This is a genomic window from Methylophaga sp. OBS4 (genome assembly GCF_026319305.1).
Lineage (GTDB): Bacteria > Pseudomonadota > Gammaproteobacteria > Nitrosococcales > Methylophagaceae > Methylophaga.
The window spans coordinates 57,672-113,033 of record NZ_JAPDMV010000002.1 but is presented as its reverse complement, the minus strand read 5'-3'; the positions used below and the strand labels follow the sequence as shown (position 1 = coordinate 113,033).

The following is a 55,362-nucleotide window of genomic DNA, read 5'->3' as shown; positions in this document are numbered from 1 at the left end:
TATACAAACACGCTGATTTTATCGGCAGCCTGATAAGACAGCAAAGTATTTAACAGGCCATCACTGTCCAGATATTTATCCAGATAGGTGGCATTAAATTCGCGATCATTCGCGGCCAGGGCTTGCCATAAATCCTGATCCAGCTTGCGTTTTACAAATTCGCTTTGCTGTTGCTGCCATTGCACAGTGTAAGGCCTGTCAGCCACATTAAGTAAGATATGACCTTGTTGTGGAAAACGGCTGAAATGGCGGCAGGCCTCAGCCACCAGACAACTGAGCCGCGAGCTGATGGCCTGTCCGAAAATGGCGGTCGGGCACCAGCTTTGCACCGGTTGCTGCAGGTTTGTTCCTGGTTGCCAACGTAGCAATGCGATCAGCATTTCCAGCGGTGAAGTCTCGCCCTGGAAGGAAAAACTGTGCCATTGACCCAGATCGGAACAAATCAGGCCATCAACAGCAGCGATTAAGCTATGTTTGAACGAAGTGTAGTTCAACGGATCATTTTGTTTGCTCGATAGCTGCAGGCCCTGTTGCGCCATTTTGTCCTGCGGTTGCTGTTCCAGATTGGCAAACAGCATGATCTGTGTAGCTTGTGGCGGGGTGGGCGAGGACAATTTTTCAGTCGACAAATCGCTGATAGCTAAGGGGCTGCGTAATAACTGCTGGCTTAGTTCTACCACCGTGGAAGTCGTGATGCGTTGATGCTGATCGATAACGCTGAGCCAGTTGCTGCGGCAGAGCACCTGATTGACGATAGCCCAGCTAAGCAAATGCAATAAATTTTCATGTTTATACAAAGCGGCTTGCGTGCCGTTTTGTAAAGGCCGTTGGCTTAACAGCCACTCTTTATTGTAGGAGAAGCGGTACAGGTAAAGACGCTCGCTGTTGCTTTGCGGGCGGAGTGCGAGAGGCAGGGCGGTAATAACATCGGCCGCAGGTTGGAAACGCAGGCTATGCAGTGTGAGCAGCTTATTCAGTTCGTCGCGGGTGTTGAGTTGATGCTGCTGACTGAAATCTTTGAGTACATCAATAAAATGTCTGCAGATCTTGCCATTCGCTGCAAATTGCCGGGCAATGGCGTTGATATCACCTTGCAGTGCATCCAGTGCTTTTATCTGTTCATCGGTCCAAAGCCATTGTTTGACCTGTTGCCTGATAAAGTCTCGTCGCCACGGATGGGCCGGCTGTCGAACGTTCTGGGATAGTTTTTCCCGGCTCAACAAGTATAAAGCCTGCCTGGCGTTGTCCACATTGTCCTGTTCGGCGGCTGCTTCAATAACGGTGAGTTTGAGGCGATTGATATCCTGTTGCAGAACATGACTGTTGTCCTGATAGAGCTGTTGTTTGAACAGAGAGGAAAGCGGCGACGGTTTGGTCGCAGATTGCAGGTAATGTTGTAAATAGAGCAGGTCAAGCTGTGCTTGGCTGCCTTGTTGCATGGCGTCATGGGCTTTTTGGCTGGCAGCATTGAACAGGCTTTCGGCATCAAATTCGCCAACTTCACCAAAATCAATCAGGCTGACCTGATTAAGCATACGTTGCGATTGCAAAACAGTGAGACTGTGCTGATAACTCAGATCTTCTTCAGGGCTCAGTAACCACCAGTAAGGTATGCTACCTGCCAATACCACACCGGTGCTGTAGAACTGATCCAGTTCCCACGCCGACAGCATCTGCTGCTTCAGATCGGACTCAGACAGCAAACGGCTGTGCAGTTCTATATTGAGTTCAGCCGCCCAGTCGCAGACCGCGCGCACTTTCTGTTGCAACAACTGTCGTTGAGCAACCGATAAATTGTCACCATGTAGCAGCCACAGGCTGAAGCTGGGGGCGTCGGGATATGAAAGCTGACCGCTTTCATTGAGCAGATACAGGCCGCGAAGCGGATAACGTCTCAGCGCCCGCCGCCGGTAACTGAAGCTTTTTTCGAACTGTTTGGCCTTATCGATAATGTCTTTGTCAGGCCGGTAGTCAATAATGCCTGCCGGTGTGTCGTTATCGACATACGCGGGCAGGACTTTTGAATTGATATGAAACAGTAACGGCAGCAGCTGATAGAAGATCGCGTGGCGCGGTGGAGCCAGCTCAATTAAACGGTGAATACGCTCATGGTTATGTGCCTGAAAATAGCGAAGGGCCTGAACGCGATCCACCATCAGCTCGACATCTTTTAGTGCCGGAAGTGGCGCATGCCTGTGAATACCATGGCAATACCGTGTTCATTGGCGGCAGCGATCACTTCATCATCACGCATCGATCCGCCCGGTTGGATCACGGCGCTGATACCGGCTTCAGCCGCGGCGTCAAGACCATCACGGAACGGGAAAAAGGCATCGGAAGCCATCACCGCGCCGGGCACAACAAGGCCTGCATCTTCAGCTTTGATGCCAGCAATACGGCTGCTGACAACGCGACTCATCTGTCCGGCGCCAATGCCGACCGTCTGCTGATTTTTGGCATAAACAATGGCATTGGATTTAACAAACTTCGCTACCCGCCAGGCAAACAGCAGATCCTGCATTTCTTCGTCTGATGGCGATTTTTCGGTCACCACTTTCAGTTCGTGTGTTTGAACCAGCGCATCATCGCGATCCTGAACCAGCAGGCCGCTGTTGACCCGTTTGAAATCAAGGCCGCCGCTGCTGTGTTGGGCAAATTCACCACAGGACAGCAAACGCACATTGGCTTTTTGCGCCACCACGGCTTTGGCTTTCTCACTGACGTCAGGAGCAATAATCACTTCGACAAACTGACGTTCGATAATCGCTCTGGCAGTGTCGGCATCCAGTGGCCGGTTGAAGGCGATAATGCCGCCAAACGCAGAAGTGGGATCGGTCTGATAAGCCAGATCATAGGCGGCCAGCAGACTATCAGCTGTGGCGACACCGCAGGGATTGGCGTGTTTGACAATAACGCAGGCAGGTGATTCCGGAAAGGCCTTGACACACTCCAAAGCCGCATCCGTATCAGCGATATTGTTGTAGGACAAGGCTTTACCCTGCAACTGCACTGCGGCACTGATACTGCCGGATTCCGGATTAGCTTCGCTGTAAAAAGCGGCCTGCTGATGCGGGTTTTCCCCGTAACGCATATCCTGCTTTTTAACAAACTGACTATTAAAGGTTCTGGGGAATGCGCTCATATCCCCGTTATCGGTCAGTTTGCCCAGATAATTAGCAATGGCGCCGTCATAATGTGCAGTGTGTTCAAAGGTTTTGACGGCCAGATCGAAACGGGTGGCATCATCAACACCGCCTTGCTGTTCAATTTGTTCAATCACCCGGCTGTAGTCAGCAGGATCGATCAGAACAGTCACATCCGCGTGGTTTTTTGCCGCTGCGCGCAACATGGTCGGACCACCGATATCAATATTTTCAATGGCCATTGCCAGGGTGCAATCATCGCGGGCGATAGTGGCTTCAAACGGGTACAGATTGACCACCACCAGATCGATAGGCGCGATATCGTGCGCTTTCATGATGGCATCGTCAGTGCCGCGGCGGCCCAGCAAACCACCGTGGATTTTAGGATGCAGGGTTTTGATGCGGCCAGCCATCATTTCCGGGAAACCGGTATGCTCGGATACTTCTTTGACGGGCAGACCGGCTTCGCTCAGCAGCTTGGCGGTACCGCCGGTGGACAGCAGTTCCACACCGAGTCGGTTCAGATCCTGTGCCAGTTCAAGTACACCAGTCTTATCTGATACGCTCAGAAGGGCTCGTTTAATCGTGTTCATTAAAGGTTGTTCCAGAATAAAAGGAAGGTTACAGGCCGTAAAGTTTGAGTTTCTTTCTCAGTGTTCCGCGGTTAATACCGAGGATTTCAGCGGCGCGGCTTTGATTGCCTTGGGTGTGTGCCAGCGTGGCACGAAGCAGGGGCACTTCAACTTCGGTCATCAGCATCTCGTAGAGGTTGGCGGCGGGGTGACCTTCCAATTGCTGAAAGTAGTCAGCCAACGCTTGCGATACGCAGTCACTGAGCGGGGCTGTCGTGTGCTCGGCTGCGACACCCAGTTCAACGCAAGTCGATTGCTCATTGGCTAGCGGTTTTGTCATGCGGCTTGAGAGTCCTGTTGTTCTTGTAGTTGCTCAAAAAAATGCTGGGTAAACGCCAGTTGATGTTGCGGGTGTTCCAGCTGGTTCATCTGCTGGCGGAAAACATTTCCTTTGCGCAAGCCTTTGCTGTACCAGGCAATATGTTTGCGTGCCATGCGTACACCTGTGAAGTCACCGTAAAAATCGTACAGGTTTTCCAGGTGTTCAATCAAGACTTGTTGAATTTCAGTGACCGATGGTGGCGCTAAATGCTCACCGGAATTAAGGTAATGCAATATTTGCCGGAAGATCCACGGATTACCCTGGGCGGCGCGGCCGATCATCAACCCGTCTGCCCCGGTGTATTGCAGCACCCGGGCAGCTTTGAGTGCGGAATCAATATCACCATTAGCGATAAGCGGGATCTGAATGCGGGTTTTAATGTTGGCGATGGTGTCGTATTCCGCCTCACCCTTGTAGGCATCGGCGCGGGTGCGACCATGAATGGCCAGCGCCTGAATACCGGTATTTTCTGCGATACGGGCAATGGTGACAGCATTGCGGTTATCCCGATCCCAGCCGGTACGGATCTTCAGTGTAACCGGTACATCAACGGCATTAACCACGGATTCCAGAATAGCGCCGACCAGTTTTTCATTTTGCAGCAGTGCCGATCCGGCCATCACATTACAGACTTTCTTTGCCGGACAACCCATATTGATATCAATAATATGCGCGCCTTGATCGACATTATGTTTGGCCGCTTCTGCCATCATTTCCGGATCGGCACCGGCAATCTGCACACTGCGCGGTTCAGGTTCACCTTGATGATTGGCGCGTAGTAATGATTTTTTACTGGCCCATAATGCCTTGTTGGCCGTAATCATTTCTGACACGGCCATACCGGCACCCAAGCGGCGGCATAACTGGCGGAATGGTCGGTCGGTGACCCCGGCCATGGGTGCCAGAAACAAATTATTCGGCAACAAATAAGGGCCGATTCTGAGCGCCGAATCAGTCATGGCGCTGTCCTGTCAGACGCACCCAGTCTTCCCTGGCTGTCGCCGGTTGCATATCAAACCAGGCTTGATATCTGGCACTGACTTCATCGGCCTGTGTCTGCAAAATACCGGATAACACCAGATCGGCACCTAGTTTGGTCAGGGCCGCAAAGCGCGGTGCCAGGGTTTGCAGCGGGCCGGCCAGAATATTGGCCAGCAACAGATCACAGGTGTTGTCGGGACAATCCTGCGGCAAATAGGTATCGATGGCAACGCCATTACGCTTGGCATTGGCCCGGGTAGCTTCCAGCGCTTGCGGATCGGTGTCGACACCGATGACTTTTTCCGCGCCCAGCAAAGCCGCGGCAATAGCCAGAATACCGCTGCCACAGCCGTAGTCGATCACATATTTACCCTGCAGATCAGTCTGATCCAGCCAGTTCAGGCACAAGGCGGTGGTCGGATGGGTACCGGTGCCGAAAGCCAGTCCCGGATCGAGCATGATATTGACTGCATCCGGTGCCGGCGGCTGGTGCCAACTGGGACAGATCCATAACCTTTCACCGAATTGAATCGGATGAAAGTTGTCCATCCATTCGCGAATCCAATCCTTATCTTCCACGGCTTCGACGCGGAAATCCGGAACCGGCTCCGGCGCCATAAAGATCGCCAGCATGTTTTTTATCTGTTCAGCGTCGGTTTCGGCATCAAATAAGGCGGTCAGCCGGGTTGCTGTCCACAGCGGCGTTTCGCCGACCTCAGGTTCGTAAATCGGTTGATCGGCATTATCCTCAAAGGTAACGGCGGCGGCGCCACACTCTGACAAGGCATCAGACAGGATCTCCGCCTTGTCAGGTGTGCTGTTAAAAATAAACTGGACCCAGGCGGCCATAACAGCGGTCAGAGGCCCAGTTTCTTTTCGAGGTAATGAATATTGGTACCGCCGGTCTGGAAATGCGTATCGCTCATGATGTCACGCTGCAGTTCGACATTGGTTTTGATGCCTTCAATACCGATCTCTTTCAGCGCGGTTTGCATGCGGGCTATGGCCGAGTCACGATCCTTGCCGTAAGCGATAAGCTTGCCAATCAGCGAATCGTAGTTGGGCGGGACTTTATAGCCACTGTAGATATGCGAATCCATGCGGATACCGGCACCACCTGGTGCATGATAGTGGGTGATGAGGCCGGGGCTGGGCATAAATGTTCTGGAGTCTTCGGCATTGATGCGACATTCAATGGCATGCCCGCGCATCACCACATCATCCTGAGTGAATGTCAGCGGTTCACCGGCAGCTATACGGATTTGTTCGGCGACCAGATCAATATCGGTGACCCGTTCGGTTACCGGATGTTCAACCTGGATACGGGTGTTCATTTCGATAAAATAGAACTCACCGTCTTCATACAGAAATTCAAAGGTACCGGCGCCGCGATAGCCTATGCGCACACAAGCATCAGCACAGATTTTACCCATACGATCACGCATTTCCGGGGTAATGCCGGGAGCGGGGGCTTCTTCAACGACTTTCTGGTGACGGCGTTGCATTGAGCAGTCACGTTCGCCCAGATGAATGGCGTTACCGTGTTGGTCAGCCAGGACCTGAAACTCGATATGTCGCGGGTTTTCCAGGAATTTTTCCATGTAAACCATATCGTTGCTAAACGCTGATCTCGCCTCACTACGGGTCAGGGCAATGGCATTGAGCAGGTGCGCTTCACTGTGGACTTCGCGCATGCCGCGACCACCACCGCCACCGGCAGCTTTGATGATAATCGGATAACCGATTTCACGCGCCAGGCGCAGATTGGTCTCGTCATCATTACCCAACGGACCATCAGAGCCGGGTACACAGGGCACGCCAGCTGCTTTCATCGCCGCAATGGCCGAGACTTTGTCCCCCATCAGACGAATCGTTTCAGCACGCGGGCCAATAAAGATAAAACCACTTTTTTCCACCCGTTCGGCAAAATCAGCATTTTCTGATAAAAAGCCGTAACCCGGGTGGATGGCGGTGGCATCAGTAATTTCGGCGGCACTGATGAGGGCAGGCACGTTCAGGTAACTTTCGGAAGAAGGGGCTGGACCGATACAGACAGTTTCATCTGCCAGCAACACATGTTTCAGATCACGATCCACATCAGAGTGAACCGCTACCGTTTTAATACCGAGCTCCCAACAGGCTCGCAGAATTCGCAGGGCAATTTCACCCCGGTTGGCAATAACAATTTTATCGATCATATTGATGTTTTAATCCGCAATTTGAGATGAGCAAATTCGCTAACAAGCTATTTTTGAAGGCTTTATTCGATAACGATTAAAGGCTCATCAAATTCAACCGGATGTCCGTTTTCGACCAGAATAGCTTTGACGATGCCGCTACGATCGGCTTCAATCTGGTTAAACATTTTCATGGCTTCGATGATGCAAATGACGTCACCGGCGGCAACACTTTGGCCGACTTCAACGAAAGGTGCGGATTCCGGGGATGAGGAGCGGTAGAAGGTACCGACCATCGGTGAACGTACAGCGTTAGCTTCATTGATTTTGTTTTCAGTGACCTCAGCTGGAGCCGTTGCTGGCGCTGCTGGTGCGGCAGCGGGGGCGGGAGCTGGCGCTGTATAAGTAACAGGGGCCGATGGGCTGTTACGGCTGATACGAACCGATTCTTCGCCTTCAGAAATTTCGATTTCAGTGACGTCAGATTCCTGAATAAGGTCGATCAGTTTTTTTATTTTACGAATATCCATTGAGATAACCTTGGTAGTAATAATTATGGGTTGAGTTGTTTGATGGCAGCCTGCAAGGCTAATTCGTAGCCCTGGGCGCCCAGTCCGCATATCACACCAACGGCGATATCAGACAGATAAGAGTGATGACGGAAAGCCTCTCGTGCGTGAATATTGGATAAATGCATTTCAATAAACGGAATTTCGACGGCAGACAAAGCATCTCTTAATGCCACACTGGTGTGGGTAAAAGCAGCCGGGTTGATAATGATGAAATCCGTATTACCGCGGGCGGCATGAATGTGCTCGACCAGATCGTGTTCGGCATTACTCTGGAAACAGGCTATTTCAACACCGGCATTAGTGGCGAAACTGCCAAGATGCTGTTCGATGCTCGACAGTGTATCCGTACCATAGTGCTCAGGCTCGCGTGTTCCTAGCAGGTTCAGATTGGGGCCGTTCAGCACTAGTATTTTCGCCATTTCGATCCTTGCTTACAGGTCAAAAACAATTAGGCGGAATTGTGCACCAGAGAATAGTTAATGTCCAGTTTAGAGTAATAAAAGGTAGACTTTTGTCGCTATTTTCGTCGAAAAGGACAGTTTCTTGATTTATACCGAAACAACCTGAAGCTATGTGTGTCAGAGCTCCTGTAAACAGTCAGAACAAGGCGCGGCCTGCAACAATCAGGGCAGCTGCGCCAGGTGGTTTAGCATTTGCTGGGTTTTGATATGGCCGACCAGGCGGTAGTCACGCAGTTCTTGGCCCTGGGCATTATAAAACAGCATCGTTGGCGGCCCGAACACCTGTAATGCTTTGAGCATGGCCTGATGATCTTTGCTGTTATCGGTCAGATCCAACTGCAATAAAGTGAACGATTGCAGGGCTGCAACAACTTGCGGATCGGAGAAGGTGGTTTGTTCCATGGTTTTGCAGTCGGTACACCAGTCAGCATAAAAATCCAGCATCACCGGTTTGTCAGTGGTTACCAGCTGTTGCTGTAATTGTTGCAAATTATTGATGTGGGTGAACTGGAGGCCAGCCTGTTGCGGCGTTGACTGATTATTACCGGCAGCAATGATCTGAAGGGGTTGCCAGAGATTGTGGCTGCCGCTGGCACCGCCAATCATCAGTAATGCGCCGTAAATCAGCAGAATCAAGCCGAAGCCTTTGAACAGTTTTTGCCAGCCGTTGGCATCAATATTCAGTGAGTTCAATGCCCCCATGTATACGGCGGTGACAATCAACAGGCTGCCCCATAAAATCAGTGCGAACCAGCCGGGAACGATACGTTCCAGCATCCAGATAGCCAAACCCAGCAACAGAATGCCGAACACCGCTTTGATGGTATTCATCCAGTCTCCGGCACGGGGTAACAGGCTGCCTGCTGAGGTGCCGACAATCAGCAGCGGAATCCCCATGCCGATACTCAAGGCGAACAAGGCCGCGCCGCCGAGGAAAGGATCAGCATGCTGACCGATGAATATCAAAGCGCCGGCCAGTGGCGGTGCCAGACAAGGGCCGACAATCAAACCTGATAATAAACCCATTACCCCAACACCAAGCAGATTGCCGCCCAGCTGTTTGTGGCTGATCTGATGCAGGCGGTGTTGCAAGGCGTGGGGCAGCTGCAGTTCATACAAACCGAACATTGATAAAGACAATAATACAAACAAGGTGCTGAAGCTGATGATAATCCAGGGATTCTGGAACATGGCCTGCAGGTTTTCACCCAGCAAGCCGGTGAGAATACCGGCGGCCGTGTAGGTGACCGACAGGGACAGTACATAAACCAAAGACAGGGTAAAGGCCCGGCGGGTAGTGAGATGCTCGCCTTCACCCACGATGATGCTGGAAAGAATCGGGATCATCGGGAATACGCAGGGGGTAAAAGCCAGCAATAACCCCAGCCCCAGAAAACCGATAAAGATTTGCAGCAGATTGTCTTCCGCCAGTTTTTGCGCAATACGATCCTGCTCGGCAAACACCGGTGGTTGGCTTGCCGTTAGTGGTACGGTTGGGTTGTCAGTATCAGCCTGCACATTGGCGGCGGGTAAAGCCAGTGAGAGGGTTGTTTCCGTCGGTGGATAGCAGATCCCAAAGGTTTCGGAACACCCCTGATAATGCGCTTTCAACGTTAATGTTTGCGCCGACGGCGGCCGTTGCAGCGGCAAGATGACTTCAGTGTCGTGATGATAAACCTCAACCAGACCGAAAATTTCATCCATTTTGTTTTCGCCGGCGGGCAAGGTGAAATCAAGTAGCTGGACTGCATTGTTGTCGAGAATCTCAAAACGGATTTTGTCGCGGTAAAGATAGTTGCCCCCCATCACTTGCCATTGGGCGAGTAGCGAGTTTGCATTATTGACTTGGGCGCTAAATTGAAACGCCTCTTCGACAGCAGGCGGGGTGTCGCCAGTCTGATCCAATCCCAGACCTTCCAGAAAGCCCTGTCGCGCATGCGCATTAAAAATGCTCAGCAGTAATAGTAAAAACAAAATTTTTTTCATTGCTTGGTATCGGTCGTCATTACAGTCTGTAACTAGACAATCTTAGCAGGCGATAGTTACAGGGGGTATGCCTGATGTCACAATACTGTAATAATTGCGCCATTTTGGTAGGCAATTGACGGGATCATTGTGGAAATAAAAACTATCCATCAGCTCGAAAAACAGGCTTATAAGAAAAGTCATGCGGAACTGGCCAGAATAGGTTTTGCTTTATTCTTTCTGGTTCTCGTATTGGGCTTCAGTTTTGCTACCAGCGGTGGCGTTCCCAACAACCTTTTCCTTGCTGTCGCTACGGTATTTGGTGCCTATATGGCCATGAATATCGGTGCCAACGACGTCGCCAATAACGTGGGACCTGCGGTGGGTTCCAAAGCCCTGACCATGGGCGGTGCCATTGTGATAGCCATGATCTTCGAAGCCGGCGGCGCGTTTATTGCCGGCGGCGATGTGGTGTCGACCATCAAAAAAGGCATCATTGATATCAATGGTTTTGGTCAAGACGCTGACAGCTTTATCTGGGCGATGATGGCAGCGCTGTTGGCCGCCGCTTTATGGCTCAATATGGCCACTTTTGCTCGTGCACCGGTATCGACAACACATTCCATTGTTGGCGGTGTGATGGGGGCGGGGATTGCAGCAGCGGGTTTTACCATCGTCGACTGGGGCACCATGGGCGCCATTGCCAGTTCCTGGGTGATTTCGCCGTTGATTGGGGGGCTGATTGCCGCTGTCTTTTTGTTTGCGATTAAGAAAACTATTATTTTTCGCGACGATAAAGTCACTGCGTCAATAAAGTGGGTGCCTATTTACGTGTCGATTATGGCATGGGCCTTTGTAACCTATCTGGTGCTGAAAGGTTTGAAACAGATATGGCCACAATTACTGGCGTTTGGTAACGAATGGCTGTTTTTCAATTTTGAGATTACCAGCAAACCCAGCTTTATTAATGCGGCCGCCATGGGGCTGTTGGTGGCTGTGATTGTATTTTTTCTGGTGAAAAAAGCAGTGAAGAACAGATTGCCGACACTGAAAAATGATCGGGACAGCATCAATGTTTTATTTACCATTCCGTTGATTTTTGCGGCGGCTTTGCTCAGTTTCGCCCATGGTGCCAATGATGTGGCCAATGCGATCGGACCGCTGGCGGCGATTCATGATGCGGTGATGACCGGTGGTATTAGTGCCAAAGCGGGTATTCCTGTCTGGGTTATGGCGGTCGGTGCGTTCGGTATTGCGCTGGGTCTTGCTTTGTACGGGCCACGCCTGATCCGCACGGTGGGCGGTGAAATTACCGAGCTGGACCAGATGCGGGCATTTTCCATTGCGATGGCGGCGGCGATTACGGTAATTATTGCCAGCCAGCTGGGTCTGCCTGTCAGCACGACACATGTTGCCATCGGCGGGGTGTTTGGTGTCGGTTTCCTGCGTGAGTGGATGGATGAAGCGGTACGGCTGGAGGAAGAAATCAGGCAGGATAAACTGGAAATTAAAGACGAAAAACGCTTGTTGAGCGCCCTGCGCAGCGAACTGAATACCTTGCAGGTTAAGAAAACCAAGACCGTAGATGACTATCAACGCATCACCGAATTGTATCGGGCTATCGATGAAGAAAAAGCTGCGTTGAAAAAAGCGAAAAAAACCCTGAAAAAAGAGAAGAAGATTCTTTACGTCAAACGGGACATGATTAAGAAAATCATTACCGCCTGGTTGATTACGGTACCGGCTGCGGCGGTGCTGTCAGCTTGCTTGTTTTATATGATTAAAGGCATTGTGGGCTGATAATCCATATCCTATCCTATCGCGGCCCGTTGCTATATTCCTGTTTTGAGCGTGTGCTGTAATGAGCAGAAAATATGCCATTATAGTTGTTGACAGGCGGGGCGGTGTATATGCCAGTGCTGTGATGCACAGCCGCTCTTTTCGGCAATTGAATGGTGTTACCAAACTGTAACAATTGGTGCGTATCCTTGACGAAAGGATATTCAGAACTGGGAATAAACAGATATGGCAACGAGTGTACTGGTAGTAGAAGATGATGTTGCGATCAGGGATATGCTGTCTTTTACGCTGAAGCAAGCAGGTTTTGGCTGTGATGCAGTGGGGGATGGCGAGCAGGGGCTGGAATTTCTTAAAAATCAGCAACCGGACATGATTCTGCTGGACTGGATGTTGCCGGGTATTGATGGTATCGAGTTTATCCGCCGCCTGCGTGCCAATGAATTTCTGGCTAATATTCCGGTCATTATGCTCACCGCCAAGGGCGAGAGCGAGGATATGGTCAAAGGCCTGGCCGTTGGTGCTGATGATTATATTAACAAACCTTTTTCCCCGCCGGAGTTGATGGCCAGAATCAAAGCGGTTTTGCGCCGTTGTCTGCCCGCTAATGGTGATGAGTCGCAGAAGCTCCAGTTCGGTAATCTGCTATTGGATACCAAAAGCCATCGTGTGACGGTCGATGACAAACGCATTGAACTGGGTCCGACCGAATTCCGTCTGCTGCATTTTTTTATGAAAAACCCCGAGCGTGCCTATGGTCGCTCACAACTACTGGATTATGTCTGGGGTGATACCGTCTATATCGAAGAGCGTACGGTTGATGTGCATATCCGTCGCCTGCGCAAAGCGCTGGAGGCGAGCGGACATGATCACCTGGTTCAGACTGTTCGGGGTGTCGGTTATCGTTTCTCGGTAGATTGACTGGTCTGTTTGCATGCAATGGGATAATTGGCGACTGCTGACTTTGATCAGTCTGGCCGGCTTTGTCGGCCTGCTGTTCGGGCAGATGATGACCTTCATGTTTCTGGCTTCGCTGGGTTATGCCTTGTGGTTACAGCATAACTGGTACAAGCTCTGGTACTGGTTACAGAAACCGAAAAAAAGACGTTCCCCCAGTGCTGAAGGGGTCATTGATGATGTCTGCCGCCAGATTGAGCAGATGCGCCAGCAAAACAGCAATCGCAAGAAAAAACTGACAGGCTATCTGCAACGCTTTCAGTCCGCCACCTCCGCTTTGCCCGATGCGATTGTGGTACTGGGCGAATTTGGTGAAGTGGACTGGGCCAATCAAGCTGCCCGTGAGTTACTCGGCATCCGCTGGCCCCGTGACAGCAACGTCAGGGTGAATAACCTGATTCGGGATCCGGCATTTCAGCAGTTGCTGGAAGACCCGATGCGGCAAGGCGGCATGACCACCGTCAAATCACCCTTAAATTCAGAGGTGCAGCTGGAATTGAAGCTGGTGAAATATATGGGGGGAGGACGGCTGTTAATCGCGCGGGATATTACCCAGACTATTAAATTACAGCGTATGCGCCGCGATTTTGTTGCTAATGTCTCCCATGAGTTAAAAACACCGCTGACCGTTCTGCGCGGTTATCTGGAAGCATTTTCAGCAGACAGTGACAGCGAGCAGTGGCGTGCTGCCTTGCCCGCCATGCGCCAGCAAAGTGAACGTATGCATCTGATGATCAAGGATCTGCTGGTTTTGTCTCAGCTGGAAACCGGCGAGAAGGCTTTAAGAAGAATTCCCACCGATGTCGGCAAGTTACTGCAAGCGATTATTGATGACGCGCATAGCACAGAGCATTATCGTGATCAGCGGTTCACGCTGAATCTGGACACTGACAAATGGCTGATTTGTGATGTGGATGAACTGCGTAGCGCCATCTCCAATCTGGTGTTCAATGCCGTCAAATATACCCCGCCCGCTTGTCAGATAACCCTCAACTGGCGTGAGGAAGATGAGGCGGTTTGTATTGAAGTGAGCGATGACGGTGAAGGCATTGCCGAACATCATCTGGAGCGGCTTACCGAACGGTTTTACCGGGTCGACAAAGGCCGCAGCAATGATGCCGGCGGTACCGGGCTGGGGCTGGCAATCGTCAAACATGTTTTGCAGCGCCATGGCGCCAACCTCGTTATCAGCAGCGAACAAGGCAAAGGCAGCAGCTTCAAATGCTGTTTCCCCAAAACAATGTCAGTAGAAAAAATCACCGTCTGACAGCGGTTTAACATCCAAATCCGGTTGTTGTAATACAACTGTCATATTTCTTTCATATCCTTGTCACACTCTGATTACATACTTTCCCAGCGCTAAACGTGAATAACGTTGCCACTTTTCTTTTAACTTGGGAGTTGAACACTATGTTCAAGAAAAATCTTGCTATGCTGGGTGCCGCTGTCTCGGTGGCGTTCTCACCCGCGATTTTCGCTGATGTTGATGCTGCTTTGCCTGACTATGAAAAAGTCAGCGGTATTTCCGGCAGCCTGTCCAGTGTCGGTTCTGACACGCTGGCTAATTTGATGACCTTGTGGGCGGAAGAGTTCAAACGTGAATATCCTAACGTCAGCATCCAGATTCAAGCAGCAGGTTCTTCAACTGCGCCACCAGCTTTGACTGAAGGCACTTCAAACTTCGGTCCGATGAGCCGCAAGATGAAAGACAAGGAAATCGCTGCTTTTGAAGAAAAACATGGCTACAAACCGACGGCTATTCCTGTCGCCATCGATGCGCTGGCGGTTTATGTACATAAAGACAACCCGATTGAAGGTATGACCATTGCTCAGGTCGATGCGGTATTTTCAGCGACCCGTAAATGTGGTTATGCGGAAGACATCACCAACTGGAACCAGCTGGGTCAGGACCTGGGTAATATTCAGCTGTACGGCCGCAATTCAGTATCGGGTACTTACGGCTACTTCAAAGACAATGCGCTGTGTAAAGGTGACTACAAAAACAGTGTGAACGAACAACCAGGTTCGGCGTCAGTGGTTCAGGGCGTGACCAAGTCGTTGAACGGTATCGGTTATTCAGGTATCGGTTATAAAACTTCAGGTGTGAAAGCCGTTCCTCTGGCAAAAGCCGAAGGTCAGCCGTTTATAGCAGCCACTCCGGAAAATGCGGCTAACGGCACTTTCCCATTGTCACGTTTCCTGTGGGTCTATGTCAACAAAGCACCTAACAAACCACTGTCTCCGATTGATCGTGAGTTTATGAAAATGGTGTTATCCAAAACCGGTCAGCAAGTGGTTGTGAAAGACGGTTATGTGCCGTTGCCCGCTTCAGTTGCTGCAAAATATATGGATCTGCTGAAGTAAAATTCTGGTCTGGTATTTGATGTTAAACGCCCTGTACCCCGTTTGTTGGTACGGGGCGTTTGCTGTTAAATACAATCACAAGTTTATTGAACCGCAGTATGCTTGTGATTGTATTTGTCTGAATTAACTCAATAAATTGGTATCGCTACATGCCTGAACAAATTGCAGATAACAGCGTTTTACCGGCGCCGGGATCAACGGTGGCCAAACGTAGACGTGCCTGGCGTGAGTTGAAAGACCGCGCGGCTAAATACGGGGTAGGTTTGGGGGGGATCTCGGTCATTCTGGCCATCGTGCTGATCTTTTTCTATCTGCTCTATGTTGTGATGCCGCTGTTTTCCGGGGCAGATATCGAAACCCGATCAGAATATGCCTCAAACATGACACACAGTGCTTATCTGTCGTTGGATGAATATAACGATGTGGCCCTGTCGGTCAGCAAACAGGGACAAGTGCGTTTCTTCGAGGCGGCAAACGGTAAGCTCGTGTTGGAGCCAGAGTTGCCACTGGCCGGAAAAAATATTAGCAGCACGGCGGCCGGCAGTGCTTCTACCGATGTATTTGCTTATGGTTTTGAAGACGGTTCTGCGCTGGTGTTCCAGCAGGATTACAAAATCAGCTATCCCGAAGGTACCCAACGCAAAATTACACCACTGATCAAATACCCGTTGGGTGAGGAGGCGGTCAGCATTGATCCTGAAGGTCAGGCTTTATCAATGATCAGCGTGCAAAGCACCGGTGATCAGACCTCGTTTGCTGCCTTAACCGCTGATCAGCGAGTGGTGTTGAAGAGCCTGATTCGCGAAGAAAACTTTCTGGATGAGACTATCTTTGAGATCAAAGAACAGTCGGCGCAGATTGCATTAACCGGCCTGGCGACCATTACCCATTTGCAAATGGATATTGATCAGCGTGAGCTGTATCTGGTTGATAATCAAGGGTTTATTTCCTACTACGATATTCAGAAAATAGGCTCACCGCGACTGGTGCAGAAAGTGAAAGCGGTACCGACCGGTGTGGCTATCACCAGTTTTGAATTTCTGACCGGCGGTATTTCAGTGCTGGTCGGTCGCAGTGACGGCCAGATTGATCAGTGGTTTCCGGTGCGCGACCAGGATAACAACTACACCCTGCATAATGTGCGCAGTTTTCATAAGCAATCGGCACCGATCATTGCTATTGCCACGGAACAAGGCCGTAAGGGCTTCCTGGCGCTGGATAATAGCGGCCGGCTGGGCATTTACCACACAACCGCACATCGCACTTTATTGGTGGAACCTTTCCTGCAGTCTGACCATGCGGTGCTGGCGATTTCCCCCCGTGCCAATGGCCTTATCAGTATGACTGAGCAGGGGGGCGTCAAGCTGCTGGATATCGACAATGAACATCCGGATATTTCCTGGCATTCGCTGTGGGAAAAAGTCTGGTACGAAAGCCGTGACCAGCCTGAATATATCTGGCAGTCCTCATCAGCCAGCAATGACTTTGAGCCTAAGTTCAGCCTGAACCCACTGACCTTCGGTACGATTAAGGCCGCCTTTTACGCCATGCTGGTTGCGGTGCCGCTGGCTGTTATGGGCGCCATTTTCACCGCTTATTTTATGTCGCCAAAGATGCGCACGCTGGTAAAGCCGAGTATTGAAATTATGGAGGCCCTGCCTACGGTTATCCTCGGTTTCCTTGCTGGCCTATGGCTGGCGCCGCTGGTGGAAGAGAATCTGCCCGGCGTGTTTACCATTCTGATTATGCTGCCGGTGATGATTATTGTGACCGCATGGGGCTGGACCAAGCTGCCGGGCAGCTGGCGTGACCGTATTCCTGATGGTTGGGAAGCGGCGATTCTGATCCCGGTTGTCTTATTGGTCGGTTATCTTTCACTGTCGTTCAGTGCAACGCTGGAATTGTGGCTGTTTGACGGCAATATGCCCAAATGGCTTAACGAAATCGGTATTGATTACGATCAGCGTAACTCGCTGGTCGTGGGGTTGGTGATGGGTTTTGCGGTGATCCCGACCATTTTCTCTATTACCGAAGATGCGATTTTTGGTGTGCCCAAGCATCTGACCATCGGTTCTCTGGCGCTGGGAGCAACACCCTGGCAGACCATGACCCGTGTGGTATTGCTCACCGCCAGCCCGGGTATTTTCTCAGCGGTGATGATCGGTTTGGGCCGTGCCGTGGGGGAAACCATGATCGTGCTGATGGCGACCGGTAATACCCCGATTATGGACTTTAATATTTTTGAGGGTTTCCGTGCCTTGTCTGCCAATATTGCGGTAGAAATGCCGGAAGCCGAAGTCAACAGTTCGCATTACCGCGTGCTGTTTCTTGCTGCGCTGGTATTGTTTATGGCGACATTTGTGCTCAATACCATTGCCGAAGTAGTGCGTCAGCGCTTACGTAACAAATACAGTTCGCTGTAGTGGAAAAAACGATGACACAAAGCTCTTCAATCAAATCCTGGTTCGACAGCGGTAAACCCTGGGTCTGGCTCAATGCCGGTGCCGTCAGTATCAGTCTGGTGATGGTCGTTGGTCTGTTACTCTTGATCGCGGTGCGGGGCCTGAGCCACTTCTGGCCCGCCGATATTATGGAACTGACTTATCTCGAACCCGGCCAGGAAGCGGTGACACTGGTGGGCGAAAAGGTGGACCATGAAACGGTTTTAGCTCCGCGGCTGGCAGCTTCAGGTGTGATACTGCCGGAGGGACAGCTCAGTGGCGGCCGTTCACTGATCAAAATCGGCAACCGGGATTATTTTGGTCTTGATTTCCGCTGGATCAACGATCCGTGGATTGGAGAGATCCGTTATCCCGAAGGTTTGATGGCGATTGAACGGCGTGAATGGGGCAATTTTTACGGTTACCTGGTCAACGTCAAACAACAGGGTGATCCGGTTGCCGACGGTGATAATGCCTGGGATGAGTTTCAGGCCAGACTGCAACGCAGCAATGATCTGGTTGCCGAAATAAAAAACATTGAAAAAACGGAGATCGGCAAGATCAACCATGGGCTGGAACAACTGCGCCTGGCGGAGCGTCGTCTGCAGCTGGACAATATTGCCAAAGGCACGTTGCCTTATCAGGAAATTGACGAAGAACGTAAACTGTTTGATGCCCGTTATGCCGAACTGCGCAAGCAGCTTGACGAACTATACAAAGCGCTGAGCCGGGATCAGGTCACGGTCAGAATTGCGGATGGCCGTGAGGTGAATTTGCCGTTGGCTAAAATCGTGCAGGTATACAAACCTAACGCGATGAGCACGGCTGATAAACTGGGCCAGTATTTCCACGAGGTGTGGAATTTTGTATCCGGTGAACCGCGCGAAGCCAATACCGAGGGCGGGATCTTCCCGGCTATTTTCGGCACCGTCATGATGGTCATGATTATGTCGATTCTGGTGACGCCGTTCGGTGTGGTCGCCGCGGTTTATCTGAAGGAATATGCGACACAGGGTCCGATTATCCGGCTGATTCGCATTGCGGTAAACAATCTGGCGGGGGTGCCATCGATTGTTTACGGCGTATTCGGTCTGGGCTTTTTTGTTTATTTTGTCGGCGGCAATATTGATGAAATCTTTTTCCAGGCTAAATTACCGGCGCCGACCTTTGGTTCGCCAGGCTTGTTATGGGCTTCATTAACGCTGGCGATTTTGACGGTGCCCGTGGTGATTGTGGCGACTGAAGAAGGTTTGTCCCGTATTCCACGCGCGATTCGGGAGGGAAGCCTGGCGCTGGGCGCCACCAAGGCGGAAACCCTGTGGCGCACTGTGCTGCCGATGGCGGCGCCAGCCATGATGACCGGCTTGATCCTGGCTGTCGCCCGCGCCGCCGGTGAGGTGGCACCGTTGATGATGGTCGGTGTGGTGAAACTGGCGCCGACGCTGGCGGTCGATAATATTGCGCCGTATCTGCATCTGGACCGTCAATTTATGCATCTGGGTTTCCACATCTACGATGTCGGTTTCCAGAGCCCGAACGTTGAAGCAGCACGACCACTGGTGTATGCCACCGCATTCCTGCTGGTGTTGATTATTGTGGTGCTCAATCTGGCAGCGATTGGTATCCGTAATCGTCTGCGTGAAACCTATAAAGCAAGCGAGAGTTAACAATGGAAGCAGTCAATGAACAAAAAAATGTGGCGCGCGGTATCGACATCAAGTCCATGCAGCGCGGGCCGCGTGTCAACTTTGAAGATGAAACCATTTGTCTGCAGGTGAAAGATTTCAATCTGTATTATGGCCAGAAACAGGCGTTGCATAAAATCAATATGAGCATCCCGCAAAACCGGGTGACCGCCTTTATCGGCCCCAGTGGCTGTGGTAAATCGACATTGCTGCGCTGTTTCAACCGTATGAATGATTTGATCGATTCAGTACGAATGGAAGGCGAACTTTTGCTGGATGGCAACAACCTGAACGCACCCTCAGTCAATGTCGCCGATTTGCGCCGCCAGGTAGGCATGGTGTTCCAGAAACCGAACCCGTTCCCGAAATCGATTTACGAGAATGTCGCTTATGGCCTGCGCTTGCAGGGGGTCAACGATCGCGCCACGCTGGACAAGGTGGTGGAAAAGTCGCTGAAAGGCGCGGCGTTATGGGACGAAGTCAAAGATCGCCTGCAAGAATCGGCAATGGGCATGTCAGGCGGTCAGCAACAGCGCCTGGTGATTGCACGTGCCATTGCGATTGAACCGGAGGTATTGTTGCTGGATGAACCGGCTTCGGCGCTGGATCCGCTGTCGACGCTGAAAATCGAAGAGCTGATCTACGAATTGAAAGAAAAATACACCATTGTGATTGTCACCCACAATATGCAGCAAGCGGCGCGTGTTTCTGATTACACCGCGTTTATGTATATGGGTGAGCTGATTGAATTCGGTGCCACGGACGAGTTGTTTACCAACCCGGCCAAGAAACAAACAGAAGACTACATTACCGGTCGTTACGGTTAACACTGCCGATCGAGGAGAACATAAATGGTAACTAATAATTCACAGCATATTTCACAGCAATTTGAGAATGAGTTGCAGGAGATTCGCTCGCGCGTTCTGGCGATGGGGGGGCTGGTTGAGCAGCAGGTTGCTAACGCGATGGATGCCCTGATGACCGGCGATGCCGAAATGGCGCGTGCTGTCATTGCCTTTGATGACGAAGTGAATGCGCTCGAACTCAGTATTGATGAGGAATGTATCCAGATCATTGCCTTACGCCAGCCAACGGCGGGCGACCTTCGGCTGGTTTCGGGTATTTTGAAAACCATTACTGATCTGGAACGCATTGGCGATGAATCAGTGCGTATTGCCCGTATGGCCATCAATCTGTCTGAAAAAGACCGGCCCAAGCGTAACTATCGCGAGTTGCAGAATTTAGGTACTCATGTCCGCGGCATGTTGCGTGACGCGCTGGATGCGTTTGCCCGTTTTGATGTCGATATGGCCTTACGGGTAGCTAAAGAAGATCGTAATGTTGATGCTGAATACGAGGGTATCCTGCGTCAGCTGATGACCTACATGATGGAAGATAGCCGTGCGGTGACCCGCGTTATTGACATGATGTGGTCTGCACGCGCGCTGGAACGCATTGGCGATCATGCCCACAATGTCTGCGAGCACATTATCTATCTGGTCGAAGGCAAGGACGTGCGTCACCTGAGCATCGAAAAGGCGGAGAAAATCATTAAAGGCGAACCTATCGATTAATTTTAAGTTTCTCTTTTGCAAAGCTTGGCCCGCGTTTGTTCAGAGCGCGGGCTTTTTTTTGCCGACGACAATGATTAATGATTGTTCACCCACGCCAGGCTAAGGCAGAAGGAACGAAAAAATGACGATGGCTTTGTACTTAAACTCATAAAGTATGACTATTTCAGCGGGAATTCAAAAGCCCCTCAGCAAGGCGCTTGCTTGCAGGTTTAGTCATTCCAAATCAAAAGTAAGGAACACAGCAGAGGGGCTTTTGAAACCCACCCTTCGGGCGAGTGCCAGCGGTTCTATGACCGCGATACATCATTTTGACGTAGCCCGCTATGCCTGCAATGATGTGCCTTGTCCTGGAACCGCTGGCGCTCGCTGAAATAGTCATAATTTATGAGTTTAAGTACTATGCAAAATCAAAATAATCACGACGTACTGGCGGCAGTGGATTTAGGTTCCAACAGCTTTCATATGATTATCGCCCGCCTGCGCGACGGCCATTTTCAAGTTGTCGACAGACTGCGGGAAATGGTGCAGTTACGGGCGGGTCTCGATAAACATCATTATCTGTCTCTGGAAGCGCAACAGCGCGCGCTTGCTTGTCTGGAACGTTTTGGCGAGCGGATTCGGGACTTGCCTTATGGCAGTGTCCGTGTGGTTGGCACCAACACCTTGCGCATCGCACACAACAGCGGCCGTTTTCTACGCCAGGCGCGTCTGGCGCTGGGGCATCCGATTGAAATTGTGACCGGTGAGGAAGAAGCCCGGCTGATTTATCTGGGTGTGGCACATGCGCTGGCTTTTGATAACTCACGCAGATTGGTGATAGACATAGGTGGCGGCAGCACCGAGTTCATTATCGGCGAAGGTTTCAAGGGCATAATGCGTGAAAGCCTGGAAATGGGGTGTGTCAGTTTTTCTCAGCGCTATTTTGAAGACGGTATGACCAGCGCCAGTCAGATGCAGAGCGCCATGTTGGCCGCCGCCAGACGGATCCGGGCAATTCAGCGGCCCTATCGCAACATGGGTTGGCAGGAGGCGGTCGGGGCTTCCGGCACTATTCGTTGTGTCGCGAATATTTGCAAGGAACATGGCTGGTCGGATGACGGGATTATTACCAGCGATGCGCTGCAAAAGATGGTCAAATACCTGAGCGATGCCGGCAGTATTGAAGCCGCGCAACTGCAAGGGCTGAGTGAAGAGCGCAGCCAAGTCATCGCCGGTGGTGTGTGTGTGCTGGCAGCGGCATTTGACCGGCTCGGTATCGACCGCATGGTGGTGTCTGATGGCGCGTTGCGGGAAGGTTTATTATACGACTTGCTGGGGCGGATCCAGCATGATGATGAACGTGACCGGACTGTGGAAGCGCTGGCAAGGCGGTATCAGATCGATGAAGCGCATGCCGAGCGCGTGAGTGTGATGGCAACACAATTATTCGAGCAAGTGGCGCGTGATTGGGAGCTGGATAATGATGAATATCTGCACCGGTTGCAATGGGCCTGCAAACTGCATGAAATGGGACTGGCTATTGCCCATCATCAATTTCATAAACATTCGGCTTATTTGGTGGCGCATTCCGATCTGCCCGGCTTTTCCCGGGAGGAACAACATGCTTTGTCGGTGATGGTGCGAGGCCAGCGGCGCTCGTTTCCCAGAAAACATATCAAAAAACTACCAGATGAATTGCAACTGAGCACCCAGAGACTGACCGTCTTACTACGACTGGCCATGGTGTTTAACCGCGGGCGCTCGGAACGGGCTGATACTTATATCAAGCTACAGGTCGCGGGCAAAAAACTGACTTTAACGTTGCCTGGTGGCTGGTTGACAGAGCATCCGTTGACAGAAGCCGATCTGGCACAGGAAATTGAACAGTTAGCAAAAGTTGATATCAGGCTCAAAGTGCAGAGCTGAACTCCATCAATAACAGACAGTCCCATAATCAAGGACACATCTTAAAATTAGAGTTTTAAGATGTGTCCTGAAAGCGGACGGAGGCTTTGATGACGCGACTGATTTTGCTGATATTTCTGCTGGGCAGCAGTTTACCGCTGCTGGCGGAAAGCAGTGCCTTGGCGCTGCTCGCCGCCAATGGTGATCGTTTCAGTATACAAAGGCTGGATAGCGGTGAAGTCTGGGCTTCTTTTTTTATCAGTGATCAGATGATCGCCAGTTTTGCCAGTCATGAACTGATTGTGTTGCAGATTGATCAGCACAAACCGGTAAAACTGGAGCAAGGGTTTCGATCCTGTGGCGCACCTGCTCTGCCGCCACAACAAATTAGCTACCAGTTTGAACAGGACACAGCCGACAGCGCATGGATCTTTGAAGGAACAAGCCGGCCACAACAGCCTGTGCTGAAACTGTTGGGCTGGGATCATGCCTCTTACGACAAAATTAATGCAGACAGGCGTGCCGAGGTGGTGGATTTTCCGTTGAGCCGGGATCATGCGCTAGTGTCGCAGCTTGGTGTCGCCAAACAGATAAGTTTTCGTTATGCCACTGACCGCGGCGAACAGCGCGAAGCCTTATTTTCACTCGAACCCCATCAGCAGGTGATACAGCAGATCCTGATGCCATAAAGCAGCTTCTTGTTCCGTTTTAGTATTACCAGTCCAGATTCAAACTGATATAAACACTGCGGCCCAGCCCCGGCAGACGGTCGCCGACAGCGATATCGGCATTGCCGCTGACCCGGTTGTAACCGGCCAGATGATCCTGATAAAAACGATCAAACAGGTTGTTAATACCGGCATTGACGGTCAGTCTGTCGCTGACTGCATATTGCGCGGCAAGGTTGAACAGAGCATATGCGCCGGTTTGCTGTTCATCATTTTCTGCCGACACTTGATTCTGCGCAGCCACGGTCACGGCTTCAACGCCGGCACGCCAGTCCGGCCTGATATAGCTGAGCATGGTGCGTGCGGTCAGCGGCGCAATACGATACAGGTTGTCACTGGTATCACGGCGTTTGCCGCGTACATAACTGATGGTGCCATCCAGCTGCCAGTTATCGGTCAATGCCAATAACCAGTTGGTGTCGATACCATATAATCTGGCATCGACATTGCTGAACTGCAACGGTGTGCCGGCCGTCGGGTTCATATTGTTACTGACCATATTGACGGTGGTATCGGCGCTGCTCACACCCTGGATATAGTCATTGATGTGGTGGTAAAACACGCGGGGAGAGAAGGCGGCTTTTGAGGTATGCCAGTCCAGCCCCAGTTCAAGCTGATAGGCGGTTTCCGGATCCAGCTCGATATTACCGACATAGTTTTTGCCGTCAGCCAGCCCTGAAGTGGATTGCAAAGGCAGCCACAAATAACGTTCCTGGTAACTCGGTGCCCGCTGTTTACGCGCTAGGCCGATCTCCAAATCCAGCGCTGACGTCAATGTGCGGGTAAATTTGACGACAATATCGGCCAGATTATCCTGCTGGCTGCGATCGGCGCTGTTGAAACGATCGCGCAAGCTCGCGATGGGCGCCATCATCATTGCCATACTGCTGTCCACTTGGCCGGCATCGGTTTCAATCCGGCTCAGACGCAGGCCGGATTCAAGCTGCCAGTCATCGTTCAGGGCGCCGTTCCATTCGGCAAACGCACTGAACCTGTCGCGTTCCACATTATTGAAATTCTGAGTCCGAAACATGGTGTTGGTCGGGTCAAAAATGTCAGCGTTGTGCTCTGTTGTATCACCTTCAATACCGACCTGCCAACCGGACTGGCTGTAATCGATCCGGTAACCCTGAGCGATTACATCGCTGTCAGTGTGGCGCTGCAACATGCCGGCAGGGCGCAGGCTGTAGTTATCCATACGATGATCAGCGTCCTGATAATGTACTTTAGCGCGCAGTTTGCCGCCATTTTCCAGCGATTGGCTCAGTTGCGCTTTCAGGTTCTCTCCACGGGCCCAGATAATATCCATGGGTAACGCCGGGGTGCCGGTACGGCCGGTATCATGATGGTCGAGTTCCAGCTCCAGTTCAGTCCCCTTTTGCTTGAAACCGTAAGCCAGACCCACGGTGTCGCGCTCATGTTCTGATGGCAGGATCTTGCCACCGTCAAACTCCAGATCGTTACCACGGTCCAGGCTTGCGCTCAATTGCAGGCGGTGATGCTGGTCGGCTATGCTGCCGGTAACACTGCCAAACCGGGTATCGCCGTTACTGGCATAACCACTGCTGAGGTTGCCGTGAATTTCGGCTTCATCCCCGCTGGCAAATGCCGCTTTTTTCGATTCAGCCATAATCGTGCCGCCGATGGTTTCAATGCCGCTGCTCACCGGCGCTATGCCACGATATAAAGTGATATTGCCGACACGGGAAGCGGGCAGATAGCTCAGCGGAGAATCCATCCGGTTGGGACCGGCCTGACTGATTCGTACACCGTCGATGAGAACATTGACCCGGTCACCGAACAAACCGCGATATTGAACAATGCTGGTTAAGGGACCGTTTTGATTGATATTGGCACCGGGCAGCTTTTTGACCATTTCACCACTGTCGGGCGAGCTGACCGCAGTTTCAGGTAAGGCATAGGGGGTCATTTCACCCGCTGTTCCGGCAACAGACATGGTCGGTAGCTCGACATGGTCAGCCAGAGCTGTTGTGGGTAAGCTGGCGGTAATAAGTAAGCTCAGGGGTAAAAAGGCAAATCTGTCCATTGTGTCCTCCGGTTAGCTGGAGCTGGCAGTTTAATGACTGTGGCGGTTTGAAAAATGCGTTTTTTGCTTTAGCTATGTGTGAAATCACACAGCCGTACTGCCTGGGCGCGTGTTAACCTGCGTTTATTTGCCAGAACTGAAGGTTAAAACATGGCCGCCATAACCAGCTCCTACATCACGGCTTTTTTGCTGGGTTTGTTCAGTACCGCGCACTGTATCGCCATGTGTGGTTCGGTGATCGGCGCTTTGACATTGAGTCTGCCGGCCGATGTGCGCGAGAGCCAGCGTCGTATGTTGCCGTTTGTGTTTAATTACAACATCGGGCGCATTCTCAGTTACAGCATGGCGGGTGCTGTTGTGGGGTTGCTCAGTTTTCCGTTGACCAATCTGAATGCGCATTGGCTGCTGCGAATTTTGTCGGTAGTGGTGATGATTTCAATGGGCTTGTATCTGGCGGGCTGGTTCCCCAAGTTTGCCCGTGCCGAACGCCTGGGCGCTCCTATCTGGCGCTGGCTGCAACCTGTCGGTCAGAAACTGCTGCCGGTACGTTCCTATACTCAAGCTTTCCTGCTGGGCATTATCTGGGGCTGGTTGCCTTGTGGCCTGGTCTATGCCGCGCTGGCGGTCGCCGCTACGGCAGGGGATCCCCTGCATGGGGCATTAGTCATGCTGTCATTCGGAGCGGGAACGCTGCCCGCGGTGATGGGTGCAGGCCTGTTTACCGGAATGCTGGCATCAATAGCGCGGGCCAAACATTTGCGTCAAATTGCGGGCGTGCTGATTATTCTGATGGCATTGGCCACCTTGTTATGGCCGTTGGATCAGAGCCATGAGCATCAGCATGGAACCGAGGCCGGATCGCAGCTGAGTGATTCAGAGCAGGGAGAGTGATATGAAGCAGATTAAAGGTCAACAGCCCCTGGGACAGTCCCCGCAAATTACTCATATTTTGCGCACGCTGCCGATGATTGCTCTCAGTGATGCCAGCGTTTTAATCAGCGGTGAAACCGGCACCGGTAAGGAGTTGATAGCACTGACGCTGCATGAGCAGAGCCGCCGCCGGGACAATGTGCTGGTGACGATTAACTGCGCGGCGTTGCCGACCGAAGATGTCGAGTTGGATTTATTTGGCCGCTGTGATGCGGATGGCAATATCACTTTCCGCGGACGCCTGCTGGCCGCAACAGGAGGTACGGTATTTCTGGATGAAGTTGATGCGCTGCCGTTATCAGTGCAGGCAAAAGTGCTGCGGTTTCTGGAAGCCGGTGAATGTCAGTTGCAGGGCAGTCATCGCCTTCATGTTGCTGATGTGCGTATTCTGGCGGCCACCAGCGCCGACTTGCCGGCAGAGGTGAAAGCGGGCCGGTTCCGGGCGGATTTGTTTTACCGCTTGCAGGTGGTGCCTATCAGCCTGCCGCCTTTGCGGGAACGCCGTGAGGATATTTCATTATTACTGAAGCATTTCGGCCATGAGTTTGCGGCTGGGAATGCAGTGGTGCGTTATTCAAAAGAAGCCGAACATTGCCTGCTGAGCTATGCCTGGCCGGGCAATGTGCGTGAGCTTGAGAATTTTTGTCAGCACATGGCGTTGCTGCATGCCGGACAATTATTGCAGGTGGCGGATCTACCGACCGAAATGCGACCGGAGGTCGCGGCCAGCCAGCATCAGTTCAAGCTGCCGGCAACCGGGGTTGATTTAGCCCAGGTCGAGCTGGATTTGATTGAGCAGGCATTGGAAATGGCAGCCGGAAACCGTTCCCGTGCCGCACGTCTGCTGGGGATCAGCCGTGATACTTTGCTTTATCGTATGCAGAAGTATTCCTTGTCGCCATAAGCAACAGATCCTAGTTTAAGAAATCCTCAAAAAACCAAGCCGAGAAAGCGTGCCGGCCTGAAATGCCGGACTTTTTATAAATCTCAGAGGCTTGCTGACGAACGGTTTTTTCTCTGGTTTGTCGCAGGGCAGCAATTTCATTAAAACTGAGGCCCTTAAGCAATAATAATGCGATTTCCTGCTCACTCTGGCTCAGATGCCATTCATTGAACTGCTGTTGAATGACCTGACTGTACTGCTTTCTGGCTTGGTAAATACGGGAATTCGACTCAGTCATTTGTTGATTGATGGTGGCGAGATCTTGCTGCAACTGTTGTAAATGTCCTGACTGTTGTTTGAGATTAAAGATTAGGTAGCTGATAAGTCCCAGAGCCAGGCAGATGATCAAACCTTCTTCAACGATATGCCACAGTGGCTGACCGGAGGAAAAATCTTCGATCATATCGATTACGTTGAAGATGATGACGACCAACATGATGGTGATAATAAAAACAGGTTTCGCTTTCAGCACATCAGCTCCCGCAGTCAATAAAAACGGCGTGGTACATATGCCGGAATATCCTGATTATAGGACAGATATACGATGCGCGCAGTGCTGTGAATCAGTAAATTAAAGCTCGACCCGATTAAAAGGAGAGCTTGTTATGCAAGAGCCAAATATCTCTGCCAAGCCGGTTTGGGACATTGCAGTCCGCTTGTTCCACTGGGCTCTGGTTATTAGTTTTACAACCGCTTATTTAACAGGTGATGAAGAAAGTTCGCTTCATACTTATGCCGGTTATATGGTGCTCGGATTAATTGTTTTTAGATTGATTTGGGGATTTATCGGTACTCAACATGCCCGTTTTAAAGATTTCATTTATAGCCCCGCACGAGTGAAAGCTTATGCAAAAAGTATGCTGTCAGGGCGGGTAGAACATGTCGATGGTCATAATCCTCTCGGCGGAATAATGGTTGTTGCCTTGCTCATCAGTCTGGCATTGACTTCGATAACGGGTCTGAAAGTATATGGTCTGGAAGGGCATGGCCCGCTCGCTCAGCAGGAGTCCGGCTTTTTTATCAGCACGGCACAAGCCTCTGTTCCGGGAAAACACAGTGGTGGTGCTAAGGAGAATGAAGCGGCAGAAGATCTATGGGAAGATATTCATGAGTTTTTCGCTAATTTCACTGTCTTTCTGATCGTATTGCATATCGCGGGTGTCGTGGTGTCCAGTCGGTTGGAAAAACAGAATCTGGTCAAAGCGATGATTACCGGACGTAAACCCTCATCCTTCACCTGAACAATCAAACTGATACTTCAAGGTTTCGCCCCTATCAGCGAAGTCGTCCACAGCTTCCTGAAAATCCTCCTGGCAGGGGGGACACAAAAACCGGCTTTAAGCCGGTTTTTGTGTTTATGGCCTGTCCGTGGCGAGTGCCCAATTGGCTGTTTGCCCAACTTGTCGGCAGTGTTAAAGTGCTCCTTATTGGAAAGGCATTACAACTGATGGTGGAGCAAGATGAGACAGTATCTGGATTTATGTCAAAGAATCATAGATGAAGGTGAGTGGGTAGAGAATAAGCGCACTGGCAAGCGCTGCCTGACTGTGATTAATGCGGATCTGGAATACAATGTTGCTGATAATCAGTTTCCGCTGATCACTACCCGTAAAAGTTACTGGAAAGCAGCGATTGCCGAAATGCTGGGTTATCTGCGCGGTTATGACAATGCGGCGGATTTTCGTGCAATTGGTTGTAAAACCTGGGATGCCAACGCCAATGAAAATGCAGACTGGCTGAATAATCCGCACCGTAAGGGTGAGGATGATATGGGGCGGGTTTACGGCGTGCAGGGGCGGCGCTGGCAAAAAGCCGATGGCAGTCAGCTGGATCAGTTACAGAAAATTGTTAATAACTTATCGCAAGGTATCGATGACCGTGGCGAAATCCTGACTTTTTATAATCCCGGTGAATTCGACAGGGGCTGTCTGCGGCCCTGCATGCATACCCATACTTTTTCCCTTCTGGGAGACACGCTGTATCTGACTTCCTACCAACGTTCCTGCGATGTGCCGCTGGGGCTTAACTTTAATCAGGTTCAAGTGTTCTTTTTGCTCAAACTGATGGCACAGATCTGCGGCTTGAAACCCGGCAGGGCGTACCACAAGATCGTTAATGCACATATTTACGAAGATCAGCTGGCTTTGATGCGTGATGTGCAGCTCAAACGCGAGCCTTACCCGTCACCGTCACTGATGATCAACCCGGATATTAAAACACTTAAGGATATTGAAACCTGGGTTTCGCTGGAAGACTTCAAGGTGGAGGGGTATCAAAGCCATGAACCGATTGCCTATCCGTTTTCCGTATAAGTGCTTAACCGTCATTCAGAATAGGATATTCGATGAGTAAACCACTCTATATAGTCTGGCAGGATGCTTTCATGCAAGGCGAGCCAATCATTGACGAGCAACATCGCGGCGTTCTGGCAACGATAAATTCATTGCATTATTTCCTGCAACAGGGACAAGGGCTTGAAGCCTTGATGCCGACAGTTAAGATTCTGGTAAGTTATTTGCTGTTTCATTTCAAAACAGAGGAAGGCATTTTAACGGCGGCAGAGTATCCTCGTATGGCGGAATATAATCGTTATGCGAAAGAAACGGTCGATGAGTTTAAACATATCTGCCAACAGTCGGCAAAGTATAAAGAACCGGAACAGGTGTTGATATTTTTGAAGGACTGGTGGCATCGGCATCTGCAGATGCATGAGCATATAACACCTTATCTGCATAACTGGAGCGGCGAATACTGCCGGGTTGATCAACATTGAAATGAGGTGGCGGCTTATGAAACAACCGATCGAAGATAAAAAAGGGCTGACAGAGTATCGGGTGTGGGATCGTTCAATCAGAGTGTTTCATTGGCTGAATGTCGCCTGCTTACTGGGGCTGATAGCCATTGGTCTGGTGATTCTTAACAGTAAAGCGCTGGGTGTCAGCGATGACGGCAAAATCCTGTTGAAAACCTGGCATGTCTATATCGGCTATCTGTTTGCGTTGAATCTCGCCTGGCGCATTATCTGGGGATTTATCGGCAGTCGTTATGTACGCTGGCGGGCCATATTGCCAATGGGGTCTGCCTATCGGGAACAACGCGCTAAGTTTGTAGCTGGGTTGAAAAATGGCAGACCGGCTGGTTTTCTCGGCCATAACCCGCTGGCACGCTGGATGGTGACCTTGCTATTATTGTTGCTGTCGCTGCAGGCGATAACCGGGCTGGTGCTAGCTGGAACTGATGTTTATATGCCACCGTTTGGCAACAGCTTTAAAGCCTGGGTGGCAGAGAGTCCGGAAACTGTTGAGTTGGTCAGGCCTTATTCAGATGAAGGTGTGAATAAAGCCGCTTATCAGGATATGCGTGATTTCAGAAAACCTTTCATCACCGTGCATTATTATGTGTTTTTTATTTTGCTGGCGGCGATAGCTTTGCATCTGCTCGGGGTATTGGTGACAGAATTGCGTGAGCGTAATGGGCTGGTGTCGGCGATGCTGACCGGCAGAAAAGTATTTAAAAACAAACCGATCGATTTGGACGATTAATTAGATGTACCCTACAGTTGTCCCTGCTGTGCCAGTGAAACGGTGTCGGCATCGCCAATGATGATGTGATCCAGCACGCGGATATCGACCAGTTCTAGCGCTGATTTAATGCGGCGGGTAATCTGAATATCGGCCTGACTGGGTTCGGCAATGCCGGAAGGATGATTATGGGCCAGGATCACGGCAGCGGCATTGTGATGCAAAGCCTGTTTGACCAGTTCCCGGGGATAGACGCTGGCACCATCAATCGTGCCTCTGAACAGTTCCTCGAAGGCCAAAAGTCGATGCTGATTATCCAGATACAGACAGGCAAACACTTCGTAGGGGTAAGGCCGCAGTCTATGCTTGAGATAGCGGCGCGTAGTGTCACAGTCATTAAATGCATCGCCTTTGGACAGCGTGGATTCCAGATGCCTGCGGCCCATTTCCAGCACAGCCTGGAGTTGTACAAACTTGGCTGTGCCCAGACCATGACCTGAGCAAAAAGTAGCTTGGTCGGCTTCCAGCAACGCACGCAGACTTCCGAATTGGTTCAACAGTTGTCGGGCCAGATCCACCGCCGATAAGCCGGTGACACCGGTACGCAGAAAAATTGCCAGCAACTCGGCATCAGACAGAGCCGAAGCACCGGTATGCAACAGTTTCTCACGTGGTCGTTCATCGGCAGGCCAGTCCTTGATTGCCATGATTCACATCCTTGTCATTTATTCAGTGTTCACTATATTTGCTGTTTTTAGTAAAAACAATGGCTTGTATGTACTAATCCGGTAAAAAATAGTATGCTGTGCGCCCTTTATAATTATCTGATCTTATGGCTGGTAAACTTTACATTAGAACCTTTGGTTGTCAGATGAACGAATACGATTCATCAAAGATGGCCGAGGTACTCGCTGATTCTCACCAACTGGAACCGACGGATATTGCGGAAGAAGCCGATGTGCTTTTGCTCAACACTTGTTCGATCCGCGAAAAAGCGCAGGAAAAGGTATTCCACCAACTGGGGCGCTGGAAGCGCTGGAAGGACTCGCGGCCGGATCTGGTGATTGGTGTCGGTGGCTGTGTGGCGAGTCAGGAAGGCGAGGCTATCCGTAAACGCGCGCCATATGTCGATTTGATCTTCGGGCCGCAAACGCTGCACCGTCTGCCAGCCATGCTGGAGGAGGTGAAAAAAAGCCGTAAACCGAGCATTGATATCTCTTTCCCCGAAATCGAGAAGTTTGATAATCTGCCGGCGCCGCGCGCCGAAGGCCCGACCGCCTTTGTATCGGTAATGGAAGGATGCAGCAAATACTGCACTTTCTGTGTCGTGCCCTACACCCGTGGTGAAGAGGTCAGCCGTCCGGTAGGCAGTATTTTGCGCGAAATTCGTCAACTGGCGGCGCAGGGTGTGCGGGAAGTCAATTTGCTGGGGCAGAATGTTAATGCCTATCGTGGTGTGATCGAAGATGATGAAACCGCTGATTTGGCATTGCTGATTCATTATGTTGCGGCGATTGAAGGTATTGAACGCATTCGTTTTACCACTTCACACCCGGTCGAGTTTTCGGACAGTCTGATTGAAGCTTTTGCCGAAGTGCCCGAACTGGTCAATCACCTGCATCTGCCGGTTCAATCCGGTTCCGATCGCATTCTGGCGATGATGAAACGCGGTCATACTGCTGTCGAATATAAAAACAAAATTCGCCGTTTGCTGGAAGTCAGGCCTCATCTAAGCATGTCCAGCGATTTTATTGTCGGTTTTCCCAATGAAACCGAAGCTGATTTTCAGGCGACCATGGATCTGATTGATGAAATCGGTTTTGATCATTCGTTCAGCTTTATTTACAGTGCGCGTCCCGGTACACCGGCGGCGGCCTTTGTCGATTCAGTGTCTGAAGATGTGAAGAAAAAACGCTTGCAGATTATGCAGGATCGGCTATGGGAGCTGGAAAATGCGCATGCCGAAGCCATGGTCGGCACGACGCAATGTATTTTGGTCGAAAGAGAAGCGCATCGTGGTGACGGCGATATGGCTGGACGTACTGAAAACAACCGTGTAGTCAACTTCCAGGGCGATAAATCTCTGATTGGGCAATTTGTTGATGTGCGTATCGAAGAAGCTTTCAGCAATTCCTTGCGTGGCGAACTGCTAACTGATAGCGTGATCGTATAAGCCTTTGGGATAATTTAGTGACCAATTCTTCACATTCGCTCGATAGTGTCAGTTTCGAGCTCAGCCCGACTGATAACCCCCGTCTTGCCAATCTCTGCGGCCATCTTGATGAACATATCAGAATGATGGAACGGGGTTTTGGCGTGGAAATTAACAACCGTGGCACCAAGTTTCAGGTGATAGGCCCGGCTGAGGTTTTGGTTTCGGTGCAGGAGGTTATTCACGATCTCTATGCCGAAACTGCCCAGACGGTATTGGTGCCGGAACAGATCCATATGGCGATTCGCAGAGTCGGCGGCGAAGGGGAAGGCAGCGGCGCAGCTTCGGCAGAGCAGGATGAGGTGGTTATCAAAACCAAACGTGGCTTGATTAAAGCCCGTGGTGAAAATCAGCAGGCTTATCTGCAACGTATTATGACCCACGATATCAACTTCGGTGTGGGGCCTGCCGGCACCGGTAAGACTTACCTTGCCGTGGCCTGCGCAGTAGAAGCCTTGGAGCGGGATTTCGCCCGTCGTATCGTGCTGGTGCGGCCGGCGGTGGAAGCCGGTGAGCGTTTGGGTTTTCTGCCTGGCGATCTGGCGCAAAAAGTCGATCCTTATCTGCGGCCTTTGTTTGATGCGCTTTATGAAATGCTCGGTTTTGAACGGGTGGCCAAATTAATTGAGCGCAATGTGATCGAAGTGGCCCCTTTGGCTTATATGCGTGGCCGGACTTTGAACGAGTCCTTTATCATTCTGGATGAAGCGCAGAATACCACCATCGAGCAGATGAAAATGTTTCTGACCCGTATGGGCTATAGCTCAACGGCAGTTATTACCGGTGATATTACTCAGATTGATTTGCCTGGATCCCAAAAATCCGGCCTGCGTCATGCGATTGAAGTGTTGAAAGATGTCGAAGGTATCGGTTTTACGTTTTTCCAGGCCAAGGATGTAGTGCGTCACTCGCTGGTACAAAAAGTGATTCTGGCTTACGATAAGGCCGACAGGCAGTCATGACCGTCACCGTTGATTTTCAATGTGCTTATCAGGGTAATACGCCGGATCAAGCACAGGTAACACGTTGGGCCGAAGCGGCATTGCAGTCTGTTGATGATGATTGTGAGTTAAGTATCCGGCTCGTTGATGAAGACGAGAGTGCCGAGTTGAACAGTAACTATCGCGGCAAAACCGGTCCCACTAATGTCCTGTCCTTTCCTTTTGAATCGCCTGTAGAACTGGAACCCATATTATTGGGGGATTTGGTGATTTGTGTACCCGTAGTGGAAAGGGAAGCGGCAGAACAAGATAAAAAAGTAACCGATCATTGGGCCCATATGGTGGTGCATGGTTGTCTGCACCTGCTGGGTTATGATCATATTGAAACGGATGAAGCTGAACAGATGGAAGCATTGGAAATCCATATTCTGCAATCTTTAGACATTGCCAATCCCTATATTTTGCGGGGAGAGTTGTCATGAGTGAAGGTCGAACGAGTCGCTCAGGAAGTCATTCCTGGGTGCGGAAACTAAGCAATTTGTTGCTGGAACCGCAGGATCAGGAACAACTGATAGAACTTATCCGCTCGGCTTCTGAGCGGCATATTCTGGACGCTGAGGCTCTGTCTATCGTTGAGGGGGCGCTTAGCGTTTCCCAGATGCAGGCCCGTGATATCATGATTCCGCGTTCGCAAGTGGTGATGGTGTCACGCGATGCCCCGGCGGAAGAAACCCTGAAACTGGTGACCGAGACTGCACATTCACGTTTTCCGGTGATTGATGATGACCGTGACGATGTGATTGGTATTCTGCTGGCAAAAGACTTGCTGTCCGCGGTGGTCAGTAGCGGTGTGTTTGATTTTGATTTACGCGAGTTGTTGCGTCCGGCCGTGTTCATTCCGGAAAGCAAGCGCCTTAATGTATTGCTCAGGGAATTTCGTGCCCGCCGTAACCACATGGCCATTGTCGTGGATGAGTATGGAGGGGTGGCCGGGATTGTGACCATTGAAAATGTGCTGGAGCAGATCGTCGGTGAAATCGAAGATGAACATGATTTTGATGACGATGCCCCGATTCTGCAACGCAATGAAAATACCTACACCATCAAAGCCCTGACCATGGTGGAAGACTTTAACGAGTTTTTCGAAACCAATTGGAGTGATGAAGATTTTGATACGGTTGGCGGCTATGTGGTCAATCAATTTGGTCATTTGCCGGAACGGGGTGAGCAGATTACCATTGATCGTTTTCAGTTTACCGTGTTGCGTGCGGATAACCGCCGGATTTATCTGATGAAAATGGTGTTGCTGTCTCCGGAAGAAGCGCTGGAAGCTGATGTAGAATAATGCGGACAGGAAACGAGCAGGGCTTGCAGGGCTGGAAAGGTAGTATGGTGGCGCTACTGGCGGGTGCGTTGTTGCCGCTGGCTTTTGCGCCATTTTATTGGTATCCCCTGGCTGTGCTCAGCCTCGTTTTGTTATTTTTCAGCTGGCTTGAGGCCTCCCCCAAACAGGCGGCATGGCGTGGCTGGTTATTCGGTTTTGGCATGTTTGGTGTCGGCGTTTCCTGGGTCTATGTCGCTATCCATGTCTTCGGCCAGTCAGGCATGATCCTGGCAACCTTGCTTACCGGCCTGTTTGTGGCTTTTCTGGCTTGTTACCTGGCTTTGCTGGGCTGGTTCATCAAAAAGCTTTCCCCTTCGTGTTCCTCTTTCATCGATCTGATTTTATTACTCCCGGTTGCCTGGGTCGGCTTTGAATTATTTAAAGGCTGGTTTTTGAGCGGTTTTCCCTGGCTGGAATTGGGTGTCAGTCAGATAGAAGGGCCACTGGCCGGATTTATTCCGGTTATCGGTGTGATCGGTGCGTCATGGCTGGTGGCAGTAACGGCCGGTCTGATGATTCATAGCTGGCGGCAAAAGCAGTGGTTATGGCTGTTGCCGGTGGTGTTGCTTTGGGGAAGTGGCGAGGCGCTGAAACAGGTTGACTGGACGCAACCGGTCGGTACGACGGTCAAAACCACACTGATTCAGGGTAACGTGCCACAACAGATCAAGTGGGACCCGGAACAACTGGCGAATACACTGGCTTTGTATCAGGTAACCTCAGAGGTTCACTGGGATAGTGATTTGATTGTCTGGCCGGAAAATGCGATACCGGCGTTTTATCACCAACTCAGGGATTTCTATCTGGAGCCGCTACAGCGTCAGGCCCGGGATCATCAAACGGATATTTTGCTGGGGCTGCCGGTACAGGATGGCCGTGATGGAGAGTACTTCAACAGTATGATGGTGTTGGGTAAGCAGCAGGGTTTTTACCATAAACAGCATCTGGTGCCATTTGGTGATTATGTGCCGTTTGAATGGCTGCGCGGGCTGATTGCCTTTTTTAATTTACCGATGTCCGCATTTGCTGCTGGGCCCGCCGGCCAGCCCTTACTTACCGCTGCCGGTCAGCCGGTCGGTATTTCAATCTGTTATGAAGATGTCTTTTCCACCGAAGTGTTGCAAACACTGCCCGAGGCTACCTTGCTGATAAATGCTACCAATAATGCCTGGTATGGTGATTCATTTGCACCGCATCAACATTTACAAATATCGCGTAGCCGGGCACTGGAGACTGGGCGCCCTTTAGTGCGGGCCACGACAAACGGGATTTCAGCCTTTGTCGACTTTAAAGGGCAAATACAGTCCCAAACACCTCAGTTTGAACAAGCGGTGTTGACCGAAACCATACAACCGCGACACGGTGAAACACCTTATGTGAGCTGGCAGCAATGGCCTATATGGGGTGGGTCGGTGTTCATGTTGCTGCTGTGGGCGTATTATCGTCGAAAAAAATCTGATTAACATGACATATCAATGCAACTTCTGACCATTCAGCGCATTTTGGGGATTCTGCTGTCGCTGTTCAGCATCACTATGCTGCCGCCGGTACTGGTGTCCTGGTATTACCAGGATGGTGCCGGTGAAGCGTTTTTGACGGCGTTTGTATTGCTGTTAGTGACAGGGTTGCTGTTCTGGCTGTCGGCCCGTAAGCATCGTAAGGAATTGAAAATACGCGATGGTTTTATCGTGGTAGTCATGTTCTGGATGGCATTGGGTTTCGCCGGTTCTCTGCCGTTTTTTCTGACCGCTGTGCCGGAAATGTCTTTCACCGATGCGGTGTTCGAGTCGATGTCGGGGCTGACCACTACCGGCGCCACCGTGTTGACCGGACTCGATACCTTGCCGGAAGCGGTGCTGTTTTACCGGCAGTTCCTGCAATGGTTGGGGGGAATGGGGATTGTGGTATTGGCAGTCGCGATTCTGCCTTTACTGGGCGTCGGGGGTATGCAGCTTTACCGCGCCGAAACACCGGGGCCGATGAAAGATGCGAAACTGACCCCGCGTATTACCGAAACAGCAAAAGCGCTCTGGTATATCTACTTATCCTTGACTATTGCCTGTGCGCTGGCTTTCCACTGGGCGGGCATGAGCTGGTTTGACGCTATAGGCCACAGTTTCTCTACCGTTGCCATCGGTGGTTTTTCGACACATGACGCCAGTATGGGGTTCTTTAATAGTGCCACGATTGAAATGGTCACCGTGGCGTTCATGCTGGTGTCAGGAATGAATTTTTCCCTGCATTTCCTTGCCTGGCGGCACCGCAGCATCCGCCATTACCTGAGTGATTCTGAATTAAAAGTTTTTCTGGGCATTATGCTGCTAATCTCAATAGTCACCTGCGGTTATCTGTATTTCACGAATACCTTCGACAATCCCTGGACGGCCATTCATCAGGGTATTTTTCAGACGGTGTCGATTGGTACGACAGCGGGGTTTACCACTACGGATTATTATTTATGGCCGGGTTTTTTGCCGATTTTGCTGCTGATGACCAGTTATATCGGTGGTTGCGCATTTTCTACTGGTGGTGGTATCAAGGTGATTCGGATCATGCTGCTGTTCAAGCAGGGCTATCGTGAGGTGTTACGATTGATCCATCCCAATGCCATATTTGCCATCAAAGTGAATGGCAAAGCCTTGCCGGCGAATGTCGTCGGTGCGGTATGGGGTTTCTTTGCGATGTATGTCTTTTGTTTCAGCATTATGCATTTACTCCTGATGTCGACCGGGCTTGATGTGGTGACCTCGTTTTCAGCGGTGACGGCCTGTCTCAACAACCTGGGGCCGGGCCTGGGGGAGGTAGGCGCCAATTTTGGTGATATTAATTCGCCTTCGAAATGGATACTGTGCATGGCTATGTTGCTGGGACGGTTGGAGATATTCACCTTGCTGGTTGTATTGACGCCCGCATTCTGGAGGCGTTAGATGAATACTGAACAGCAAAAATGGGATCAGATTTATACGGATAAAACACCTGGCTTGCCTCAGGCTGCAGAGGTGTTGGTTCAGAATCGGCACTTGCTGCCCGCTAAGGGCGTTGCACTTGATTTGGCCTGTGGCCTGGGGGGGAACAGCCTCTTGCTCGCTCAGAGCGGACTTGATGTGCTGAGCTGGGACGTCTCGCCGGTAGCGATTGCCAAACTGCAACAACTGGCCAGCCAGCAAGTGCTCAAAATCCGAACCGAGGTCAGAGATGTGATCCGGTTCCCTCCGGACAAGCAGTCGGTCAATGTATTGCTGGTGAGTCATTTTCTGGTCAGAGATATAGCCGCTGATCTGGCCGCTGCATTGAAACCGGGAGGTTTGCTGTTTTATCAAACGTTCTGTCAGGATAAGGTCAGTGAAGTGGGGCCCAAAAATCCGGATTATTTGTTGGCTGATAATGAACTGTTGCGGATGTTTGCCGGTCTTAAGGTAAGAGTTTATCGTGAAGAGTCATTGCTGGGACAGCGTGATTCGGGCTGGCGCAATCAGGCTATGCTGGTGGCAGAGAAGCCTATGGCTTGAAATAAACTTGCTAGCCGGCGGCTTGATCTATAGAATAACGCGGTTCAAAAGCTCATAACCTGTGGTTAGAGCGAGATTTTTGCAAACATACATTTAACGAGTACAGATATGAAAGCGGATATCCATCCAGATTACACCGAGATCAATGTTACCTGCAGCTGTGGTAACACCTTTAAAACTCGCTCTACACGCACTTCAGACTTGACTCTGGATGTGTGCTCAGAATGTCATCCGTTCTATACCGGCAAGCAGAAAATGCTGGATACGGCGGGGCGTGTAGACAAATTCCGTCAGAAATACGGTAAATAAGCTGACGGAACCAGACTTTATGGTTTGATTATGCTTAACGTGTTCGTACAAGGTTGTACAAGTCACGACAGATTTCGAAGCCTCTGCCTGTTGGTGGGGGCTTTGTTGTTTATGGGGTTGGCTGGTTGTGCTCAGAATCCGGTTACCGGTGAGCAGGATTTTGTCCTGTTCGGCGAGGATAAAGAGCTGGCAATTGGTCGCGATTATCACCCCAAGATCATTGCTGAATACGGCCGTTATGATGACGAGGTTTTACAGGCCTATGTACAGTCGGTCGGGGAAAAGCTGGCTGCCGTCAGCCATCGTGATGATTTGATATACCGTTTTACGGTACTCGACACGCCGGTTATTAATGCTTTTGCCCTGCCTGGCGGCTATATCTATATTACCCGTGGCCTGATGGCCTACCTGAACTCAGAAGCCGAGCTGGCTGCTGTATTGGGGCATGAAATCGGGCACGTTACCGCCCGTCACGGGGTGAGACAACAGAGCGCGGCGCAGGCGGCAAACCTGGGTTATACACTGGGCGCTATTTTATTCCCGGAACTAAGAGCCAGCGGCTCGCAAAACCTGTTTAATATTTTGGGCGGAGCGCTGCTGAGCGGCTATGGCCGTGAGCATGAGCTGGAGTCAGATAGACTGGGCGCTGAATATCTGGCGCGTGCCGGCTATACGCCACATGCCATGATTGATGTTATCAGTGTGTTAAAAGACCAGGAAACCTTTGCGGCTGCAGAAGCCAAGAAACAGGGCAGAGACTATCAGGGTTATCATGGTCTGTTTGCCAGCCATCCCGATAATGACACACGCTTACAACAGGTGGTCTCTGCGGCTGATCAGTATATCAGTGCGCAGAATGGTCAGGTTTTGCGGGATGCCTATTTACAGAAAATCAGGGGCATGACTTTTGGCGACAGTGAAGATCAGGGCATTCGCTCTGATAATCATTTTTATCACTTGTCGATGCGTTTTTCACTGGATTTCCCGCCGAACTGGCATATCAATAATAATCCGGACAGTCTCCAGGCTATCGCTCCTGAAGGTAAGGCCTTGATAGAGATGGGGGCCGCCGATATCAATCGCAAGCTGACACCCCAGCAGTTCATTCAACAGCGCTTGAAGATTGATGATCTCCGCTCAGGCCGTACCCTCAGTAACCATGGCCTGGAGGGGTATACCGGGCTGACTACACATCAGAATAGGCCTCTGCGAGTTGGCGTAGTTTATTTGCGTGATCAGGCTTTTATCTTCTTGGGCAGCAGTAAAAACAGCCGTGAATTTGGTCAATTCGATAACGATATCCTGGATACCATCAACAGTCTGCATAGCCTGCGGGATGAAGAGATCGAACTGGCAAGGGAACTGAAGATTGATATTGTGACTGTCAACAAAGATGACAGTTATGCCAAATGGGCCGGCACCTCGCGGATCAGTAATAGTCCGTTGCAGCAGTTACGCCTGTTGAACGGTGATTATCCCGATGCCGAACTGAAGCCGGGGCAGAACGCGAAAATAATCCGTTGATATGAGCCTGTTTGCAGTTCCTCAATAATTGTAGCGAAGAGGACTGCTTTTCCGCAGGGCAGGTTGCAAGTCGTTCCAAATCAGAGCCAGGTAGCGGTTCACTGGGGCGTTTATATACAATCCCTTAGAACAAATCGATGACAGGTGCCGCGCCGCTGTCACCCGCATACCCCTGACCGGCGGCTGGTGCCATTTCGGTGGGTACATGTTCCTGACGGAATGTCTCATAGATTGCATCAACTGCTTCCGGTCTTGCCAGTAGTCCTGTTGCCGGATCGATTCTGACAGTGACCATATCTACCGGTGGTTCCAGCGACTCTTCCGGCAGACCTTTCAATGCCTCTTTCATAAAGTCTATCCACATAGGCAAAGCTGCACGGCCACCTGTTTCATAATGACCCAGTGAGCGCGGAGTATCAAAGCCTACCCAACTGATGGCGACCAACTCGGGATGAAAGCCGTTAAACCAGGCGTCGACCTGATCGTTAGTCGTCCCGGTCTTGCCGGCCAGATCATTTCTACCCAGACTCATGGCTTTACGTCCTGTGCCGTATCTGACAACGTCCCTGAGTAAGCTGTTCATGATGTAGTTGTTTTGTGGCGTCATAATACGCTGAGCCGGTTTGAAAGCAGCAGAGTCCAGGTCGACTTCATCCGGCAAACACGTTTCACAGACTGTGTGGGGCTGTGCCTGCATAAGGGTGTTACCATTTGCATCGACAACACGTTGCACCAGATAGGGTTCTATACGGTAGCCTCCGTTTGCAAGTGCAGAATAAGCCCGTGCCATATCCCAGGGGGCGGCACTGCCACTGCCTAAGGCGAGCGAGAGATTGCTATGCAGTTGATTGGGGTCGAAACCAAATTTCTGAGCATAATCAACAGCATATTTGGCACCGATATCCCGTAACAAACGAATAGATACCAGATTTCTGGAATGTATCAGTGCTTCCCTCAGACGAGTGGGACCGTAGAACTGCCCACTGTAGTTTTCCGGTCGCCAGACATTTTCCAGGCCCGGATCATCAAATACAACCGGTGCATCGTTAATGATACTGGCAGGGGTGTAGCCTTTCTCCAGGGCTGCGGAGTAGATAAACGGTTTAAACCCCGAACCGGGTTGGCGCCGTGATTGTGTGACGCGGTTGAATTTATTCTGGAAGAATTCAAATCCGCCATTGAGGGCCGTTACCGCGCCATCATAAGGAGCAACTGCAATTAGAGCGCCTTCAGCTTGTGGAAGTTGCGCCAGCTGCCAGTTGTCTGCAGTCAGTTTTTCGACTCTGATAACATCCCCGGTCTTCACAACATCTGCGGCCTGCTTGGGTACAGCGCCGCGACTGTTGGTGCTGAGCTGTTTCTGTGCCCACTTCATTGAGGCCAGACTCAGTGTTACAAAGCCATGCTTTTTGATGTAAACAGAAGCACTGTCTTTGCTGACATCAGTTACGATAGCGGGTTTCAACGGCCCAATAGCGTCGAATTTTCCGAGTAGTTCTTCCAGAATTTCTTCGCTGCTGTTTTCGTCAACTTTAATGTTTTCAACCGGGCCGCGATAGCCATGTCTGCGGTCGTAAGCCAATAATGCAGTTTGTAATGACTGATTAGCCGTTCGTTGGTGTTCAGCCCGGATGGTTGTGTATACGTTAAAACCGTTGGTATAAGCATCTTCACCAAAATCTTCAATTAACTTGGTGCGAACCATTTCAGCAACATAGGGCGCGTAAACTTCTATCTCAGGCCCGTGATATAAGGCAGAGACAGGCGCTTGACTGGCTTCGATATATTGTTTTTCATTAATGTAACCAACCTCCCACATACGGTGTAGTACATAATTGCGGCGGATCATGGCCCGTTCCGGGTTGATTATGGGGTTGAACTTGGAAGGGGCCTTGGGAAGGCCGGCAATCATCGCCATTTCGGCTAACGTCAGTTCGCTCAGCGGCCGACCGTAATAGACGTTCGCCGCCGCACCTACCCCATAAGCCCGATTGCCGAGATAGATTTTATTTAAATAGAGCGTAAGAATTTCTTCCTTGCTAAGCACTTGTTCCATTTCCAGCGCCAGGATGATTTCGTTGATTTTGCGCAGATAGGTTTTTTCTTTAGATAGAAAGAAATTGCGGGCGACCTGCATGGTGATAGTGCTACCGCCCTGAGTTTTAGAGCCGGTTGTCAGCAGCGAATATACCGCCCGCAAGATACCCTGATAATCTACTCCCGGATGTTGGTAAAAACGATCATCTTCTGCTGCAAGAAAGGCCTCAATCATGGATTGAGGGATATCCTGATATTCAACAGGAATACGTCTTTTCTCGCCGAACTCAGCCATTAACAGGCCTTCTGAGCTGAAGATACGCAAGGGGATCTGCAACTGCGTTTCTTTAAGCGTGTTGGTATCCGGTAGCTTGGGAGCCAGTAAAAAATAAACGGCGGCAGTAGCTATGATAAAGACTATGGATAAGGCTATGATAAATTTTAATATCTGACGACTGAGTTGAAACATTGGGAGATTAAATTCGCAAAAAAAGAGTCACTAGAGTATATATAAAGGCGTGAATAATAACAGTGGATCAATTCAAACCCTTCGCGTTGTTGTGTTTTTTGTTGACATTAATTATATTCTTAATAAACTACTTTAACTAATAGGGCTAAGTGAATCTCTTACGATTGGTTCAACGGGAATTGAGGCGATAGATGTTCGGACAAAAAAAATCCCCTTTGTTAGGGATCGACATTAGTTCATCGGTGGTGAAAGTACTTGAACTCAACAAGAAAGGGGAAAGATATACTGTTGAGTCCTATGCCGTTGAGCCGTTACCTGTTAATGCGGTTGTAGAGAGCCGTATCGAAAACCGGGATGAAGTGGCTGGTGCAATACGACGTGCTATCAAGCGCTCCGGAACTAAAGCAAAAGAAGCCGCAGTCGCGGTGTCGGCTAACTCCGCCATTACCAAGACAGTTTCTTTTCCCGCTTCGCTGTCAGAGAGGGAGCTGGAAGAAAATGTGCTGCTTGAAGCCGAAAACTACATACCTTATCCACTGGAAGAAGTCAGGCTTGATTTCGAGGTTCTAGGCACTTCATCCGCAGATGTTGAAGCAGTGAATGTGTTGCTGGCTGCCTCCCGCCGTGAAAATGTGGATGCGCGTACCGAAGTGGTTGAAAAAGCTGGATTGAAGCCGATGCTGGTGGATGTAGAGGCTTATACCATGGAAAACGCGTTTGGACTCATAGCCCAACAATTGCCTCATCATGGTCAGGGACTGACTGTTGCCGTGGCAGATGTCGGTGCTACGGTCACCACACTTCATGTTTTAGTTGATGGCAAAATCGTATTTACCCGCGAACAAACCTTTGGCGGGCGCATGCTGACCGAAGATATCGAGCGTCATTATGGCATGTCTTATCAGGAAGCTGGCCGGGCTAAGAAAGATGGCAGCTTGCCCGATGATTACGGTCCGAAGGTGCTGGAGCCTTTCAAAAGAGCCATGACGATGACCGTCACCCGTGCTCTGCAATTCTTTTTCTCTGCATCTACCCAATACCAGTCGATCGACCATATCATCCTTGCTGGTGGCTGCGCCTCAATTAAAGGCGTGGATGCCATGATTGAAGAAGAAACCGGTACCTCTACCTCAGTGGCTAATCCTTTTTCAGACATGGTGCTGGGACCGAGAGTGAAAATACAGGCTTTGAGCAATGATGCGCCATCGATGATGATTGCTTGCGGCCTGGCAATGAGGAGCTTTGACTGATGGCCCACATTAACTTGTTGCCATGGCGTGAAGAGCGCCGACAGGAGAGACAGACGCGGTTTTATATAGCACTGGTTGCAGGGCTTGTTTTTGCAGCTGCTGTGCTTTATCTGATTGTGATGTATGCCGATGGCCTTATTGAAGAACAAAATCAGCGTAATGCTTTCCTGCAACAGGAAATCAGTAAGCTGGACAAGCAAATAAAAGAAATCAACGATCTGGAAAAACAACGGGATCGTCTTCTGGCCAGAATGCAAGTGATCCAGGAGCTTCAGCAGAGCCGCCCCAAGGTGGTCAAGGTTTTTGACTCACTGGTACGAATCGTGCCGGAGGGTGTTCACCTCGATAAAGTGACCCGGACAGGAAATTCACTCAGCTTTGATGGTGTTGCCCAGTCGAATGCCCGGGTTTCCGTGTTTATGCGCGAAATTGATGACAATGAAGAATATGGTGAGTCAAGGCTCAAAGTCATCCAAAGAACCTCTACAAGTGATAATGCGATCAGGAAGTTTACTGTCGAAGTGAACGAGTCCGCCCCGAAACCTGAAGACGGAGAACAATAATGGAATTGTCTTCAATTACCGAACTCGATTTCAATGAAAGTGGTGAATGGCCGCTGCCGATAAAAATCGCAGCAGTTGTAATTATTTGTGCCTTGGTGTGGGGCGGTGGTTATTACTACATACTTAAGGACAAGAAAACTGAGCTTGAATCCCTTGAACAAAAAGAAGTGCAGCTCAGAACGACATTTGAAACCAAACAGGCCAAGGCGGTAAACCTGGAGGCTTACAAAGAACAGCTGGCGGAAATGAGAGTCCTGTTTGCTTCCATGCTTGAACAATTGCCGAGAAAAAGTGAAGTACCCGATTTGCTGGTCGATATCTCCCGTACAGGTTTGATCAATGGACTGGAATTTGAATTATTCAAACCCGAAGGTGAGCGGCCGGTGGATTTTTATGCGGAACTGCCGATTACGATGAAAGTCACGGGGTCATACCACCAGTTCGGGGAATTTGTCAGTGGTATAGCCGCATTGCCCAGAATAGTCACTTTGCACAATATCAAAATGGGGCCGTTGAACCAGAAAACCGGCAAAATGACCATGGACATTACGGCAAAAACATACCGTTACTATGATGACAAGAACGATTGATATGCAAAACGGGATAAACAAAGGGAAGCATCACTATGAATGAAAGACTGAAACTGTCGATCATTGTCATAGCGCTCAGCCTGCTTGGTGGGTGTCAGGATGAGAAAGAGGATCTCAGCGCTTATGTGGCCAAGGTCAAGTCACAGCAGAAATCAGATATACCGCCTATTCCGGTGATGAAACCTTATGAAAAGTTTGAATATGCTGCGGCTAAACTAAGAGATCCATTTGTACCTACAGTTATTGATGTCTCTGAACCAGAGCTTGCACCTGTTGCAGATAATGGTATCACTCCTGACAGCAATCGCCGCAAAGAGGCACTGGAAGCCTTTGAGTTATCAGAGTTGCAATTTGTCGGCACTCTTGAACAAGAACAGATTTGGGCATTGGTTCGGGCGCCAGATGGCGTTATTCATCGTGTGCAAAATGGCAATTATATGGGTAGAAATCACGGTAAGATCTTGTCTATCAGTGAAGCAGAGTTAACTTTGAAGGAGATTGTTCCCAGTGGACGCGGTGGGTTCATCGAACGGGATACCTCTGTTTCGGCAGTAGAGGTTAAATAAACAATGAATATCATGACGACAAAAAATGGAATCACCATGGCCAAGCAGACATTGATAACAAGTGATAAAAACTGGACCACTGCCCTGAAGCGCCAGTTATTCTGTGCTCTGGCATTGGTGTTTGCTACCGTGACGACGGCAGGTGCTGCCGAACTGCGAGCGTTGGATTACAGTGCGCTGCCTGGCAACAAGGCAAAAATCCAGCTTACGTTCTCGGAACCCGTATCCAAACCCAATAGCTTTGCTACTGACGACCCGGCCCGAATTATTCTGGATTTTGCCGGTGTGGAAAATAAGCTGCAAGAGAGAACAAAACAAATTAATGTCGGTGTGACCAGAAGTGTTTCTGCGGTTGAAGCCGGAGAGCGTACCAGAATGGTCATTAATCTTTTGCAAAAAGTGCCTTATTCCATCAGCCAGTCAGGTAATCAGCTGACTGTTACTATCGAAAGTGCCCATCAGGTTGCCAAACGTTCATCAAGCCCGGATACCTCAGTGACAGATATTGATTTCCGCCGCGGTGAATCAGGTGAAGCCCGCTTGATCATTAAACTGGATGGCACCGATACGGCAATGGATGTGCGTCAGGAGCGCGGCAATATCGTTGTAGAGTTAGCTAATGTTGGCTTACCCGACAACCTGCATCGCCGACTGGATGTGATGGATTTCGCCACTCCGGTTAAATATATTGATACTGAGACTAAAGGTAACGCAACGCAGTTGACGCTCACCACAGAAGGCGAATATGAGCATCTAGCATATCAATCTGAACAGACGCTGGTGATTGAAGTCAAACCGGTTTCTAAAGATGTGCAAGCAGCCCAACAAAGAGATCAGTTTGGATATAAAGGTGAAAAGCTGTCTTTGAACTTCCAGAATATTGAAGTAAGAGCCGTCTTGCAGTTGCTGGCAGACTTTACCGGCATGAATTTGGTAACCAGTGATACCGTCAAGGGTAACCTGACCCTGCGATTGAAAAATGTGCCCTGGGATCAGGCTCTGGATATTATTTTGAAAACCAAAGGCCTTGCCATGCGTCAAAATGGTAATGTCATGCTGGTGGCGCCCGCTGCAGAAATTGCGGCCAGGGAGAAACAGGAACTGGAAGCACAAAAACAACTGGTTGAACTCGAACCACTCTATACCGAAATTGTTGAAATCAAATTTGCAAAAGCCGATCAACTGGCACAAATCCTCAAAACAGATGGCAAGCAGGGTGGTGGCTCTGGACAGAGTGGTTTTCTGTCGCCACGCGGCAGTATCACCATCGATCAGCGAACCAATTCTTTGTTGATTCGTGATACGGCGGATAACCTAGTCGGTATCCGGCAGGTGATTGAGCAACTGGATAAACCGGTGCGCCAGGTTCTGATTGAATCACGTATTGTTATTGCCAACAACGACTTTAATAAAGAATTGGGTGTCCGGTTTGGTGTCACCAAAGAGAAATCATCGGGTAATAAATTTATTAATCAGGCGGTTACTTCAGGCTCACTAGATGCCACTACTCAGTTCTTGAATGGTGAAACAATTGGTTTTGAGGAACGAATGAATGTGAATCTGCCTGTTGATAACCCTGCGGGCTCTATCGGCTTGGCGCTTGCTAAACTTCCTTTCGGTACGTTGCTGGAGCTGGAATTGTCGGCTATGCAAGCTGAAGGCAAAGGCGAGGTTATTTCAACCCCACGTGTCATTACTTCCAATCAGCAACAGGCCACGATCGAGCAAGGTACTGAAATTCCTTATCAGGAAGCTACATCAAGTGGCGCGACCAACGTGTCGTTCAAAGAAGCGGTATTGAAACTGGATGTCACACCTCAAATCACGCCTGATGACCGTATCGTAATGGATTTGGAAGTCAGTAAGGACGAGGTGGGTGAAGTCTTCCTTGGTGTGCCCAGTATCGATACCCGCAGTGTTAAAACCCAGGTATTGGTTGATAATGGTGAAACAGTGGTACTCGGTGGTATTTATGAACAGAGTACTTCTAACAATGTCACACGAGTGCCTTTCTTTGGTGATCTGCCCTATGTCGGCTTTCTGTTCAAAAATAAAGCTAATGAAGACAGAAAACGTGAGCTTCTGGTTTTCGTCACCCCCAAAATCGTTAAGGAAGGGCTTCAATACTAAACTCATATAAGAGCCTGTTACTGAATTTTGAAGCCGGATCGCCTTTGATCCGGCTTTTTTGTGATAAAAAATTGAAGGTCAGAAAACATTGATATCAGGTAATATATTCCTTGTTGGTCCGATGGGAGCCGGTAAGTCCACCATCGGCAGACAGCTTGCCAAGGCTTTGCATAGAAAGTTCTATGACAGCGACAAGGAAATCGAACAGCGCACCGGTGTTTCCATTTCGTGGATTTTCGAAATGGAAGGTGAAGCAGGTTTCAGAGAGCGTGAGTCACGTGCTATTGAAGAGCTGACCGGTATGACCAATATTGTGCTTGCGACGGGCGGTGGTGCGGTGTTATCCGAGGAAAATAGAAAGCTGTTGCGTTCCAGAGGCCATGTTGTCTATCTGTCAGCGGAAGCGGAACAGCTGTATCGGCGAACTGCCAGAGATAAAAAACGTCCCTTACTGCAGCTCGCGGATCGCAGAAAACAAATTGAAGATCTTTTGGCTAAGCGTGATCCTCTGTACCGCGATGTCGCGGATATTGTATTGAAAACCGGTGAACAGTCAGTTCAGCATACGGTTAACGAAGTTATCAAAAAACTGAAAGAAACAGGACATATTAACGATCCCTCATGAAAACGCTACACGTTGCCCTTGCTGAGCGCAGTTACCCGATTTACATAGGCCAGGATTTATTATCTCAGCCTGAACTGATTCAACAGCATTTAAAGAATAAAGAAGTTTTGATTGTCACCAATGAGACAATTGCACCACTATATCTGAATAAAATGCTGAATCTGCTGCCGGGATATCAGTGTGAATCCGTGGTTCTGCCTGATGGTGAACAATTCAAGACCCTGGACGTACTCAATCGGGTATTTGATAAATTATTGCAGGCACGGTTTTCCCGGCAGGTAACCCTGATTGCTTTGGGGGGCGGTGTTATTGGCGATATGACCGGCTTTGCCGCAGCCTGTTATCAGCGGGGTGTGCCGTTTATACAAGTCCCTACCACCTTATTATCACAAGTAGATTCTTCCGTTGGCGGAAAAACTGCGGTCAACCATGCCTTGGGCAAGAACATGATCGGAGCCTTTTATCAGCCGCAGTGTGTGATCGCCGATACCAATACGCTGAACACGCTGGATGATCGCCAACTGGCTTCAGGGCTGGCAGAAGTCATCAAATATGGTTTGATTAACGACCGTGCCTTTTTTGAGTGGCTTGAGCAAAATATGGCTGCCTTAAAGGCCAGAAATCCACAGGCTTTAGCCTATGCGATTGAGCGATCCTGCCAGGACAAGGCTGAGATAGTTGCGATGGATGAGACGGAACAAGGTGTCAGAGCTTTGCTTAACCTCGGACATACTTTTGGGCATGCGATTGAGACCGGTATGGGATACGGCAACTGGTTGCATGGAGAAGCGATTGCCGTTGGCATGTTAATGGCGGCAGACTTGTCCGCACGCATGGGCTGGATATCCGCGCAGGATGTCAGCAGAATCCGTGCTATTTTTGCAGCTGCAGATTTACCGGTAAACGGACCAGAAGGCATGACTTCTGAGCAATATATGGCTTTGATGTCAGTGGATAAAAAGGTTCAGGCTGGTGTTATCAGGCTGATCTTGTTGAAAGATATCGGGCGCGCGGTGATCAGTGACGATTATTCAATTGATAAACTGCAGGAAACGTTGAGGCTGGGAGAGTCTAGTACTCTTGCAAGGTGATGACCGGGTTCAGCGTCCACGACTTCTTGCACAGGGAACACCCCTTCGCTGCGAATGGCGTCCTGCCGTGAACGCAGACAGATCAATTGAACGTAACAATATCAAATTGAAAGAGCACTAGCTTTGAAATGAGCGAAATTGCATCGACATCACCGGAACCGGCCTATCTTGCATGGCTGGCTTTAAAGCGCCTGCCATTTGCAGGGGTGTCAAATGCAGACAGTTTCTTTCCTGGTAGCCAGATAGAGCAACGGCGCCTGCTGTTGCTGCACTTGCTCCGATCGACGGATAAGCCTGTGTTGATTCAGGCTAATGCGGGAATGGGTAAAACATCGATGTTAGGTCAGTTACAGCGCGAATCAGCGCCTGATCTGCGCTTTTGTCTGATTAATTCACACACCGATTTCTCACAGTTAAGCGCCATTGTCTTAAAAGGTTTGGGTGGTGATACGCAGAATTTCTCATCCGAGCAGGGGCTGGCCGGATTGTTGCAACAGCGGCTGCAGCAATTGCGTCATCTGAATATTGTGCCGGTATTGCTGGTTGATGAGGCTGATCAGATTGCAACAGAAGTGCTTGACCGGATTAAGAGCTGGCTTGAATGGCAACAGGAACAGCTGCGTCTGCTCCAAGTGATTTTTACTGCGGCATCAGCGCAGTTTCAAATCGAAGGTCTATCTTTGCAGTCAATCAATTTACCTGCGCTGGAAAATGACGAGATAACAGCTTATCTGATGCACAGGCTTACGGCCGCAGGTTATACGGGCAGCTGTCCTTTTACGGACAAGGATATGCAGCGTTTATATCGCCTGTCGCAGGGCAACCCGGGAAGACTTAATCGCCTGGCACATCAGCAATTGCTGGGTTTGAAAACAAGCAGTAATTTGACAGACAGACTACCGTTCTCTGCGGGCAAGATATTAAGATGGTCGGGGCTGGTATTGTTGGGGCTGATATTTATTTTCTTACTCAGCTACCAGCAACAGATAAATGAATGGATGTCTGTACCCGAAGTGAAGGAACAGCAAATAGAGATTCCTGATCTGGTAGCAGAAAATGAGCTTGCTACGATTGTGCTTGGTGAGGAGGAAAAGAGCAACAAACCCATTTTGCAGCAGGCCGAGCGGGATGAACTCGCTGAATTATTAGCAGAGATTCCCGAACCGGCAGACGAAGACACAAAAAAGAACGAGTCATCGGCAGCAGAGCATGCGATAACGGAAACAACACAGCCTGTTGAACCGGACGAAAATACCGAGTCAGCAGAACCGGAACAAGCTGAGCAAATACAGAAAGAGCCTCCGGTTGACATTCCAGATGAGGAGCAGGAAAAAACAACTGTTTATGATCAGGACTGGATTCTGTCTCAGCCAGCGACGGCATATACTTTTCAGTTAATGGGCGCCTGGACACAACAGGAAGTAGAGGCGTTTATAGAGAAATATGCACTAACCGGCGACGTCGCTCAGTTTAGCAGTCTGCGTAATGGTAAACCCTGGCATGTGCTGACTTACGGTGTTTACGATAATAAGCAGGCCGCTTTGTCAGCCAGTAAAAAATGGCCGGCTCCGCTCAATACCTTGCCAACATGGTTACGTCGGTTTGACAGTGTTCAAAAACAAATTAAAGATAAGGGTGTAGCACCTTAATCAGGCTTGCGGCCTGCGTATTAGCGCTGGCAAAGACCGCGCGATAAACCGGCCGCCCATTAATACTGGCGCGCGAGAATATACCTTGGTCTGGCAGTATTGCCAACAAGTCAGGCTGTTTCGGTTCGAAACAAACAATACCCGTTTCGGAGACAGACACAGGCCAGTCGGTCAGTTCGGCCAGATGTAAGGCAAACTGGCGTGACTGAGCCAGTCGCTGCCGGATTTGCTGATAAAACCAGTCTTCACCCAGCATCTGCAGATTTAACCACAATGGCAGAAACAGCTCACCACCATATGAACCTGGCAACCTGTTGTCAGGTGACGAAGACAGGTAGTCGACTTGTGCAGCAAGAGATTGACCGCCATGGCGGGACAGCAACACGCTGGAGGGTTTGGGCTGCGATAAAGCTTTGTGTGGATCAAAACTGATAGAGTCAGCTTTTTGCAGCAGCTGATACCGCTGCCGGTTTTCCGGCAGCATCATGGTGGCGCCGCCCCAGGCAGCATCAATATGTATCCAGCTCTGATAGGACTGGCCGATGGCCATGCAAGGTTCCAGCGGGTCGATTACCCCTGCTGCCGAGGTACCAGCATTTAACACGATAGCAACGGGCGGTCTGTCGAGACAGGCGTGTTGCAACGCTTCCGGGAGCAGGCGATCCTGTTCATCAGTGTCGATTGGTTTGAATGCCAAACCGAGAAGCTGACAGGCTTTTAATACAGAATAATGCGTTGCCCGGCTGCCATAAACCAGGTTGCTGCTGTGAGCACTCAGATCACGGGCACGCCACAAGGCTTCCAGGTTGGCGTAGCTTCCACCATGAGTGAAGTGGGCGTGTGGCTGGCCAAAATGCTGGCAAAGCCATTGCAGCAAGGATTGCTCAGCCTGTTTTAACGCAGGATACAGCTCAGCGGACAATAAATTACCACTATGCAGAGCCGCTATCTGCTGCCCCAGCAGGCTGTATGGTGCCAGCGTCGGTGTCATATGCGCCGCCCACTCAGGCTGCTGATGAAGTGCTGCTTCCTGTAATAACGGCTCACAGAGTGCGTGCAGCGATGCCATATGACTGGTGCCATGTTCGGGTAAAGAGCAGGCGGAGCCACTATTGAGCAGCTGTTGAACTAAACTATTGAGTTGTTCAGGCTCAGGTAGCGCGTGCTTCATCGCAGAACCAACCCCTTGTCCGGAAATAAAGCCTGCTGCTGGAAATGAAACAGTTGAGTGGGTAACGGCTGGTGTTCGTAGAGTGTTCTGAACCCCTTATCGAGCACACCATGTTCTATCAGTGCCGTGATGCGGCTGGAGACCACGGTGGTTCTTTTGATCATGACCAGCTCTTCAGCTTCTAGCTGCTGACTGAGCCAGAGAGCCAGGCTGTCTGAGCTGATATCCCAGCTGTGCGGCAATTCAGCCACATCAAGTACGTGCCGATCCGGCAGCCAGACATATAAACCCTTTTCCAGCTCGCTGCCATGCTGGTGAGGGTAAAAGAAAGGCCTGCATTGCGGTGCCAGATCAGCCATTAACAGGCCGAACTGGGCCATTGCCAGAATAGCCATATGATGGGCGGTGGTATCACTGAAGCGATGCAGACGCTGCGCATAGCGGACTTCGTCAGCAAACGGGCCACCGCCGGGAACCATTAATATGGTTTCGTTATGCCCGGCCTGTTGCAGCAATTCCAGCCACTGCCGCAATTCGGGGGTATGAAATAGGCTGCCGCCGAGTTTGACCACCCGCATGATTAACGCAAGGCCTCGATCAGTTTGAACATCGCCGCTGCTTTATCATGCACTTCCTGATGTTCGGCTTCGGCCTGAGAGTCGGCAACGATCCCGCCGCCGGCCCAGAACCTCAGGCGCTGGTCACTGAAAACTAATGTGCGTATGGTGATATTACTGTCCATATTGCCATCAAAACCGATATAACCGACGCTGCCACAATACACGCCACGCCGGTTGGGTTCCAGTTCTTCGATGATTTCCATCGCCCGTAATTTGGGGGCGCCGGTGATCGATCCACCCGGGAAACAGGCTCTTAGCAGCGACACGGCAGTTTCATCATCCGCCAAAGTGCCGGTAATGGTGCTAACCAGATGATGCACGGTGGCAAATGATTCCAGGGCAAAAGGTTTGGGGACTTTAATACTGCCCGGTTTACATACTTTACCCAAATCATTACGTAATAAATCAACGATCATCAGGTTCTCGGCCCGATCTTTAAGACTGTGTTGCAATGCGTCTGCAAGTTCCGCATCTTTCAGTGGATCGGTAAGATCGCGGGGGCGGGTGCCTTTGATAGGTTTGGTTTCAACCTGGTTTTGATGAACTTGCAACAAACGTTCGGGTGAGGAGCTCATGACAGCCACATTTCCTGTACTGAAAAAGGCAGAAAAAGGAGCTGCATTCTGTTGACGCTGAATTTGATAGGCATACCAGGGATCACCTTCAGCTTTTATTTCAAAGCGTTTAGCGAGGTTAACCTGGTAACAGTCACCTTCAGTAATGTAATTTTTTATCCTATCGAAAGCCTGTTGATATTGCTGAGGATCCAGGTTACTGGTTAATTCACCATGGACCTGGAATAGTGATAAGTCATCGGCATCAGCTGACAAGAGTTGGGTTTGCAGTGATGACCAGATGTCATGGGTACGCGGGTCCAGTCCAAAGCTGGTCAGCCAGCAGCGTTTGAGTTTATGGTCCGTCACGACTGCCCAGTCATAAATGCCCACGGCCATATCCGGGATATTTTCAACATCGTCTGCGCGATTGGGCAATGTCTCTATCCGTCTTCCCAGATCATAAGCAAAATAACCGATGGCACCACCGGCAAAAGGCAAGTCAGTCTGAGGCTGTCGGTAAGGTTGCAGCAATGTTTCCAGGATTACAAACGGATCGGCTTCGGAATGGTGACTATGTCCGTCCCGATATTGAATGATCGACTTGTCTGCACGGGTTTCAATGGTAATGAAAGGGTCAGCGGCAAGAATGTCATAGCGGCCTGCCGGACATCCCGTATTAGCACTATCAAGTATTACTGGCCAGTTCATATGCCGGAGTTTGCCGAAATAGTTGGCACTGTCACCCGGATAGGGCAGCTCGGTGCATAGCGGTGGCAATTGCGAGATCATCCGGGTATTTTACGATAACTGCTGTTGGGCCAGAAGGGCCAGGGCAGCGGCGGGTGCGTGAGCGGCCGCCTCATTGATTCCGTTGCAGAGTTCAGCAAAATCTATATAAGGTCTGTTGAGGCGTTTTGCGATCAGTTGCACCATAAAACGGCCAACACCGGCGCCGATTAACGGGCTCTGTTGTGCTATTTCCGGGGCGGAACTGAGTACTTGTAAACAGGCCTCGGTAATGGTCTGCAACTGCTTTTCGGC

The 55,362-nt window shown here is 50.3% G+C and carries 50 protein-coding genes (1 of these 50 cut by a window edge); 33 read left to right on the top strand and 17 right to left on the bottom strand.

Annotated elements, in window-relative coordinates; genetic code table 11:
• From OMP95_RS01070 to dsbD, 9 genes are all read right to left on the bottom strand, one after another.
• On the bottom strand, window positions 1-2,156 hold a 2,156-nt coding region (locus OMP95_RS01070), incomplete at its 3' end, for a class I adenylate cyclase (protein ID WP_266325012.1).
• A 14-nt stretch (window positions 2,157-2,170) separates the two neighbouring features.
• A complete protein-coding gene (gene purH / locus OMP95_RS01065) occupies window positions 2,171-3,736 on the bottom strand; it encodes a bifunctional phosphoribosylaminoimidazolecarboxamide formyltransferase/IMP cyclohydrolase (RefSeq protein WP_266325010.1) in 1,566 nt (521 codons plus the stop codon).
• Between the two features lie 28 nt (window positions 3,737-3,764).
• Window positions 3,765-4,055 carry a DNA-binding transcriptional regulator Fis gene (gene fis, locus OMP95_RS01060; protein WP_266325008.1) on the bottom strand — a complete coding sequence of 97 codons (291 nt, stop codon included), beginning with the start codon at window positions 4,053-4,055 and terminating at the stop codon, window positions 3,765-3,767.
• Entirely contained in the window at window positions 4,052-5,056 is a 1,005-nt protein-coding gene (gene dusB, locus OMP95_RS01055) for a tRNA dihydrouridine synthase DusB (protein WP_266325006.1), read from the bottom strand. Before dusB ends, fis begins: the two co-directional genes overlap by 4 nt.
• Window positions 5,049-5,927 carry a 50S ribosomal protein L11 methyltransferase gene (gene prmA, locus OMP95_RS01050; protein WP_266325004.1) on the bottom strand — a complete coding sequence of 293 codons (879 nt, stop codon included), beginning with the start codon at window positions 5,925-5,927 and terminating at the stop codon, window positions 5,049-5,051. Before prmA ends, dusB begins: the two co-directional genes overlap by 8 nt.
• A gap of 8 nt (window positions 5,928-5,935) precedes the next feature.
• Window positions 5,936-7,276 (bottom strand): acetyl-CoA carboxylase biotin carboxylase subunit, encoded by a 1,341-nt coding sequence (gene accC, locus OMP95_RS01045; RefSeq protein WP_266325002.1) that lies wholly within the window; start codon window positions 7,274-7,276, stop codon window positions 5,936-5,938.
• A 62-nt stretch (window positions 7,277-7,338) separates the two neighbouring features.
• Window positions 7,339-7,785 (bottom strand): acetyl-CoA carboxylase biotin carboxyl carrier protein, encoded by a 447-nt coding sequence (accB, locus tag OMP95_RS01040; protein WP_266325000.1) that lies wholly within the window; start codon window positions 7,783-7,785, stop codon window positions 7,339-7,341.
• A gap of 23 nt (window positions 7,786-7,808) precedes the next feature.
• Window positions 7,809-8,246: a type II 3-dehydroquinate dehydratase gene (gene aroQ, locus OMP95_RS01035; RefSeq protein ID WP_266324998.1), complete on the bottom strand. Its 438-nt coding sequence runs from the start codon at window positions 8,244-8,246 to the stop codon at window positions 7,809-7,811.
• A 204-nt stretch (window positions 8,247-8,450) separates the two neighbouring features.
• Window positions 8,451-10,262: a protein-disulfide reductase DsbD gene (gene dsbD, locus OMP95_RS01030; RefSeq protein WP_266324996.1), complete on the bottom strand. Its 1,812-nt coding sequence runs from the start codon at window positions 10,260-10,262 to the stop codon at window positions 8,451-8,453.
• A 141-nt stretch (window positions 10,263-10,403) separates the two neighbouring features.
• On the opposite strand from dsbD, the gene OMP95_RS01025 reads away from it, so the two are divergent.
• The 10 genes from OMP95_RS01025 (at window position 10,404) to OMP95_RS00980 (ending at window position 23,644) form a co-directional block, all read left to right on the top strand.
• Entirely contained in the window at window positions 10,404-12,053 is a 1,650-nt protein-coding gene (locus tag OMP95_RS01025) for an inorganic phosphate transporter (protein ID WP_266324994.1), read from the top strand.
• Between the two features lie 225 nt (window positions 12,054-12,278).
• Complete coding sequence (phoB, locus tag OMP95_RS01020; RefSeq protein ID WP_266324992.1) at window positions 12,279-12,971, top strand: phosphate regulon transcriptional regulator PhoB; 693 nt, start codon at window positions 12,279-12,281, stop codon at window positions 12,969-12,971.
• A gap of 13 nt (window positions 12,972-12,984) precedes the next feature.
• A complete protein-coding gene (phoR, locus tag OMP95_RS01015; RefSeq protein ID WP_266324990.1) occupies window positions 12,985-14,274 on the top strand; it encodes a phosphate regulon sensor histidine kinase PhoR in 1,290 nt (429 codons plus the stop codon).
• Window positions 14,275-14,417: 143 nt separating this feature from the next.
• Window positions 14,418-15,371, top strand: coding sequence for a phosphate ABC transporter substrate-binding protein PstS family protein (locus tag OMP95_RS01010; RefSeq protein ID WP_323135101.1), 954 nt, complete (start codon window positions 14,418-14,420; stop codon window positions 15,369-15,371).
• 149 nt (window positions 15,372-15,520) lie between these two features.
• Complete coding sequence (locus OMP95_RS01005) at window positions 15,521-17,794, top strand: ABC transporter permease subunit (RefSeq protein ID WP_266324988.1); 2,274 nt, start codon at window positions 15,521-15,523, stop codon at window positions 17,792-17,794.
• Window positions 17,795-17,805: 11 nt separating this feature from the next.
• Entirely contained in the window at window positions 17,806-19,479 is a 1,674-nt protein-coding gene (gene pstA / locus OMP95_RS01000; protein WP_266324987.1) for a phosphate ABC transporter permease PstA, read from the top strand.
• Between the two features lie 2 nt (window positions 19,480-19,481).
• A complete protein-coding gene (pstB, locus tag OMP95_RS00995) occupies window positions 19,482-20,324 on the top strand; it encodes a phosphate ABC transporter ATP-binding protein PstB (RefSeq protein WP_323135100.1) in 843 nt (280 codons plus the stop codon).
• A gap of 24 nt (window positions 20,325-20,348) precedes the next feature.
• Window positions 20,349-21,071, top strand: a complete 723-nt coding sequence (gene phoU / locus OMP95_RS00990; RefSeq protein WP_266324985.1) for a phosphate signaling complex protein PhoU — start codon at window positions 20,349-20,351, stop codon at window positions 21,069-21,071.
• A gap of 399 nt (window positions 21,072-21,470) precedes the next feature.
• Window positions 21,471-22,976 (top strand): exopolyphosphatase, encoded by a 1,506-nt coding sequence (ppx, locus tag OMP95_RS00985; RefSeq protein ID WP_266324983.1) that lies wholly within the window; start codon window positions 21,471-21,473, stop codon window positions 22,974-22,976.
• 89 nt (window positions 22,977-23,065) lie between these two features.
• On the top strand, window positions 23,066-23,644 hold the full coding sequence (locus OMP95_RS00980; protein ID WP_266324981.1) for a hypothetical protein: 579 nt from the start codon (window positions 23,066-23,068) through the stop codon (window positions 23,642-23,644).
• A 25-nt stretch (window positions 23,645-23,669) separates the two neighbouring features.
• Here OMP95_RS00980 and OMP95_RS00975 read toward each other — a convergent pair whose 3' ends face one another.
• Entirely contained in the window at window positions 23,670-25,730 is a 2,061-nt protein-coding gene (locus tag OMP95_RS00975; protein ID WP_266324979.1) for a TonB-dependent receptor, read from the bottom strand.
• 150 nt (window positions 25,731-25,880) lie between these two features.
• Between OMP95_RS00975 and OMP95_RS00970 the strand changes: the two genes are divergently transcribed.
• Together OMP95_RS00970 and OMP95_RS00965 are read left to right on the top strand one after the other, a co-directional pair.
• On the top strand, window positions 25,881-26,621 hold the full coding sequence (locus tag OMP95_RS00970) for a sulfite exporter TauE/SafE family protein (RefSeq protein ID WP_266324977.1): 741 nt from the start codon (window positions 25,881-25,883) through the stop codon (window positions 26,619-26,621).
• 1 nt (window position 26,622) lies between these two features.
• Window positions 26,623-27,564, top strand: a complete 942-nt coding sequence (locus tag OMP95_RS00965) for a sigma 54-interacting transcriptional regulator (protein ID WP_266324975.1) — start codon at window positions 26,623-26,625, stop codon at window positions 27,562-27,564.
• Between the two features lie 10 nt (window positions 27,565-27,574).
• On the opposite strand, the gene OMP95_RS00960 is transcribed toward OMP95_RS00965, so the two are convergent.
• Window positions 27,575-28,075, bottom strand: coding sequence for a helix-turn-helix transcriptional regulator (locus OMP95_RS00960; protein ID WP_266324973.1), 501 nt, complete (start codon window positions 28,073-28,075; stop codon window positions 27,575-27,577).
• A gap of 133 nt (window positions 28,076-28,208) precedes the next feature.
• On the opposite strand from OMP95_RS00960, the gene OMP95_RS00955 reads away from it, so the two are divergent.
• From OMP95_RS00955 to OMP95_RS00940, 4 genes are all read left to right on the top strand, one after another.
• Complete coding sequence (locus tag OMP95_RS00955; protein WP_266324971.1) at window positions 28,209-28,844, top strand: cytochrome b/b6 domain-containing protein; 636 nt, start codon at window positions 28,209-28,211, stop codon at window positions 28,842-28,844.
• A gap of 219 nt (window positions 28,845-29,063) precedes the next feature.
• On the top strand, window positions 29,064-29,915 hold the full coding sequence (locus OMP95_RS00950) for a thymidylate synthase (protein WP_266324969.1): 852 nt from the start codon (window positions 29,064-29,066) through the stop codon (window positions 29,913-29,915).
• Between the two features lie 32 nt (window positions 29,916-29,947).
• On the top strand, window positions 29,948-30,376 hold the full coding sequence (locus tag OMP95_RS00945) for a bacteriohemerythrin (protein WP_266324967.1): 429 nt from the start codon (window positions 29,948-29,950) through the stop codon (window positions 30,374-30,376).
• Between the two features lie 16 nt (window positions 30,377-30,392).
• Window positions 30,393-31,145: a cytochrome b/b6 domain-containing protein gene (locus OMP95_RS00940; RefSeq protein ID WP_266324965.1), complete on the top strand. Its 753-nt coding sequence runs from the start codon at window positions 30,393-30,395 to the stop codon at window positions 31,143-31,145.
• A gap of 11 nt (window positions 31,146-31,156) precedes the next feature.
• Here the strand turns inward: OMP95_RS00940 and radC are convergent, their stop codons facing one another.
• The gene (gene radC / locus OMP95_RS00935; protein ID WP_266324963.1) at window positions 31,157-31,831 is read right to left on the bottom strand and encodes a RadC family protein; all 675 of its coding nucleotides are present in this window, start codon (window positions 31,829-31,831) and stop codon (window positions 31,157-31,159) included.
• Between the two features lie 125 nt (window positions 31,832-31,956).
• Between radC and miaB the strand changes: the two genes are divergently transcribed.
• From miaB to OMP95_RS00890, 9 genes are all read left to right on the top strand, one after another.
• Entirely contained in the window at window positions 31,957-33,297 is a 1,341-nt protein-coding gene (gene miaB / locus OMP95_RS00930) for a tRNA (N6-isopentenyl adenosine(37)-C2)-methylthiotransferase MiaB (protein WP_266324961.1), read from the top strand.
• Window positions 33,298-33,419: 122 nt separating this feature from the next.
• On the top strand, window positions 33,420-34,298 hold the full coding sequence (locus OMP95_RS00925; RefSeq protein ID WP_416234621.1) for a PhoH family protein: 879 nt from the start codon (window positions 33,420-33,422) through the stop codon (window positions 34,296-34,298).
• Window positions 34,295-34,759, top strand: a complete 465-nt coding sequence (gene ybeY, locus OMP95_RS00920) for an rRNA maturation RNase YbeY (protein ID WP_266324957.1) — start codon at window positions 34,295-34,297, stop codon at window positions 34,757-34,759. Before OMP95_RS00925 ends, ybeY begins: the two co-directional genes overlap by 4 nt.
• The gene (locus OMP95_RS00915; protein WP_266324955.1) at window positions 34,756-35,622 is read left to right on the top strand and encodes an HlyC/CorC family transporter; all 867 of its coding nucleotides are present in this window, start codon (window positions 34,756-34,758) and stop codon (window positions 35,620-35,622) included. The genes ybeY and OMP95_RS00915 overlap by 4 nt, the downstream gene beginning before the upstream one ends.
• A complete protein-coding gene (gene lnt, locus OMP95_RS00910) occupies window positions 35,622-37,124 on the top strand; it encodes an apolipoprotein N-acyltransferase (protein ID WP_266324953.1) in 1,503 nt (500 codons plus the stop codon). The genes OMP95_RS00915 and lnt overlap by 1 nt, the downstream gene beginning before the upstream one ends.
• A 12-nt stretch (window positions 37,125-37,136) precedes the next feature.
• The gene (locus OMP95_RS00905; RefSeq protein ID WP_266324951.1) at window positions 37,137-38,588 is read left to right on the top strand and encodes a TrkH family potassium uptake protein; all 1,452 of its coding nucleotides are present in this window, start codon (window positions 37,137-37,139) and stop codon (window positions 38,586-38,588) included.
• A complete protein-coding gene (locus tag OMP95_RS00900; RefSeq protein WP_266324949.1) occupies window positions 38,589-39,170 on the top strand; it encodes a class I SAM-dependent methyltransferase in 582 nt (193 codons plus the stop codon). It abuts the gene before it with no gap.
• Between the two features lie 108 nt (window positions 39,171-39,278).
• The gene (rpmE, locus tag OMP95_RS00895) at window positions 39,279-39,479 is read left to right on the top strand and encodes a 50S ribosomal protein L31 (RefSeq protein WP_007143969.1); all 201 of its coding nucleotides are present in this window, start codon (window positions 39,279-39,281) and stop codon (window positions 39,477-39,479) included.
• A gap of 30 nt (window positions 39,480-39,509) precedes the next feature.
• Complete coding sequence (locus OMP95_RS00890; RefSeq protein WP_266324941.1) at window positions 39,510-41,003, top strand: M48 family metalloprotease; 1,494 nt, start codon at window positions 39,510-39,512, stop codon at window positions 41,001-41,003.
• Between the two features lie 124 nt (window positions 41,004-41,127).
• Here the strand turns inward: OMP95_RS00890 and OMP95_RS00885 are convergent, their stop codons facing one another.
• Complete coding sequence (locus tag OMP95_RS00885) at window positions 41,128-43,335, bottom strand: penicillin-binding protein 1A (protein WP_266324939.1); 2,208 nt, start codon at window positions 43,333-43,335, stop codon at window positions 41,128-41,130.
• Between the two features lie 365 nt (window positions 43,336-43,700).
• Here OMP95_RS00885 and OMP95_RS00880 point away from each other — a divergent pair, with 365 nt between their 5' ends.
• The 8 genes from OMP95_RS00880 (at window position 43,701) to OMP95_RS00845 (ending at window position 51,973) form a co-directional block, all read left to right on the top strand.
• Window positions 43,701-44,759 (top strand): pilus assembly protein PilM, encoded by a 1,059-nt coding sequence (locus OMP95_RS00880; RefSeq protein WP_266324937.1) that lies wholly within the window; start codon window positions 43,701-43,703, stop codon window positions 44,757-44,759.
• Entirely contained in the window at window positions 44,759-45,322 is a 564-nt protein-coding gene (locus OMP95_RS00875; RefSeq protein ID WP_266324935.1) for a PilN domain-containing protein, read from the top strand. The genes OMP95_RS00880 and OMP95_RS00875 overlap by 1 nt, the downstream gene beginning before the upstream one ends.
• The gene (locus tag OMP95_RS00870; protein WP_266324933.1) at window positions 45,322-45,912 is read left to right on the top strand and encodes a type 4a pilus biogenesis protein PilO; all 591 of its coding nucleotides are present in this window, start codon (window positions 45,322-45,324) and stop codon (window positions 45,910-45,912) included. Before OMP95_RS00875 ends, OMP95_RS00870 begins: the two co-directional genes overlap by 1 nt.
• Before the next feature lie 35 nt (window positions 45,913-45,947).
• A complete protein-coding gene (locus OMP95_RS00865; protein WP_266324931.1) occupies window positions 45,948-46,478 on the top strand; it encodes a pilus assembly protein PilP in 531 nt (176 codons plus the stop codon).
• Between the two features lie 3 nt (window positions 46,479-46,481).
• Window positions 46,482-48,608 carry a type IV pilus secretin PilQ gene (gene pilQ, locus OMP95_RS00860; protein WP_416234619.1) on the top strand — a complete coding sequence of 709 codons (2,127 nt, stop codon included), beginning with the start codon at window positions 46,482-46,484 and terminating at the stop codon, window positions 48,606-48,608.
• Window positions 48,609-48,696: 88 nt separating this feature from the next.
• Complete coding sequence (gene aroK, locus OMP95_RS00855) at window positions 48,697-49,233, top strand: shikimate kinase AroK (protein ID WP_323135099.1); 537 nt, start codon at window positions 48,697-48,699, stop codon at window positions 49,231-49,233.
• Window positions 49,230-50,324, top strand: a complete 1,095-nt coding sequence (gene aroB / locus OMP95_RS00850; protein ID WP_266324925.1) for a 3-dehydroquinate synthase — start codon at window positions 49,230-49,232, stop codon at window positions 50,322-50,324. The genes aroK and aroB overlap by 4 nt, the downstream gene beginning before the upstream one ends.
• A 128-nt stretch (window positions 50,325-50,452) precedes the next feature.
• Window positions 50,453-51,973: an AAA family ATPase gene (locus OMP95_RS00845; protein WP_266324923.1), complete on the top strand. Its 1,521-nt coding sequence runs from the start codon at window positions 50,453-50,455 to the stop codon at window positions 51,971-51,973.
• Here OMP95_RS00845 and OMP95_RS00840 read toward each other — a convergent pair.
• The 4 genes in view from OMP95_RS00840 to OMP95_RS00825 are tightly spaced (at most 9 nt apart) and all read right to left on the bottom strand, a layout consistent with a single transcriptional unit that may run on beyond the window.
• Window positions 51,948-53,144, bottom strand: a complete 1,197-nt coding sequence (locus tag OMP95_RS00840) for a pyridoxal phosphate-dependent decarboxylase family protein (protein WP_266324921.1) — start codon at window positions 53,142-53,144, stop codon at window positions 51,948-51,950. The two genes, OMP95_RS00845 and OMP95_RS00840, sit on opposite strands and share 26 nt — an antisense overlap.
• Window positions 53,141-53,722, bottom strand: coding sequence for a delta 1-pyrroline-5-carboxylate synthetase (locus tag OMP95_RS00835; RefSeq protein WP_266324919.1), 582 nt, complete (start codon window positions 53,720-53,722; stop codon window positions 53,141-53,143). The genes OMP95_RS00840 and OMP95_RS00835 overlap by 4 nt, the downstream gene beginning before the upstream one ends.
• 2 nt (window positions 53,723-53,724) lie before the next feature.
• Window positions 53,725-55,110 carry an aminodeoxychorismate synthase component I gene (pabB, locus tag OMP95_RS00830; protein WP_266324917.1) on the bottom strand — a complete coding sequence of 462 codons (1,386 nt, stop codon included), beginning with the start codon at window positions 55,108-55,110 and terminating at the stop codon, window positions 53,725-53,727.
• Window positions 55,111-55,119: 9 nt separating this feature from the next.
• Window positions 55,120-55,362: the end of a hydantoinase/oxoprolinase family protein gene (locus OMP95_RS00825; RefSeq protein ID WP_266324915.1), read on the bottom strand. Its footprint extends 804 nt past the window's final position; only the last 243 of its 1,047 coding nucleotides appear in the window; its start codon lies beyond the right edge, outside the window; its stop codon occupies window positions 55,120-55,122.

What these genes read in the sequence shown, in the direction of transcription:
- OMP95_RS01005 (WP_266324988.1), top strand. Translation starts at nt 15,521, where the DNA reads ATGCCTGAACAAATTGCAGATAACAGCGTTTTACCGGCGCCGGGATCA.
- OMP95_RS00940 (WP_266324965.1), top strand. Translation starts at nt 30,393, where the DNA reads ATGAAACAACCGATCGAAGATAAAAAAGGGCTGACAGAGTATCGGGTG.
- radC (WP_266324963.1), bottom strand. Translation starts at nt 31,831, where the DNA reads ATGGCAATCAAGGACTGGCCTGCCGATGAACGACCACGTGAGAAACTG.
- OMP95_RS00890 (WP_266324941.1), top strand. Translation starts at nt 39,510, where the DNA reads ATGCTTAACGTGTTCGTACAAGGTTGTACAAGTCACGACAGATTTCGA.
- dusB (WP_266325006.1), bottom strand. Translation starts at nt 5,056, where the DNA reads ATGACTGATTCGGCGCTCAGAATCGGCCCTTATTTGTTGCCGAATAAT.
- OMP95_RS00945 (WP_266324967.1), top strand. Translation starts at nt 29,948, where the DNA reads ATGAGTAAACCACTCTATATAGTCTGGCAGGATGCTTTCATGCAAGGC.
- OMP95_RS00975 (WP_266324979.1), bottom strand. Translation starts at nt 25,730, where the DNA reads ATGGACAGATTTGCCTTTTTACCCCTGAGCTTACTTATTACCGCCAGC.
- phoB (WP_266324992.1), top strand. Translation starts at nt 12,279, where the DNA reads ATGGCAACGAGTGTACTGGTAGTAGAAGATGATGTTGCGATCAGGGAT.
- OMP95_RS00915 (WP_266324955.1), top strand. Translation starts at nt 34,756, where the DNA reads ATGAGTGAAGGTCGAACGAGTCGCTCAGGAAGTCATTCCTGGGTGCGG.
- purH (WP_266325010.1), bottom strand. Translation starts at nt 3,736, where the DNA reads ATGAACACGATTAAACGAGCCCTTCTGAGCGTATCAGATAAGACTGGT.
- OMP95_RS00845 (WP_266324923.1), top strand. Translation starts at nt 50,453, where the DNA reads ATGAGCGAAATTGCATCGACATCACCGGAACCGGCCTATCTTGCATGG.
- OMP95_RS00885 (WP_266324939.1), bottom strand. Translation starts at nt 43,335, where the DNA reads ATGGCTGAGTTCGGCGAGAAAAGACGTATTCCTGTTGAATATCAGGAT.
- ppx (WP_266324983.1), top strand. Translation starts at nt 21,471, where the DNA reads ATGCAAAATCAAAATAATCACGACGTACTGGCGGCAGTGGATTTAGGT.
- miaB (WP_266324961.1), top strand. Translation starts at nt 31,957, where the DNA reads ATGGCTGGTAAACTTTACATTAGAACCTTTGGTTGTCAGATGAACGAA.
- lnt (WP_266324953.1), top strand. Translation starts at nt 35,622, where the DNA reads ATGCGGACAGGAAACGAGCAGGGCTTGCAGGGCTGGAAAGGTAGTATG.
- ybeY (WP_266324957.1), top strand. Translation starts at nt 34,295, where the DNA reads ATGACCGTCACCGTTGATTTTCAATGTGCTTATCAGGGTAATACGCCG.
- prmA (WP_266325004.1), bottom strand. Translation starts at nt 5,927, where the DNA reads ATGGCCGCCTGGGTCCAGTTTATTTTTAACAGCACACCTGACAAGGCG.
- pstA (WP_266324987.1), top strand. Translation starts at nt 17,806, where the DNA reads ATGACACAAAGCTCTTCAATCAAATCCTGGTTCGACAGCGGTAAACCC.
- OMP95_RS00835 (WP_266324919.1), bottom strand. Translation starts at nt 53,722, where the DNA reads ATGCGGGTGGTCAAACTCGGCGGCAGCCTATTTCATACCCCCGAATTG.
- phoU (WP_266324985.1), top strand. Translation starts at nt 20,349, where the DNA reads ATGGTAACTAATAATTCACAGCATATTTCACAGCAATTTGAGAATGAG.
- OMP95_RS00925 (WP_416234621.1), top strand. Translation starts at nt 33,420, where the DNA reads ATGATGGAACGGGGTTTTGGCGTGGAAATTAACAACCGTGGCACCAAG.
- OMP95_RS00880 (WP_266324937.1), top strand. Translation starts at nt 43,701, where the DNA reads ATGTTCGGACAAAAAAAATCCCCTTTGTTAGGGATCGACATTAGTTCA.
- OMP95_RS00905 (WP_266324951.1), top strand. Translation starts at nt 37,137, where the DNA reads ATGCAACTTCTGACCATTCAGCGCATTTTGGGGATTCTGCTGTCGCTG.
- rpmE (WP_007143969.1), top strand. Translation starts at nt 39,279, where the DNA reads ATGAAAGCGGATATCCATCCAGATTACACCGAGATCAATGTTACCTGC.
- OMP95_RS00875 (WP_266324935.1), top strand. Translation starts at nt 44,759, where the DNA reads ATGGCCCACATTAACTTGTTGCCATGGCGTGAAGAGCGCCGACAGGAG.
- OMP95_RS00970 (WP_266324977.1), top strand. Translation starts at nt 25,881, where the DNA reads ATGGCCGCCATAACCAGCTCCTACATCACGGCTTTTTTGCTGGGTTTG.
- OMP95_RS00870 (WP_266324933.1), top strand. Translation starts at nt 45,322, where the DNA reads ATGGAATTGTCTTCAATTACCGAACTCGATTTCAATGAAAGTGGTGAA.
- accC (WP_266325002.1), bottom strand. Translation starts at nt 7,276, where the DNA reads ATGATCGATAAAATTGTTATTGCCAACCGGGGTGAAATTGCCCTGCGA.
- OMP95_RS00840 (WP_266324921.1), bottom strand. Translation starts at nt 53,144, where the DNA reads ATGAAGCACGCGCTACCTGAGCCTGAACAACTCAATAGTTTAGTTCAA.
- aroQ (WP_266324998.1), bottom strand. Translation starts at nt 8,246, where the DNA reads ATGGCGAAAATACTAGTGCTGAACGGCCCCAATCTGAACCTGCTAGGA.
- OMP95_RS00865 (WP_266324931.1), top strand. Translation starts at nt 45,948, where the DNA reads ATGAATGAAAGACTGAAACTGTCGATCATTGTCATAGCGCTCAGCCTG.
- pstB (WP_323135100.1), top strand. Translation starts at nt 19,482, where the DNA reads ATGGAAGCAGTCAATGAACAAAAAAATGTGGCGCGCGGTATCGACATC.
- fis (WP_266325008.1), bottom strand. Translation starts at nt 4,055, where the DNA reads ATGACAAAACCGCTAGCCAATGAGCAATCGACTTGCGTTGAACTGGGT.
- pilQ (WP_416234619.1), top strand. Translation starts at nt 46,482, where the DNA reads ATGAATATCATGACGACAAAAAATGGAATCACCATGGCCAAGCAGACA.
- OMP95_RS00955 (WP_266324971.1), top strand. Translation starts at nt 28,209, where the DNA reads ATGCAAGAGCCAAATATCTCTGCCAAGCCGGTTTGGGACATTGCAGTC.
- OMP95_RS00900 (WP_266324949.1), top strand. Translation starts at nt 38,589, where the DNA reads ATGAATACTGAACAGCAAAAATGGGATCAGATTTATACGGATAAAACA.
- aroB (WP_266324925.1), top strand. Translation starts at nt 49,230, where the DNA reads ATGAAAACGCTACACGTTGCCCTTGCTGAGCGCAGTTACCCGATTTAC.
- pabB (WP_266324917.1), bottom strand. Translation starts at nt 55,110, where the DNA reads ATGATCTCGCAATTGCCACCGCTATGCACCGAGCTGCCCTATCCGGGT.
- accB (WP_266325000.1), bottom strand. Translation starts at nt 7,785, where the DNA reads ATGGATATTCGTAAAATAAAAAAACTGATCGACCTTATTCAGGAATCT.
- OMP95_RS00980 (WP_266324981.1), top strand. Translation starts at nt 23,066, where the DNA reads ATGACGCGACTGATTTTGCTGATATTTCTGCTGGGCAGCAGTTTACCG.
- OMP95_RS00965 (WP_266324975.1), top strand. Translation starts at nt 26,623, where the DNA reads ATGAAGCAGATTAAAGGTCAACAGCCCCTGGGACAGTCCCCGCAAATT.
- phoR (WP_266324990.1), top strand. Translation starts at nt 12,985, where the DNA reads ATGCAATGGGATAATTGGCGACTGCTGACTTTGATCAGTCTGGCCGGC.
- OMP95_RS01010 (WP_323135101.1), top strand. Translation starts at nt 14,418, where the DNA reads ATGTTCAAGAAAAATCTTGCTATGCTGGGTGCCGCTGTCTCGGTGGCG.
- OMP95_RS00950 (WP_266324969.1), top strand. Translation starts at nt 29,064, where the DNA reads ATGAGACAGTATCTGGATTTATGTCAAAGAATCATAGATGAAGGTGAG.